This window comes from Rhizobium sp. 11_C7_N12_5, assembly GCF_051811145.1.
In the GTDB taxonomy this organism is placed as follows: domain Bacteria; phylum Pseudomonadota; class Alphaproteobacteria; order Rhizobiales; family Rhizobiaceae; genus Rhizobium; species Rhizobium lusitanum.
In genome coordinates this window covers 1,949,799-2,007,469 of the sequence record NZ_JBPWPY010000002.1, presented here as the reverse complement: position 1 = coordinate 2,007,469, position 57,671 = coordinate 1,949,799, and the positions used below count along the sequence as shown (strand labels likewise).

At 58.4% G+C, this 57,671-nt stretch carries 37 protein-coding genes and 1 pseudogene (2 of these 38 cut by a window edge); 25 read left to right on the top strand and 13 right to left on the bottom strand.

Features of this window, described 5'->3' with window-relative positions:
* The 10 genes and pseudogenes from AB8B29_RS28405 to AB8B29_RS28360 all read left to right on the top strand — a co-directional run.
* Positions 1–150 carry the final stretch of a hypothetical protein gene (locus AB8B29_RS28405; protein WP_092576919.1) on the top strand. Its footprint begins 1,326 nt before the window's first position, so the window shows 150 of its 1,476 coding nt (coding positions 1,327–1,476); the start codon falls outside the window, past its left edge; its stop codon occupies positions 148–150.
* 64 nt (positions 151–214) lie between these two features.
* Positions 215–1,231 carry a nucleoid-associated protein gene (locus tag AB8B29_RS28400; protein ID WP_037196952.1) on the top strand — a complete coding sequence of 339 codons (1,017 nt, stop codon included), beginning with the start codon at positions 215–217 and terminating at the stop codon, positions 1,229–1,231.
* A complete protein-coding gene (locus AB8B29_RS28395; RefSeq protein WP_092576916.1) occupies positions 1,218–2,726 on the top strand; it encodes a hypothetical protein in 1,509 nt (502 codons plus the stop codon). Before AB8B29_RS28400 ends, AB8B29_RS28395 begins: the two co-directional genes overlap by 14 nt.
* A 188-nt stretch (positions 2,727–2,914) precedes the next feature.
* The gene (locus AB8B29_RS28390) at positions 2,915–3,385 is read left to right on the top strand and encodes a SixA phosphatase family protein (RefSeq protein ID WP_051963479.1); all 471 of its coding nucleotides are present in this window, start codon (positions 2,915–2,917) and stop codon (positions 3,383–3,385) included.
* Between the two features lie 87 nt (positions 3,386–3,472).
* Complete coding sequence (locus AB8B29_RS28385) at positions 3,473–5,161, top strand: phospholipase D-like domain-containing protein (RefSeq protein ID WP_052224194.1); 1,689 nt, start codon at positions 3,473–3,475, stop codon at positions 5,159–5,161.
* Positions 5,162–5,964: 803 nt separating this feature from the next.
* A complete protein-coding gene (locus AB8B29_RS28380) occupies positions 5,965–7,029 on the top strand; it encodes a glycosyltransferase family 2 protein (protein ID WP_037196950.1) in 1,065 nt (354 codons plus the stop codon).
* A gap of 594 nt (positions 7,030–7,623) precedes the next feature.
* Positions 7,624–8,553 carry a substrate-binding domain-containing protein gene (locus tag AB8B29_RS28375; protein ID WP_037196948.1) on the top strand — a complete coding sequence of 310 codons (930 nt, stop codon included), beginning with the start codon at positions 7,624–7,626 and terminating at the stop codon, positions 8,551–8,553.
* Between the two features lie 16 nt (positions 8,554–8,569).
* On the top strand, positions 8,570–10,714 hold the full coding sequence (locus tag AB8B29_RS28370; protein WP_047639138.1) for a methyl-accepting chemotaxis protein: 2,145 nt from the start codon (positions 8,570–8,572) through the stop codon (positions 10,712–10,714).
* A gap of 100 nt (positions 10,715–10,814) precedes the next feature.
* A pseudogene (locus AB8B29_RS28365) lies at positions 10,815–10,940 on the top strand (Gfo/Idh/MocA family oxidoreductase); the annotation flags it as partial.
* Positions 10,941–11,203: 263 nt separating this feature from the next.
* Positions 11,204–12,157 (top strand): GGDEF domain-containing protein, encoded by a 954-nt coding sequence (locus AB8B29_RS28360; protein ID WP_376774278.1) that lies wholly within the window; start codon positions 11,204–11,206, stop codon positions 12,155–12,157.
* A gap of 778 nt (positions 12,158–12,935) precedes the next feature.
* On the opposite strand, the gene AB8B29_RS28355 is transcribed toward AB8B29_RS28360, so the two are convergent.
* From AB8B29_RS28355 to AB8B29_RS28340, 4 genes are all read right to left on the bottom strand, one after another.
* A complete protein-coding gene (locus AB8B29_RS28355) occupies positions 12,936–13,496 on the bottom strand; it encodes a response regulator transcription factor (protein ID WP_348644921.1) in 561 nt (186 codons plus the stop codon).
* Positions 13,497–13,964: 468 nt separating this feature from the next.
* Positions 13,965–14,636: a Crp/Fnr family transcriptional regulator gene (locus AB8B29_RS28350; RefSeq protein WP_051964317.1), complete on the bottom strand. Its 672-nt coding sequence runs from the start codon at positions 14,634–14,636 to the stop codon at positions 13,965–13,967.
* Positions 14,637–14,894: 258 nt separating this feature from the next.
* The gene (locus AB8B29_RS28345) at positions 14,895–16,115 is read right to left on the bottom strand and encodes a polysaccharide pyruvyl transferase family protein (RefSeq protein WP_092574203.1); all 1,221 of its coding nucleotides are present in this window, start codon (positions 16,113–16,115) and stop codon (positions 14,895–14,897) included.
* Positions 16,112–17,536: an O-antigen ligase family protein gene (locus tag AB8B29_RS28340; RefSeq protein WP_063835658.1), complete on the bottom strand. Its 1,425-nt coding sequence runs from the start codon at positions 17,534–17,536 to the stop codon at positions 16,112–16,114. The genes AB8B29_RS28345 and AB8B29_RS28340 overlap by 4 nt, the downstream gene beginning before the upstream one ends.
* Before the next feature lie 149 nt (positions 17,537–17,685).
* On the opposite strand from AB8B29_RS28340, the gene AB8B29_RS28335 reads away from it, so the two are divergent.
* The 5 genes from AB8B29_RS28335 (at position 17,686) to AB8B29_RS28315 (ending at position 33,009) form a co-directional block, all read left to right on the top strand.
* Positions 17,686–18,528 (top strand): glycoside hydrolase family 16 protein, encoded by an 843-nt coding sequence (locus AB8B29_RS28335; RefSeq protein ID WP_037201156.1) that lies wholly within the window; start codon positions 17,686–17,688, stop codon positions 18,526–18,528.
* Between the two features lie 320 nt (positions 18,529–18,848).
* Positions 18,849–20,768, top strand: coding sequence for a non-ribosomal peptide synthetase (locus AB8B29_RS28330; protein WP_037201159.1), 1,920 nt, complete (start codon positions 18,849–18,851; stop codon positions 20,766–20,768).
* The gene (locus tag AB8B29_RS28325) at positions 20,765–28,876 is read left to right on the top strand and encodes a hybrid non-ribosomal peptide synthetase/type I polyketide synthase (protein WP_092574204.1); all 8,112 of its coding nucleotides are present in this window, start codon (positions 20,765–20,767) and stop codon (positions 28,874–28,876) included. Before AB8B29_RS28330 ends, AB8B29_RS28325 begins: the two co-directional genes overlap by 4 nt.
* A complete protein-coding gene (locus AB8B29_RS28320; RefSeq protein WP_092574206.1) occupies positions 28,873–31,356 on the top strand; it encodes a condensation domain-containing protein in 2,484 nt (827 codons plus the stop codon). Before AB8B29_RS28325 ends, AB8B29_RS28320 begins: the two co-directional genes overlap by 4 nt.
* 51 nt (positions 31,357–31,407) lie before the next feature.
* Entirely contained in the window at positions 31,408–33,009 is a 1,602-nt protein-coding gene (locus tag AB8B29_RS28315) for a glucosamine inositolphosphorylceramide transferase family protein (protein ID WP_047639133.1), read from the top strand.
* A gap of 102 nt (positions 33,010–33,111) precedes the next feature.
* Here AB8B29_RS28315 and AB8B29_RS28310 read toward each other — a convergent pair whose 3' ends face one another.
* Both AB8B29_RS28310 and AB8B29_RS28305 read right to left on the bottom strand, forming a co-directional pair.
* Positions 33,112–33,819 carry a 4'-phosphopantetheinyl transferase family protein gene (locus AB8B29_RS28310; protein WP_047639066.1) on the bottom strand — a complete coding sequence of 236 codons (708 nt, stop codon included), beginning with the start codon at positions 33,817–33,819 and terminating at the stop codon, positions 33,112–33,114.
* Between the two features lies 1 nt (position 33,820).
* Complete coding sequence (locus tag AB8B29_RS28305) at positions 33,821–35,005, bottom strand: DegT/DnrJ/EryC1/StrS family aminotransferase (RefSeq protein WP_037201170.1); 1,185 nt, start codon at positions 35,003–35,005, stop codon at positions 33,821–33,823.
* Between the two features lie 266 nt (positions 35,006–35,271).
* Here AB8B29_RS28305 and AB8B29_RS28300 point away from each other — a divergent pair, with 266 nt between their 5' ends.
* A complete protein-coding gene (locus tag AB8B29_RS28300) occupies positions 35,272–36,945 on the top strand; it encodes a GMC oxidoreductase (protein ID WP_244655289.1) in 1,674 nt (557 codons plus the stop codon).
* 118 nt (positions 36,946–37,063) lie between these two features.
* On the opposite strand, the gene AB8B29_RS28295 is transcribed toward AB8B29_RS28300, so the two are convergent.
* The gene (locus AB8B29_RS28295; protein ID WP_047639065.1) at positions 37,064–37,876 is read right to left on the bottom strand and encodes a class I SAM-dependent methyltransferase; all 813 of its coding nucleotides are present in this window, start codon (positions 37,874–37,876) and stop codon (positions 37,064–37,066) included.
* A gap of 282 nt (positions 37,877–38,158) precedes the next feature.
* On the opposite strand from AB8B29_RS28295, the gene AB8B29_RS28290 reads away from it, so the two are divergent.
* Positions 38,159–39,373 carry an IS701 family transposase gene (locus AB8B29_RS28290; RefSeq protein WP_439006094.1) on the top strand — a complete coding sequence of 405 codons (1,215 nt, stop codon included), beginning with the start codon at positions 38,159–38,161 and terminating at the stop codon, positions 39,371–39,373.
* Between the two features lie 154 nt (positions 39,374–39,527).
* Here the strand turns inward: AB8B29_RS28290 and AB8B29_RS28285 are convergent, their stop codons facing one another.
* The 6 genes from AB8B29_RS28285 to AB8B29_RS28260 all read right to left on the bottom strand — a co-directional run bounded on the left by AB8B29_RS28285 (position 39,528) and on the right by AB8B29_RS28260 (position 49,035).
* Positions 39,528–40,349, bottom strand: coding sequence for a methyltransferase, TIGR04325 family (locus AB8B29_RS28285; RefSeq protein WP_080760668.1), 822 nt, complete (start codon positions 40,347–40,349; stop codon positions 39,528–39,530).
* Positions 40,350–40,362: 13 nt separating this feature from the next.
* Positions 40,363–41,838: an oligosaccharide flippase family protein gene (locus AB8B29_RS28280; RefSeq protein WP_245297490.1), complete on the bottom strand. Its 1,476-nt coding sequence runs from the start codon at positions 41,836–41,838 to the stop codon at positions 40,363–40,365.
* A 484-nt stretch (positions 41,839–42,322) separates the two neighbouring features.
* On the bottom strand, positions 42,323–43,015 hold the full coding sequence (locus AB8B29_RS28275) for a sugar transferase (protein WP_047562002.1): 693 nt from the start codon (positions 43,013–43,015) through the stop codon (positions 42,323–42,325).
* Positions 43,016–43,148: 133 nt separating this feature from the next.
* Positions 43,149–44,453 (bottom strand): glycosyltransferase family 4 protein, encoded by a 1,305-nt coding sequence (locus tag AB8B29_RS28270; protein WP_092574207.1) that lies wholly within the window; start codon positions 44,451–44,453, stop codon positions 43,149–43,151.
* Positions 44,454–44,457: 4 nt separating this feature from the next.
* A complete protein-coding gene (locus AB8B29_RS28265) occupies positions 44,458–47,718 on the bottom strand; it encodes a nucleotide-binding protein (protein ID WP_113102583.1) in 3,261 nt (1,086 codons plus the stop codon).
* Between the two features lie 36 nt (positions 47,719–47,754).
* Positions 47,755–49,035: a polysaccharide biosynthesis/export family protein gene (locus tag AB8B29_RS28260; protein ID WP_439006895.1), complete on the bottom strand. Its 1,281-nt coding sequence runs from the start codon at positions 49,033–49,035 to the stop codon at positions 47,755–47,757.
* Positions 49,036–49,407: 372 nt separating this feature from the next.
* On the opposite strand from AB8B29_RS28260, the gene AB8B29_RS28255 reads away from it, so the two are divergent.
* The 8 genes from AB8B29_RS28255 to AB8B29_RS28220 form a co-directional block, all read left to right on the top strand.
* Positions 49,408–50,604: a glycosyltransferase gene (locus AB8B29_RS28255; RefSeq protein WP_081999545.1), complete on the top strand. Its 1,197-nt coding sequence runs from the start codon at positions 49,408–49,410 to the stop codon at positions 50,602–50,604.
* A gap of 432 nt (positions 50,605–51,036) precedes the next feature.
* Complete coding sequence (locus AB8B29_RS28250; protein WP_141694085.1) at positions 51,037–52,077, top strand: hypothetical protein; 1,041 nt, start codon at positions 51,037–51,039, stop codon at positions 52,075–52,077.
* Positions 52,078–52,267: 190 nt separating this feature from the next.
* Positions 52,268–53,398, top strand: a complete 1,131-nt coding sequence (locus AB8B29_RS28245; protein ID WP_092574213.1) for a helix-turn-helix transcriptional regulator — start codon at positions 52,268–52,270, stop codon at positions 53,396–53,398.
* A gap of 191 nt (positions 53,399–53,589) precedes the next feature.
* Positions 53,590–53,949 carry a hypothetical protein gene (locus AB8B29_RS28240; RefSeq protein WP_047639060.1) on the top strand — a complete coding sequence of 120 codons (360 nt, stop codon included), beginning with the start codon at positions 53,590–53,592 and terminating at the stop codon, positions 53,947–53,949.
* 61 nt (positions 53,950–54,010) lie between these two features.
* Entirely contained in the window at positions 54,011–54,325 is a 315-nt protein-coding gene (csgH, locus tag AB8B29_RS28235) for a curli-like amyloid fiber formation chaperone CsgH (protein ID WP_092574215.1), read from the top strand.
* Positions 54,326–55,039: 714 nt separating this feature from the next.
* Positions 55,040–55,390 carry a hypothetical protein gene (locus tag AB8B29_RS28230; protein ID WP_092574217.1) on the top strand — a complete coding sequence of 117 codons (351 nt, stop codon included), beginning with the start codon at positions 55,040–55,042 and terminating at the stop codon, positions 55,388–55,390.
* Between the two features lie 518 nt (positions 55,391–55,908).
* Entirely contained in the window at positions 55,909–57,612 is a 1,704-nt protein-coding gene (locus AB8B29_RS28225; protein ID WP_092574219.1) for a putative bifunctional diguanylate cyclase/phosphodiesterase, read from the top strand.
* A gap of 35 nt (positions 57,613–57,647) precedes the next feature.
* A protein-coding gene (locus AB8B29_RS28220) for a hypothetical protein (RefSeq protein WP_047561709.1) crosses the window boundary here: on the top strand, positions 57,648–57,671 show its 5' portion. The gene runs 492 nt beyond the window's last position; 24 of the gene's 516 nt are visible here — the first part of the coding sequence; it begins with the start codon at positions 57,648–57,650; its stop codon lies beyond the right edge, outside the window.

Sequence of the window (57,671 nt, the reverse complement as noted above, 5' to 3'; positions counted from 1 at the left end):
TCTCACTCGAACGGGGCGAATTTGGCAGTGCATCTTGAAAGCGCCGTCGCCGGCTGGACGGCTGCGCCGGCAGTACCATTGAGCACCGTACCATGTGTCTCGGCATGTGGCACAAAGCATGGCTGCACGAGCAACGTCATCCAGGCTTGATGATCGCCTTATATCACTTTGATCCTGTTTTCTGAGTGTTCACCGGTAGGTTTGGGAGGGGCGCTTGGCTTTTTTCGATGACAGCGAATTGAATGAGCTCAAGATCGAAAGGATGATCTTCCACCTGGTCGGGCCGAAGAACGGCCTGGTCAAACTGGAGGAAGTCAATCCCGGCGAGTTCGAGAGTTTCTTCGTCGACCGCATCAGGTCTGTGAATGGTGGCTTGCCCTATGCTTTTTCGGATGCATCTTCGACGCGCGAGCGTCTTGGCCGCATCGCATCGAACGGCGGGCTCTTCCAGGAGGAAAGCGAAAAGCTGGCCGAGGATTTTCAAAGCCATCATGGCGGGACCGCGGCTGAAGGTGCGATTTTACTATTTGTCCTGAAGGCAAAAGCAACGCGATCGTTCGCGCTTCTCAAATATGACGATGAAACAGTTGTCGCCTACGACCTGAAGGATGGCAGTGGCGGTCGAAAGACGGTCAGCCTTGAAGCCATTCAGCGAACTTTCGTCCAGAACAAGGCGGCGCTGCAAAAGGCGGCCCTCATCAAACTCACGGACAAGGGTGGCGAGCTAACGGTGCTGGACAGGCGCAACCAGCAAAAGGTCGCGCAATATTTCGAAGCCTTTCTTGGCGCCCGCCAGACGTTAAGCGATGCGGAGCTGACGAAGAAGCTCGTGGATGTGACGCGCAAGGTGATCGGCGATAATCCCGAACTCGTCGATGGCGAGGTGGTCAAGGAATTGACCAAGCGGACCTACGACGCTGCTTCGGGTGGCGGCAGGATCGATAGCGAAGACCAGCGGTCGTTTCTCGAGACAGTCGTCGGGCACAAGCTTGCGGACGACAACGCCTTGCTCGGCAAGTTCAACCGTGCCCTCAGTGTCGAGCGAATCTCAGGGGTACCGATGAAGCTTGTTCCCGATCAGGTGAAGGGACCAAAGACCCTGTACTACAAGACCGCAAACGGTATCGAGATCCGGGTTCCGAACGAATTCCGCGCGCTGATCGAAAAGACCGACGACGGCATGATTGTCATCCACGACAAGCTGGTGGTTGAAACCGATGACCCCAACTGAGATCCTCGATCTTATTCTTCGCACGCGTCCGACGAAGGAGGTCGAAGAGCACGCGGAGCTGATCACCATCAGGGCAAGACTTGATGATGCGGGTTTGCGTGCAGAGTGGCAGAGGTTGCGCGCCAATATGCCTGCCTTTCTCAGCTCCGTCACCATCAGGCGAGAGGGGACGGACACCGCCCTCAATGACGACGAGGTGCCGCTTGCGAACGCGGTTTTCGCCATTACGCTCAACAAGGCCATGGATGCTGCCGTTCTCCGGCTTTTCTACGGAAAATCCTTGATCAGCCCGGCAAAAAACCTGGATAGCTGCCTTCATGTGTGCGCTGCAGACCTGACCGCGGATCAGGCATTCACCTCCTATGGTGCGAGGTTTCAGCCTTGGACCGAGCAGCCTCCAATCCCATTCGATCGGGCGACGGAATTTCCCAATCCTCGAAGTATAAGTCATGATGCCAGCAGCGTAGGGCTCGTGCCCGGGGACATACGCCCGTGGCTGCTTCAGGATCATCCGCAGCAATCCTCGCCCACCTTCGCGGCCTGGCGCTTGTTGGCGGCTCCCCGACTGATGGCGGCGCTTTCAGACCAGGTTTACAAGGACGCTGCCAGCACGGTCTATCAGCTTTCCGGTCCGCCCAGCCGAAAGGTCAGCGCCTCCGCTGCCGAGTTGGTTGTGCTGTTTGAGCGGCTTAGTGACGGTGTGCTTTGGGTGTTTACAGGCGGTGAAAGGGACACGGAAACCCGTCACGTGCTGCTCGCGGCGGAGTGGGCGCGCAGCTATCGTCAAGGGGTACTCGCCGCGTTCGGAGACGGGAGTCTTGAATCCGCGAAGGCAGCCTACGCGGCCTATGTGAAGGCCGGCAGCAAGGAAACGTTGAAGGCGCTTGCCGACTTGCGCAAGACAGTCGTGGACGAAGCGCAGAAAGCGACCCAGCGAGCGCAGGATATGACGGGCGCATTGTGGAAGGATCTAGCCGTTGCGACAACGCCCTTCGTGATCAAGATTCTCTCCGACGCCTCGAGGACACCCAACGCCTGGATTGCTGGCCTATTTGCCATTGGCGCCGCTGTGTTCCTGATCTTGTCGTTTCGCGTCCAGACATTCGTGAACGGCAGCTACTTCGCAGGCCAGGACAAGGCCCGTACAATATGGACCCTGCGATTGAACCAGGTGCTCACGGCCTCTGAAATCGAGGAGTTCAGCGAGACGCCGATCCAGAAGAGCGTGTCGGACTATAATCGGGTTCGGAAAATTGTCGGCACAGTCTACGGCGTGCTTGTTGTCATCCTTATCATTTTCGGTGGTTTTCAGTTCTATACGGCGGCAACCATGAAGGCATCGCCGAGCGTCGGCGCAACGAATGCAAAGCAGGGCCAATCGCAGACCTCGACCGCAACCGGGTCGACGCAAACAGGTTCCGGCGCTGCCAACACGCCTGGAAGTCCTCAAAAGCCTGCGCCGGTTCCCAATGTGCCGGGAGCCACGCCACCATGAGCCGGAGCTTTGGTCCCTACGGGCGCGGCGACGTCCAAGGCAGCAAGTCAGTTGGCTGCTGCAAAGACTGCAGCCAGATGAAACTTTTGTTAAACCCAACAATTGCCATTGCTCTTGGTTGCAGAGCGAATATCGTAAATCCAGTCTAAGGTAGTGATGGAGGGTGACAGCAGCCAAGGAGGGATGAAATGGCGCCTGTCAAAATATTGATCATGCGGCATGCCGAAAAGCCCGGCGACCAGGCCGATCCAAATCTGGCGCCTGAAGGTCAGGATCGGGCTAAAGCCCTTGTCACCTGGTATCCTGAAACCTTTGGTCCCCCCGATTTCATATTCGCCGCAGCCATATCGAAACACAGCGAGCGACCCGTTCAGACGGTGCAGCCTTTCGCCGATGCCTTGGGCCGCGAATTGTACACGCCTTATGCCGATGAGAACTATGCTGCCTTGGCCGAGGCGCTGCTTTCCGAGCGTAAATTTGACGGCGGCACGATCCTGATCTGTTGGCATCATGGTCATATTCCCGGATTGATGCAGGCGCTTGGCGCGCCCGAGGGAAGCTATCCCGATCCATGGGTGCCGACCGTGTTCAATCTGGTTCTTGTCGCTGATTTCCGCGATGGCGTGCCCACTGTCTCGGACGTGTCCGAACCATTCTAGTCTGATCTTAACAGGCCTTCGCAGCCTTCAGCAGCCGCGCATGTGAGACGAGCATCACCTTCTTTACAACGAAACGAGGGGATTGAGATGGCTTTTGCGAACACAGGTACCAACGGCAGCCTTGCGGTAAAGCTCTGGCGAGGCGAACGCATGTGTCTCATCGGGATGGACGTTACCGACCCCGAGGACGATTTCGTCGGCTTCGCGATCGAAGTGAAGAGTCCGGGTTCGGCCGATTATGCTGCCCTGAAGAACCGCTTGAATTTTGACTACAATACCCCTGGAGGGAAGGGCGTGGACGGCTTCCGCAATTTTCCGTCGACCTCTGCGCCCTTCCAGAAGTTCCGCTGGATCGATTTTCCCTATGATCCAACGGATGGCGACTATCTTTATAGGGTGACCAAGATGCACATGAACGCCGCCGGCGCATTGCGCAGTGGCGATCAGGTCGCCGACCTTCCGATCTCGCTCGACCACATGACGTACAGCGATTATCTCGACGTCGGTTTCACCCGCAACTTCGCCTCCTCGCAGGCCTATGCCGATAAATTCGGCAACAATCCGAATGTAATCCCGAGCGATCCTGATCAGGGCCTGACATTTACGAAGCTGCAGGGCGACGTCTACCAATGGCTCGGCTTCGAAGCCTATGACCTCATATTCGGTCTGTTGGACGAGGTGGTGAACGATCCCAATCTCGCCATTGATGTCTTCGCCTATGATTTCAACGAACGCGACATCGTTGCCAAACTTGAGAGTTGCGGTGCCCGGGTTCGCGCCATCATAGACGATTCGGGATCACACAAGCCAGCAGGCAGCGCTGAATCGCAGGCGGCTGCGCGCCTCGCCGCCTCGGCCGGGTCGAATGCCGTAAAACGGATGCATTTCAAGACCTTGCAGCACAACAAGGTTTTTGTCGTCCGGCGCGGCAGCCAACCCATCAAGGTGCTGTTCGGCTCCACCAATTTCAGTTACCGCGGTCTCTACATACAGGCAAACAATGCCCTCGTCTTTCATTCGAGCGACGCGGCCGAGCTGTTTGGCCGTGCTTTCGATCTGACCTTCCAGGGATTGGCGGCCTTCAGCCAGGACAGCATAAGCAGCAAGTGGAACCTCGTTCAGGCCGCCGGCATGCCTGCCGCGCATTTCTGCTTCTCGCCGCACAAGTCGAGCGATCTGTCGCTCAGTCCCGTGGGTGCGGCGATCGACCAGGCGTCGTCGTCGGTGTTCTATGCGATCGCCTTCCTCAATCAGATTCGCTCGGGCTCGGTGCGCCAGGCGGTCGATCGGCTGATGGGCAAGGACGTGTTCAGTTATGGCATTTCCGATAAGGAAGGGGGGCTCGAAATCCGCAAGCCCGACGGCACTGTCGGCCTGGTGGATTTCAGCTATCTCGCAAGCCACGCGCCGGAGCCCTTCAAGACCGAATGGGGTGGTGGAAACGGCATTCATCAGCATGACAAGTTCGTCGTGACGGATTTCAACCTGCCGACCGCCAAGGTGTTCACCGGATCGTCCAATCTGTCGCCGAGCGGCGAAACGGGCAATGGCGACAATCTTGTCATGATCGAGGATCAGCGGGTTGCGACATCCTACGCCATCGAGGCCCTGCGGATATTCGACCATCTGCATTTTCGTGCCGCAATGCAGGGTTCGGGCGCGCCCAACAGCTTGACGCTCGCGCGACCCCCGGCTGCCGGGCAAGATGCCTGGTTTCGTCGCTTCTACACGGCGGGTTCTCAAGCCGCAAAGGATCGTCTTCTCTTCTCGCATTGAAGACTTGATGATCCTGGTCGCGGCAATTGCCTGCCCCGACAACGAGGCGATGGTCCATGAACCTTATTGATGCGTTGCCCCTTTCCACCGAGGGGCGATTGCAAGTCTCGCCCCCTACGGGCGCACCTACCCGGTTAAGCAATCTCGGTGACGACGTATCGAACGAACTGGTCAGCTGGGGTTACGCGATCTGCGATCTAAGTGTTCGCGCAAAATACAAAGGGCCGGTATTGCGGAGTGTCCCCGCTTGGCCCTTCCCAAAGACGGCATAATTGTTTTCAAGAGCTTGGATGACCCATCGCCTGTGCATGGGTGCGTCCGACGACACTGCTGGGGGTGTAGTCTCGTCGGACGCGGCACTGGCCGGGTTGGGGGTGGCATCCGACCCGGTAGCGTTTATTCTACCATCTACTAGAAGTTTATTTAACCCACCCGAACGGGCAGTCATGAGGCCATCCTAGCTACCCATGGGCAGGATGCACCTGTCGTGTTGCGAGTAGAATTGCATCCAGTCGTTGTGTCCACGCTAATCAAACGCGCGCAGTCGTCGCAACACCCGCCTATTCGAAGAATGCATCGTCAAGGCAGTCCTATTTCTTGGCCAGTCATTCAAAAGCCACAAAACTGAAGAGGCTCGCAGAGGTGCAAACGGATCGAGCATGATCCCTGGCACCTGTTGCTCGGCATGTCTCTGAGACAGCATTTGCGCCCCAAAAGCTGCGCTTGCCGGGAACCTACCTATCCATAAGGACCTGAATGAGAAGGTTCGCCGCAACCAAAGCAAATCTGCGAGGTTCAATGCGATGTATTCCATCCAAGACCGTGTTCCAGTTTCCATTGTTATTGCGAACTACAATTACGCCCGCTTTCTCCGGCGCAGCATCGATAGTGCGCTGGAGCAGAATTACGACGATACGGAAGTCATTGTCGTCGATGATGCTTCAACGGACGACACGGCCGATGTCGTTGCGTCCTATGGCCCGCGAATCAAGACTCGTCTGCGGGAAGTGAACGGCGGGCATGCCGCTGCGTTCAACACCGGCTTTGCATCGAGCAGCGGCAAGATCGTGCTGTTTCTCGATGCCGATGATTATCTCTATCCAAACGCCATATCCGAGGTCGTCGACGCTTGGGAAGAGAAGACTGCCCAGATGCAGTTCAGGCTGCATATCGTCGATGAACATATGCACGTGAAGGATGTGTTTCCGCCTTCGGAGCTGCCGTTTGATTCCGGTGACGTCACCCCGAAGCTGCTGCGGAAGGGGCGCTATCAGACGACCGTCACGAGCGGTTTGGCGTTCAAGCGCTCGGTCCTGGACAGGATCATGCCGGTTCCGGAGCAGGATTTCAGGCAAGGGGCCGACGGGTATCTGGCAACCGTCGCGCCGCTGCATGGGGACGTCACATCGATCGACGACTGCCTTGGCGCCTACCGCATACATGGAGCCAATCATTCGGTCTTCGCCGAAAAGCTCGGCCAACGCGCGCGCTGGCGCATACAGCATGATTTTCATCGGCTGGAAGCCTTGTCGGATCAGGCAACGGAGATCGGCTTGGAGGTGCCGCCGGATATCGGGCTCCGCGATCCCGTTCATTTGGAAGAGCGTTTGGCATCCCTTTGCATCGATCGGGACCAGCACCCCATAACCGATGATTCCAGGTTCTCCTTGGCGACTGCCGGGGCGGTCGCAAGTCTGGAAATGAAGACATCCCTACGACGTCGTGCGATGCAGGCAGCCTGGTTTCTCTCAGCAGGCATCCTGCCTCGCCGCATGGCGAAAGCCGTTCTGTCCTGGAAGCTTGTCGCCTCGTCGAGACCTAAGTTCCTTTTGCGCCTTTCGAAAATCATCCGGTCTGCCATGGGATAGAGCGGCTTCAGGCTCTCAGACTTAGGAAATGGTCATTTTGGCGACCACGAAAATCCTGTCCGCTCTTCGGGCAACCCGCGAACTCCGGGGTCTATTGACATTGTTGAATCATACAGGCGTTGCAAGGCTGCAATCAGGGAGAGCTGAATGGGAAAAGGGACGCTTGATCTTCGCATCATCCGTTTGGAGGATGCGCCTCAGATACGACTGTTTGTGACGAAGAGGTTCACCTCTGTCGGCAACGACGAAAGTGGGGGGACTTTGGAATTGAGGGAAACTTACGGCCATACTGCGGAAGCTACCTGTAAGGCGCCTCGAACGGCTGCGCTCTCGAAGCTTGGCTGTCCAGCTCCAGTCCAAAGCAACGAAGACCTCGAAGATTAAATAGAGTGGGCCAATACGCAATCTTTCTCTAATGGAGAATATTGCCTGCGAATAATACAACCAAAGAAAAGCTTTTTGCAAATAACATATTGTGCTGATTGCATTGAATACATTATGATATTCTTAATTAGATTGGTTATCGTAAAGTAAAATTTAACTAAAAACTCATTATAAATCTTCAACGCGGTGCGCGTCTTATGGAGATGGATAATGAGAAAAGCCATACTTGCTGCTTTCGTGATGGCGATATCCGCCTCGACTGCAAGCGCACAGACGATCGGCGTGTCGATGTCCGGTCTGGATAAATTCAGAACCGCATTGCTCAACGGAGTCCTTTCGCAGGGAAAGACGATTCCTGGGCTGAAACTTGTCGTGCAGAACGCCAAGGGCGACAACGAGGCTCAGAAGGCGCAGATCCAGCAGTTCATAGCCGATAAGGTCGACGCCATCATCCTGGCCGTTTCCGATGGCGACCTCGGCCCGCAGATGACCAAGCTTGCCGCCGATGCCCATATTCCGCTGGTCTATATCAACAACGTCCCCTCGAACCTGTCGGATCTCCCGGAAAACCAGGTCGTGGTCGCGTCAAACGAAGCGGAATCGGGAACCATGCAGACGAAGGAAGTCTGCTCGCTCCTGAAAGGCAAGGGACGCGTCGTGGTGCTGATGGGCGAACCCTTCCACGCAGCCGCGCGGGCACGCACTCAGGACATCGACAATGTCATCGCCACGCCTGATTGCAAAGGTCTCCAGATCGTGGAGCGGCAGGCGGCCTATTGGTCGAGCGACTACGCCGATCAGCAAATGCAGGAATGGCTGTCGGCTGGCGTGAAGTTCGACGCTGTTATCGCCAATAACGACGAGATGGCGGTCGGCGCGATCCGTGCCATGAAGCGAAACGGCATGTCGATGAAGGACATCGTCGTCGCAGGCGTCGATGCGACCGATGATGCGCTGGCGGCGATGCAAGCGGGCGATCTGGATGTCACCATCCTTCAGAGTGCCTCCGGGCAGGGCGCTGCAGCGGTCGATGCTGCAATCAAGCTCATAAGCGGGCAAAAGGTGCCACGAGAAAACAACGTGCCCTTCGAGCTCGTCACGCCCCAGAACATCGCCCAATACTTGCCGAAGACCCAGTGAGCAAACGAGGATTATGATGTTGCGCTTTTGGAATAAACTTGGCATCCGCGCGCAGATAACGGCCGGCTTCCTGCCGCTGATCCTGCTCATGAGCCTACTCTCGGTCAGTGCGATTTCCGGCATGGACGGACTTTCGTCCATCTTCTCTTCCTACCGCAGCACCGCCGGCCAGAGCCTTGCTATTTCCGACTACAGCAATCAGCTGCACGAAATCCAGATGTCGGTGGAAGCTTTCCGATCCACCCCGACGCAGGATGTCGTGAGCCGGTTCCGTGCCGGGGTTAAGGCATTTGCCGCCGACGACCAGCGCTTTGCCGAAAACAACGCTCTGCAGACAGGAATGGCAAGCATCCGCCAGGATGTTGCGGCCTATGGCACGGCCTTCGAGCAGATCGTCTCCCTGCATGCAAGGCGCGAAGCCTTGATCTCCAAGGTTACCGAGTTCGGCCCCTGGACCAGTATCGCGCTCAATGACGTCATGCGTAGCGCCTGGCGACAGAACGACGTCGCTCTCCTGCATGCGACCGCCGCAACACTCGAGGCCTTGAATCGCAGCCTCTATTTCTCGGAGCGCTTCATCTACTCCGGTGATCTAGCATCTTACGACATTGCGCAATCGGCGCTGAACGACGCGATGGCTTTGAACGACACCGCCGCCAAGGTGGCAAAGGGTGAACTGCAGCATAAGCGCGTTCTGGGCGCTGGTCAGTTGATGCAGAACTACACGAGCCGTCTTGGCGACGTGAGGGATATCTTGCTGCAGACCAACAAGATCCGTGCGAGCGAGCTTGATGTTCTGGCACCGAAAATCGCAACGGGTTTCCAGAATCTGCAGGCCACAATCATCGATGGACAGAAGACGCTCGATGGCTCGGTCGAGACGACGGTTGCCTCCGCCACGCGCTCGACGCTCATGTTCAGTGGCCTGCTGATCGTGATTGGTCTCGTGCTCGCCTATTTCGTCGGTCAGCTGATTTCCTCGGCCGTGCGCAATATGGCGCAGACGATGGAGCGGCTTGCTCGCGGCGACGACACAATGGTGGTCGACGGTACCGAGCATCGTCATGAGCTCGGCGCCATGGCGCGCTCGCTGAAGGTCTTCCAGGAGACGGGACGCGGCAAGCTCATGGCGGAAGCCAATGCCGAACGGGCTCGCCTTGCGGCCGAAGAAGAGCGCCTGCGCCAGGAAGCCGAGCGGCTTGCCGATGCGCAGGTGATGGAGCACGCCTTCCAGCAGATCTCTCTGGGTCTCGATGCACTTTCGAAGGGCGACCTTACCGTGCGTGTCGGCGAGGTTGACGGTCGTTACGTCCGTATTCGGGATCACTTCAACAACTCGGTCTCCAGTCTGGAAGAGGCTCTCGATTCCGTCATCCGCGCAGTCGGCACGATCAAATCTGGCCTTTCGGAAATCTCGACGGCCTCCAACGATCTTGCCCGCCGCACGGAACAGCAAGCTGCCTCGCTTGAGGAAACGGTGGCTGCCCTCGGCGATGTGACGCGCGGCGTCAATGGCACGGCGGAGGGGGCAAGTCATGCTCAGAACGCGGTGGCGACCGCGCGCGCCAATGCCGAGAACGGCGGGGCGATCGTCGCCCGTGCGATCGCGGCTATGACGGAAATCCAGAGTTCATCGTCCAAGATCGGCAATATTATCGGCGTCATCGACGAGATCGCCTTCCAGACCAATCTTCTTGCCCTCAACGCGGGTGTGGAAGCCGCGCGAGCCGGCGAGGCGGGGAAGGGTTTTGCCGTTGTCGCCCAGGAGGTGCGTGAGCTCGCCCAGCGATCGGCCAGTGCCGCGAGAGAGATCAAAGCGTTGATCTCGACCTCTTCCGCGCAGGTCAAGGCAGGCGTGGAACTCGTCGGCGAATCCGGAACGTCGCTTGCGCAGATCGTCGAGCAAGTCAGCGCGATGAGCAGCACGGTTGCGGAAATCGCGGTTGCCGCGCGTGAACAGGCTGCCAGCCTGAGAGAGGTCTCGGCCGCCGGCGATCAGATGGACAAGGTCACTCAGCAGAATGCAGCCATGGTGGAGGAAACCACGGCGGCTGCCCAGAGCCTGACGCAGGAGACGGAAAACCTCGCGGACCTCGTGCAGCGGTTCAAGACACGCAGTGCCGCGGTCCCCGGGTCCCGTCTCTACGCATTGGCATCCTAACGTCGGCGCCAAGAGCCTTCGATCATGCGGCCGGGCTGAAACGTGTCTCAGCCCGGCCGCATTCGTTCGTGCATCGAGGCGAGGTTGGCCGCCTCACGACCGCACGGGCGCCGAGGTTGCCGACGTCATCAAGTCCCCAAATGTCGATGCGATCCTGATCGCGACGCCGGCACCAGGCCATGCCGATCTCATACAGGCAGCCGCGAGAGCCGGGCCGGCGATCGTTGACTAGCACCCGGCAATCCAGCCTCTTTGGGTGCGATTGCCCGCTCGACGATGTCACGATTGAGACAGGGGAAGCGTTCAATCGAGCTTCGCCAATTTGACGTTTGCGGTATGACTTTCGCCCACAGGCCTTGTGCAGATCACGATGAGCGTGGGAAGTTTCCCGCCCGGTCTTGGGCGCTTGTTTGGTTTTGCATGGCCGGCCTATTTGTTTTTTCATCGCTCGCGATTAAAGCTTGGGCGGAGACGATCCATTCTGAGGGCATGACGGCCTTGGTCGATAATGAAACGATGCTACAGGTTGCGCAGTTGATGGAAGCTGCGGGGGTGCTGGTTGCGGTCTACGACCAGGATGACCGTGTTCGCTTTACCAACCGCGCGTTTCGCTCGGCGTGGTTCATAGAGGAGGATGAGTATCCGCTATGGCCAGAGCTCATGCGGCGCAACTTCCATGCTGGTCGCGGGACGATCATCAAGACCGACGATTTCGAGAGCTGGTTGCTGACAACGCTGGCCAGGCGCGGCAAGAGCGGGTTTCGGGCATTCGAGACGGATCTCCATGACGGCCGCTGGCTTTGGATGACGGAGACCATGCAGCCCAGCGGCTGGATGTTGTGTGTTGCAAGCGACATCACCTCCATCCGGTCCGATGAAAGAACACTCCGGCAAGATCGCGACTTCGCGCTCAAGGCTTCACAGACAGACGAATTGACAGGGATTCCCAGCCGGCGGTTCGTCATGTCCAAGCTTGACGAGCTGGTGCGCAGTCATGGCGGTGTTGCGGAGCCGGTTGGATGTCTTGCCGTGCTGGACCTCGACAATTTCAAATACATCAACGACCGCTTCGGCCACGCTTTTGGCGACGTGATCCTGAAGGATTTCGCCATCACGCTGCAAAGACTGGTCCGCAGGACGGATATTTTCGGGCGGGTCGGTGGCGAAGAGTTCGTCCTCATTCTTCCGAACACGACCCCGGACGAGGCGGAGGTGATCGTCCATCGTATGCTGCTCGCGGTGCGGCAGTCACGGCCGCTACCTGAGCACGCTGGCTTTCGCTATACGTTTTCCGCCGGTATTGCCTGTGCCGTGCGTGGCGACGACGTCGGTGAGCTCTACCGAAGAGCCGATCTCGCACTTTACGCCGCCAAAATGAAGGGGCGCGACCAGATCAGTATTGAACCGGATACGCATCCTGCTCGGGCGGCGAGGCCATCATAGTCGTTCGCCGGTGTGTGGAAAAATCCATCCCATTCATGGCTGTGATTTACGCCCAATCCGACGGAGATTCGTCCTTTGCCGTCGCGAAGGAAACGTATTCCCTGAAGCTCGAAGGCTTGGCGGACAGGTGCCGGCGCTTCGTTTCGATCCTTTGCAGTGGAAATTTCCATTCGGCGGATCGCCGGGAACGAGATGTCGGCTTTCCTTGCCAATTGTGACCTGGACCAACCCGGCACGCGCGCAGCCCGGACCTGCGCAGGGTCGAGGCGCTCTTCTCCCATGGACTACACTGAGCTGATCCGAAAAGCTGACGTCGCCCTCAATGCCCGGAAGCGATCTGACAGACAGCAAATATGCTTCTATGATCCAGAGCAAGACCGCGTTGGCGCAACGAAAACCGCCCATGCGCTCTCCGCTTCAAAAAGAACTGTAAGAAGAGAAAATCGCAGAGGCTGACCTTTGTCACGGGCAAGCTCAAGTCTCCGCCGCAGTCGGGTGTCCATTTGAAATTCCTAGGCTGCATTCACCTGAATGCCGCATAGAATGAAACCGACAAGCGCCGGAATGTCATGAAATTGTAGCGCTGCGCTAGCGGGCCGGCGTCGACCTGCCCAGCGGCTCAAATCTTTTCAAGCCGCAAAATCCGGCGTTGGCGATGACGCATGCCTTGGCTGAGGCCGCTTCGTCTGTCGCCATATCAAGTTCACGCCGACGATCGCTATCTTTGGCGATGCCACATGGTGGGCGCAACCAAAGCTCGCCGGCGCGATGAAAAGCGTTACTGCACGAGTTCCCGGATCTTGTAGGCAACTTCCGTGCGGTTCGTCGCATTGAGCTTCTTCATGATGTTGCGGATATGAACCTTCACGGTGCTCTCGCAGAGGTCCATTTCATAGGCAATGATCTTGTTTGCCTTGCCGCGCCTCAGCGCCTCGGCAACGACGACCTCGCGCGGTGTAAACAGACTGTCGAGGCAGCAATTCTTGCTCGCGGCGGGAGTAATCGACTCCTTGGCAGCCAGAATGCTGCTGGCAGGCACGAATACACCTCCCGCACGGGCAAGGGCCACCGCTTCCGCTGCGACCTTGACATCGACACTGGTCGGAATATAGCCGCGGGCACCGCATTCCAGCGCTTGCAAAAGCTGTGCGAGCTCGTCGCTGTCGGCGCCGACGATCACGGGGCTGGCCTTGAATCTCTCCACCAAGGCGCAAATTTTCGTGCTGATTTCGGAGTCGGAAACCTTGCGTCCGCCAATCATGAAGAGAACGGCTGACGGTGCGACCTGCATGTCCCGTATCTGCCATTCCTCGAACGACGCTACGGTGACGATATTCATGCTGTCGTCATAGTCTGTGAGACTTCTTGATAGGCACTCGCGGTCCAGAGCCCTGGAATCGATCAGAAGGACATAGTCCTCTGATTCTGCCGCGCCGGCGATGCCCGAGGCAACAAACGGCCTCAATGAATCCGGTGTTCGAACTGAAATGATGCGAGCTGCTGTTTCTGAAGCGAATTTCTCATTCGTTAATGACTGTCCGTTCATGGTCGATACCCCCAACCTTTAGTGTGACCCTTATTCTTCTTGTGACCGCCCGAATACTTCTATTCTTTGGATAGCAAAGCCCTTGTCTAAATTTCAGCATTGCTTCTTGCTTCATATTGCTCCCCTCAATCTAGGTTTATCTTATTACAAACTAATACTATATATATTTTTGCGCGCATTAACATATGTTAATAAAAACTAGGAATATTGAGGTCACGAATTCTTACAACTCGAATACAACAATAATCTTGGCCGACTTGTTCACATCACATGCTTATCAAAATAGGACTCATCGAAATCGACGAGCTCCATGAGGCGTTGACGATCGAGAAACGCAACGACACCGTTGCGGAACGAAAGAAGGCCTGCCTCGCGCAGATCCCTGAGCACACGGTTTATATGTACGGTCGATAGACCGACGGCGTCGCCGATGTCGGCTTGCGTCAATGGGCAGTCGAAGCCGTCGGAATTCCGATGCTGCCGCGAGGCTCCAATCCGGGTCGCCAACTCGAGTAAAAGATAACCGGTTCTCTCCATTGCATCGCGCCGGCCGATATTGGCAAGCCCCTCGGACATACGGGCCTGGCGTCGCATTAATTCCGTGAGGACAACGCGATAGAAAGAGGCGGGCGCTTCGATCTTCGGAAGCGATGTGAAGTCCGGAAAGACTATGACGCTGACATTGGTGATCGCCTGTACCGTCTCGCGTGAGAGCACGGTCAGCGGGGTCGAAACCATGTCGCCGCGCAATACGAATTCGGTGACGATGCGCGTGCCATTCGGCATCATCTTGCTGGAGGCCGCCCATCCCTCCTGGATAAAGAGGAGGCGCGGCGCATCGCTCTCATAATCGCAGATGATGTTACCGGCAGCAAAGGTACGCGGAACGCCACCTAAACTCTGTATATGATCGATCGAGATCTGCGCTGCCATGATATCGGCCCCTCAAACCGAAAGCATATCCTGAACGTTCAAAAAGACCATTCGCAAATATAAATCTCGCTATCCGCGGCAATTTTATATCATATAAAATCAGATGTGTCTTTGATCGAAATCGATCTACAATCATGACCGCGCTGCACTATTATAAGTATATGAAATACACTTTCTGTAAAGAATAAAATAGGATGGTGAAATAGGAAAATCTGAGCGAAGAAACTCACATTAAAGTATTACATGTGGCTGCCTTGATTATACTTTGTGCATGGCCTGCAAGTCATCCCCGATCAGATGTCGGCGCATATTCATGATTCCGGCTTCGGCTTCGGCCACGGTGGTACGATGACGATTCGATTCGATTCCCTCGGACTCCGCGGCTTTCAACAACCAAGCGATATGAGGGGGGAACAATGCTGCGTTGCCGACGAAATATGCCTCTCGCCCGACCGAATTGAAGAAGCCTTCGACCTTCCCGTCCCAGCCCAATCCTACATGCGGAATCCTCAGAGCATAGGCGGCGATACAAGCATGCAGCCTGTGCGCCAGAATAACGTCGGTCGAATGAAGTATCCGGACCAAATCATCTGGAACCCGCGGGCGTTCAGCGAGATCCAACATTCCGGCTGCAATGACACGATGCATCGAGACTGAATTCCGAATCTGCTCGGCAAAGACTTGATCTTCTTTGGCGCCGTTACAGAACAGGATCACCCGATAACCATCATCAAGAAGTAGTCCGATCAGATCCCGATAATCTCCAATATTGCAGAATGGGATTTTCGACATGTTCCGGCTGGCGTGTCGCTGCAGGATCATAGGATCCGTCACGCAGAGGCCGACCGTCGGTTGGAGCCCTTGCGATGGCATGCGACGTTCATGGCCGGAAAATGCCTGGACCAACAATCCCGGATCGCGAACAATCTTGGCGGCTGGCCCTTCAGGAAAATGCTCGCGCCAATTATCTTGGGCGAAGCCGTCACGCACGGAAAGATGGACGAGCTGAGCCTGCTTCAGTCGAGCGAAGAGATCATACGCTTTCTTCGACCAGCGCTCGCTGACGCCCACTGCGTAGATCGCCAGTGGCCGATTGTGGCGACAGACGCAGTCAAGGACCTGGCCGACTTTCAATGGAAAATTGAGATCGTCATCCTGGAACAGATTACCGCCGCCGATCACCACCGCATCCGCCGCCGCAATCTTGGCGTCCCACTGGTCATGGAGTTTGCGCAACTTCCGCTCCAGCATGAAGCGAACCAACCGTTGCCGCGCGAAGACAGGTAGCCGCTGTAGCAGCTTGAGCGCATATCGGCGTTGCCCGCCGCGGCCTGTCCCGAAATCCTGTCGCCCCGCAAGATCGACGGTCTCGACTTCTATATGGTCCGCCCTGTTCCTCAATGCGGTCTCGACGCATTGCGCCAGAAGCCCGTCGCCCAGATTTTCGCTGTATTTGACGTTGAAGACGACAATCTTCATTGCAGTTCTCCGACAACACCGAACTGCGGCTTGCGCGCGATACTCATCTGGCTTGCTGTGGCTGTCAGGGCGGAAATACCGCCTGCAAGGATGTAGAACATCAATCCCAGATCATAGACGGTGCCGGAGGTTGCAGCCGAAATCAGGACGGTGATGAGCCCGGCTTTGGCTGCGCGCACAACCGCGGAAACCTTACGGGACGGCAAATGTCTGGATCGCGTGTCGGCTGCCATCAGCATGGCGACGAAGCTTGCAAAGATCAGTGTGCCGATGACCCCGATATTGGATAGGAGCACGAGGCCGAAACTCGACGCCCGGGCGCTGCCGAGGCCGGCGCCGAAGCCACTCGTGTCGAGGAATGCCTGGTAGGCCATGGCGTTCCACATAAAGCGTTCGCGCCCGGACTGGCTGTCGGCCTTCGAGAAGAGCATCTCGTCGAGAAAATCATGCAGGTTATGAGCAAGATCAGGCATGACGATCAAGACGAAAAATACGACGAGCGGCATCGCCGCCAGAATCGACACAATCATGACAGGTCGCCCCGCGCCCGGTTCGCGACGAGAAGCCAGAAAGGATTGCAGACAAAGGATCGGCAGCAAGACAGCGAGCCCAACCAGTGCTGTCGCCGACGTCGAAAGGATCAGCGCTGCAAGCAATAGCCCGGCGACAATGCCTGTCGTGGTGGAGCGGATACCGCTCAGCCACAGGCTGGTTGTCATAGCAAAGAGAACAAGCGTGAAGTCCGCAAAGGCGGAAGCTTCGGGAAACGTCCCTGAAATCCGCTTGAGGCCACCCTTCTCGGCGCCGGTCAACAGAGCGTAATTGGCCGTTCGGACGAAGCCGAGAAGAAAATCGGTGTGGGTGAAATGGGTGACGATATCGGCAAGCGCGAAGCCGAGGTTGACACTCGCCACAACCAAAATGCCGTTGATCAGGATTCCAGGGGTGCCGTTGCTTCGGAAGAAGGCAAAGGTCGCGGCGAAGCAGATGAGGCCCCCCACCGCATAGACGGATTGGGTAATATTGTTCGACGAGAATTTCAGCGGCACCAGCGCAATGAGATTACGTGCGCCGATTGACCGCTCGACCGACATAGTCTGCGTCACGCCCTGAAACAGGCGCGGAAAGAAAATGGCCGTTGCCAAGCCAAAGGCGGTCAGAAGCAGTAGGAGGAAGCCCGGACGCGGGGGTGCCAGGGCGGCAAGGAACGGCCCTTCTCCATGCGCCATGAACAACCGTGCCGTGAAAAATAACAGAAAGAGGCTCGGCACCAGAACCGATGCGCCGCCGAGGCCGGGCACGCTGAAGGCCGCGGCTGCGCCGAAGATCGTCGACAGTATCATGACAACGAACGACCACCGCACAGGTGCGGCCAGCATCGCAATGCCAACGATCAATGTCACCAGTCCCATTAAATTCATAGGTTGTAGCCCCGAGTTCCTGCCTCATTGTTGCCACAAGCTATCATGCCGGTATGCTGCTGTATTTCCGCCATGCCTAAGCCTTTTGGTGGACGCGCTAGCCGAAAAACGTTCTATGCCGGACGAGCTGCGCCGTTCATGCTGGCAACATGGATCACACCTCGCGCAGACATATCTGGCCATGCTCGAACGACCGCCGCACATTTCTCCGCGCCGGGCTCGTAGCGGCATTTGCCGCAATCGCAGGTATTCCGGCCGCACATGCCAGTGATACCGGAGATGGGCTCGACCTTGGCGCTATGGCGCTGACATTCGAGGACAATTTCGACAACCTGAGCGTTTCCGCTTGGGGGCCGGGCACTCGCTGGATTGCTCATACGCCCTGGAACGGCGACTTTGGCGGCGCGCGCTTCTCCGATCCGAACGGCGACTTTCCCTTCACGGTCGAAGACGGCATGTTGCGCATTACCGCGGCGCGTGATGGCAAGGGCGTCTGGCGCTCGGGCCTGCTTGCCTCTGTCGATAGCAAGGGCAATGGCTTTTCTCAGCAGTATGGCTATTTCGAAATGCGTGCCCGCTTGCCCGACGGCCCGGGTGTGTGGCCAGCCTTCTGGTTGATCGGCAAGGACCGATCGAAATCCACCGCCGAAATCGATGTCGTCGAATATTATGGCGACAAGCCGGGCGCTTACTCATCGACCGTTCACGTCTGGCACAAGGACGGCCGACACGATTCCGATTATGCCCGCATCAAGGTCTTTGGGGCGGCAAGCCCCTCGGAAATGCACAGCTATGGCGTGAAGATCGATTCCGACTTCATTCGCATGTATTTCGACGGCGCGCTGGTCTGGAAAACCAAGGTTCTGCCGGAACATCGCCAGCCCATGTATATTCTCGTCGATCTCGGCATTGTCGAGGGAGTGACGCGGATGGTCGCCTCCGATCCTTCCTTCATGTTCGTCGACTATGTCAGGGCCTACCAGTTCAAGTAGCTGTCGCCGCAACAATATCCCTCCCCAAACCGTCTCCTGGCCCGCGTGCGCTCCACATCGCGGCAACATCCACATCCCTGCCAGAAATTGGTGTGTTCCTCTTGCCGGCGCCGTCCATAATGCTTTCGGTCAGGTTGCAACTGCTCCTTCGATCTCTTTCGACGAAATGGCTACATCACCTAAGGCTTAAGACTTTTGTGGGTGGCAATGGTCATCCCAATGATCAACTGGTGATTTTCCGGCAGCGTGAAATTCTGCGGATGGCGATGAGGCACGCATGTCGTGCCAGCGCCGGCCGCAAGACAACCCGGAGGGTAGCAATGATCGATCGCGAGTCTCTTAAAAATGCAGTTGGTGCTGCAAGTATGCATTACGATCGCAACCGCTGCCTTCACGACATGGTGCACGCCCAGGCAGAGGCCGCGCCACAGGCAACGGCCCTGGTTTTCGGCGACACCACGGTGAGCTACCGCGACCTCGATCGGCTTTCCGACGCGCTTGCGACGTATCTTATAAAGCTCGGCGTCCGGAAGGCAGATATCGTTGGCCTGTTCCTTCCACGCAGCCTCAACGCCATCATCTGCAAGCTGGCCATTCTCAAGGCCGGCGGCGCGTACCTACCTCTCGATCCCGCCTTTCCAATCGAGCATCTCGACCATGTCATCGGCGAATGTCAGCCGAAGGTCATTTTTGCCGATGCAGCCCATGGCGAAACGCTCGGCTCGGTTCCCAGCATGGCCGCAAGGGTTATCGAGGCCGGCGCCATCATCGCGGAGATGGCAAATCGAGCCCATGCTCCCGCCCCAGCCGTCAAGGTCGGCGGCGACGATCTCGCCTATGTCATGTACACGTCCGGTTCGACCGGCAGGCCGAAAGGCACCATGATCTCCCACCGCAGCATTGCGCGGGTCGTGCTCGATCAGACCTATGTCGACTTTCGGCCTGAAGACGTCGTTCTTCACACCGCCACCATCGCCTTCGACGCCTCGACCTTCGAAATCTGGGGAGCCCTGCTCAACGGCTCCGCCTTGGCAATCATGCCGGACACCAGCTTCTCCGTCGCCCGCCTGTGCGATTTCATGCGGACGACCGGTGTCAGCATCACCTTCCTGACGACCGGGCTGTTCAACGTGTTCGCCGATCACGCCCGCGGACCTCTGCCGAAGCTTCGCCATGTTCTGTTCGGCGGCGACGTTGGGTCGGCGGTTCATGCCCGGCGCTTTCTTGAGCGTCATCCCGGCTGCAAGCTCACCAATGCCTATGGCCCGACGGAGACGACCGTCTTTGCGACCGCGTTCCAGGTGCTTCCGAACTTCTCCGACAAGGAACTGCCGATCGGCAAGGCGATCGCGCATACCGGTATTGCCGTCCTCAACGAGGAATTGCGCGAGGTTGGCCGGGGAATCGAAGGTCAATTGGCGATATCGGGCGACGGCCTGGCGATCGGCTATTTCAAGCGGCCCGAATTGACGGCCGAGAAGTTCGTGACGATCGACACGAAAAACGGCAGGACCCGCTACTATCTGACCGGTGACATCGCCTTCCTGCAGGCCGACGGCACGGTTGCCTTCAAGGGTCGCCGGGACCGTCAAGTCAAGATCAATGGCAAGCGCATCGAACTGGATGAGATCGAGGCGGCGCTGAGACGCGATCCGCGTCTTGCCGACGGCATTGTTCTTTGTCATGAGCAGGGTCCAAATCTGAAACGGATCGTCGCCTATCTGTGCCCGAAAGAGGATCGCGCGGGCGCGGGTCCCGATCTGGGGCCGAGCGTCATGGCGGCGCTGCGCGCGGTACTTCCGGCCTATATGATCCCGAGCGCCGCCGTTATCGTCGATGCTTTGCCATTGACGCCCGCCGGCAAGGTCGATCGCTCCAAGCTTACTCCGCCGGCAATTGAACCCATCGCGACGCCCATGGGCGCAATTGCCAAAAGCCGGACGGAAGAGCTGCTGACGACGCTGTGGCAGGACGCATTGGGCCTCGGCGCAGTTGAAATCGACAGGAACTTCTTCGATCTCGGCGGAACCTCCCTTCAGCTGATGGAGATCCACGCCGGCCTGGAAACGGAGCTCGACCATCCCATCGACGTGGTCGCGCTGTTCCGCCATCCGACAATCCGGGAATTGGCGCGTCACCTCGACGGTAAGGCTCCGGACCCGATACGAGCAGCGGCGGCCGCTCAGCGCGCTGCACTTCAGCAAAAGGCAATATCCCAATTCCGCAGGAGCTCCTCATGAAGGCAAGTCACCATGGCCAGGGCGAAGAGCCTGATTTCTTGGATAGTGAGGATCTGGTCGGGCAGGGTTCCGGGCACATAGCCATTATCGGCATGTCCGGTCGCTTCCCAGGCGCGCCTTCGGTGGACGAGCTATGGCAATTGGTTTGCGAAGGGCGGGACGTCTTTTCGCGTTTTTCGCCGGACGAGATCGAAGACGCCTTCACGGACGAAGAGCGGTCGCAGCCGAACTATGTTGCGGCAAGACCTCATCTTCCTGACGTCGGGATGTTCGATGCGGAGTTCTTCGGCATGTTTCCGCGGGAGGCGGCGGTGACCGATCCGCAACATCGGGTCTTCCTGGAAATCTGCTGGGAGGCGCTTGAAAGCGGCGGATACGATGCGCAGCGCTACAACGGCATGATCGGCGTCTTTGCCGGATGCTCCATGCCGACTTATCTCATCAACAATGTTCTGCGTGACCGCGCCAAGGCGGAGGAATTCACCTCCAATTACCAGATCGGCTGCTTCCATGAGCTTGTCGGCGCTCTCAATGATACGCTGGCAACGCGCGTCGCCTATAAGCTCGATCTTCGCGGCCCTGCTTTCACGGTACAATCGGCTTGCTCGACCTCGCTTCTGGCCGTGTCGCAGGCCTGCCAGAATCTGCTCACCTATAGCTGTGACATGGCGCTGGCCGGTGGGGTGTCGATCACCATTCCGCAAAGGCGGGGCTATATGTACCAGGATGGCGGCATGGCCTCTCCGGATGGAACATGCCGACCTTTCGACGCGAACGCTGCCGGAACGGTGTTTGCAAGCGGCGCCGGCGTCGTTCTTTTGAAGCGTCAGGAAGATGCACTGCGCGACGGCGACCATATCTATGCGGTCATTCGCGGCTATGGCATCAACAATGACGGCAGCGACAAGGTCGGCTTCGTCGCGCCGAGCGCCGAGGGGCAGGCCGAGGCAATCGCCGCAGCACTCGCCAATGCTGCCGTGGAGCCGTCGACAATCGGCTATGTCGAATGTCACGGCACTGCGACACCGCTTGGCGACCCCATCGAGTTCAACGGGCTGAAGAGGGCTTTTGCACAGAATCCGCCGACGGCCGCAAGTTGTGCACTTGGCTCGATCAAGGGCAATATCGGACACATGGACGCCGCCGCTGGCGTCACCGGCCTGATCAAGGCGGCGCTGGTGCTGGGCTCCGCCAAGATCCCGCCGATGGCCAACTACAAGCAACCCAATCCGCACATCGATCTCGACCACAGCCCCTTCTACATCCCGACAGCAATGATCGACTGGCCACAGGGGCAAGGTCCCCGGCGGGCCGGCGTCAGCTCTTTCGGCGTGGGCGGCACGAATGTCCATGTTGTCCTAGAAGAGCCGCCGCGCAGGCGCCTTCAAGCCGAAGAGCTTGGAAGACGATATATTCTGCCGCTCTCGGCGCGCAGCAAGCCCGCCCTCGCGACGATGCGGGCCGCTCTTGGCGATCATCTCGCCAAGAACCCGAAAATTTCCGTGATGCAGCTTGCCCATACGCTTCAGGAAGGGCGCCGCGAGTTCAGCCATCGCCTCGCTATCTCTGCCAGCAGTGTCGAAGACGCCATCGGTCGGCTGACAACGGAGAACTATCAGTCTTTCATTGCAGCGGACGAACCGCCCGTCGCCTTTATGTTTCCAGGGCAAGGCGCACAATATGTCGGCATGGGCGCTGGCCTTTATAGGTCGGAACCCGAATTCACCCGCTGGATCGATCGTGGCGCCGAGCTTCTGAAGATGACGCTCGGGCTCGATCTGCGCGACTACATCTGCCATACCGGGCCGGTAACCCAGGCGATCACCGATGAGCAGCGCGAGACGCGCATCGCCCAACCCTGCCTCTATCTTGTCGAATATGCGCTGGCACGGCTGTGGCTCAGTCGTGGCGTGAAGCCCTATGCCATGATCGGCCATAGCGTCGGCGAATTTGTTGCCGCCACGCTTGCCAACGTCATCTCGTTCGAAGACGGCTTGCGGCTGGTCGCCAATCGTGGGCGCCTGATGCAGCATCAGCCGCAGGGAGCCATGGTTTCGGTTCGCGCGGATGTCGAAACGACCAGCTCATACTTGCGGGGCGAAGTCGAAATCGCCGCAATCAACGCGCCGAAACTCTGCGTCATCTCGGGGCCGTTTGCCGATATCGATAGGGTTTGCGGCGAACTCGAATCCGCCAATATCGCCTTCAGCCGCCTGCACACATCGCATGCCTTCCATTCCGCGATGATGAACGACGCCGCCGAGGCACTGCGTCAGGAAACGGAGAAGGTTACCTATGGCACTGCCACCATGCCCTTCATCTCCTGCGTCACCGGCGACTGGCAGACAGGGGAACTAGGAACCTCGCCCGACTACTGGGCCATGCATTGCCGCGACACTGTCCGCTTCGCCGATGGTCTGGCGACGCTATGCCGTGACCGCAAGCCAATCCTTCTTGAAGTTGGCCCGGGGCGCACGCTTTCCGTCTTTGCCGCGCAGACAATCGCGCGTGACGATCTGGCGGCGGTGGTGCAATCACTGCCTGAACACGACCGCGCTTCCGCTGCGGCCGAAACGCTCGCCGAAGCACATGGCAAGCTCTGGATGGCGGGTTGTTCGCTCGTCTGGCCAGCTCTCCCGATCGCCGCCAAACAGCGACTGGTCTTGCCAACCTATCCTTTCCAACGCCAGCGCCATTGGATCGACGCCCCCGCATCGGCACGACGGGCGTCGGCACAGCAGATCAGCGCCATGCCAGGCAATCCCACCATCACCATCCCCGTCGCCTCAGACGTCAACCTCGCCGAGGAGAACAAATCAATGAATGTCGCAGCACCAATCTCCGCTTCCCACCGCGTTCTCACATTGGAAACCAGCCTCTTGACCCTGCTCAGCGACATGTCGGGAGAGACGCTCGGTCCGGATGAGCGGGCGGTGACATTCCTGGAGCTCGGCTTCGATTCACTCTTCGTCGGACAATTCGCGCAACGAATCGAGAAAGACTACAAGATCAAAGTTTCTTTCCGGGAGTTGCTCAGCGCGATACCCTCGGTCGCGGATCTGGCGCTCTATCTTGACGAGCAGATGCCACCGGACGCGGTAAAGGTGCCCGAGCCGCCGATGGTCGCGACACCTGTCGCAGTTGCACCGGCATCGGCTGCACCAATGCCCGTACAACTGCCGATACCAACGACGATTGCCGCCGCTCCAATACAGGCGATGCCGGGTGCTGGGTCGGATCTTGCCACGGTAATGCAATCGCAGCTCCAGATGGCGCAGTCCCTGTTCGCGCAACAATTGCTGATGCTGCAATCCATGCAGGGCGGCTCTCAACCCGTTGCCGCCCCCGTGCCCGAGCCGGTAGCCGTAAGCCCACAGGCGGCACCGCCCGCACCCATGCCGGCACCCGCAGCTGCTGAGCGCGTCCCTGCCGTTACCGTCGAAAGCGATTTCGGCACCGAACGCATCAAGCTGTATCGCCCGAACGCAAAGAGCCTGGCACCGGAGATCTCCGCGACCAAACAGGCCTTCATTGCCGACCTGACGGCGGCCTATGAAACCAAGAACGCCAAGTCGAAGACCTTCACGCAGGAACATCGCAGCCACCTGGCCGATCCACGCTCGGCTTCGGGCTTCCGGGCGGACTGGAAGGAAATGGTGTTCCCGATCGTCTGCGAGCATTCGAAAGGCGCTTACATCTGGGACGTCGACGGCAATAAATATGTCGATCTGGTCAACGGCTTCGGGCAGACGGCCTTCGGTCACGCGCCCGATTTCGTGATCGATGCCATCAAGGATCAGGCTGACCGCGGCTTTGCCATCGGCCCACAGACGCCGCTGGCCGGCGAGGTGGCGAAGATGATCGCCGAGGTCACGGGCCATGAGCGCGTCACCTTCTGCAATACCGGTTCGGAGGCTGTCATGGCTGCCATGCGGCTTGCCCGCGCCGTCACCGGCCGCGACCGTGTCGTGGTCTTTGCCAACGATTATCACGGCCAGTTCGACGAAGTGCTGGTCAAGGGCCGCAACCGCTCCGACAAGCCGATTGCCTTGCCGGTCGCCTCCGGCATCCCGATGGCGTCCGTCTCCAATATGACAGTGCTGCGCTATGGCGCGCCGGAAAGCCTCGATTTCATCCGCGCCAATGCCGACGAGATTGCCGCCGTCATCATCGAGCCGATCCAGAGCCGCCATCCGGAATTGCAGCCACGGGAATTCGTCCTCGAGCTGCGCGATATCGCCACCAAATCCGAATTCGCCCTGGTCTTCGATGAAGTCGTCACCGGCTTCCGCGTCGATCCCGGCGGCATGCAGAAGATCTGGGGGATCAAGGGCGACATGGCGACCTATGGCAAGGTTGTCGGCGGCGGAATGCCGATCGGCGTGCTGGTCGGAAGCCCACGCTTCATGGATGCGCTCGATGGAGGCTACTGGGCTTATGGCGACGAGTCCGTCCCCATGACCGCTCCGACCTTCTTCGCCGGTACCTTCGTGCGTCATCCATTGACGCTCGCAGCCGCCCACGCCGTCCTGCATCACATCAAGGGCGAAGGATCAGCCCTTTACGGTCGGGTCGTCGAGCGGACGGAAGCCTTGGTGGCAGAGATCAGGGCCGATCTTGCCCGGCGCGGCATGGCCGATGTCGTTCATGGTTACAAGAGCTGGTTCGCGACCGACTTCTCCAGCCAGGATGCGCTCGGGGCGCTCTTTTATGCCCAGATGCGCCTCAATGGCGTCCACATTCAGGACGGCTATCCCTGCTTCCTGACAACGGCGCATAGCGAGGAAGATTTCCGCGCGATTGCCAAGGCTTTCCGCGACAGTCTCGATGCCATGCAAGCAGTCGGGATCTTCACGCCCATCCAAGACCACATCGCCCCTCCGGAGCAGATCCGGGCTGCGGTCCCGGCACCCATCTCGCCACCTCAATCCGCGCCGCTGACGGAGGCGCAAACGGAGATCTGGCTGGCGGCCCAGGCAGGCGATGAGGCATCCTGTTCGTTCAATGAGTCCTTCTCATTGACGCTGGAAGGGGCTTTCGATGAGAACGCATTCCGCAAGGCCTTCGACACGGTCGTTGCCCGCCATGATGCGCTTCACATCCGCTTCGATCGGAGCGGCGAGCACTTTCAGTTCATCCCTGGTTTCAAGCTCGATCTGCCGTCTTTAGATGGTGTCGACCAGGCAGGCCTCGCTCAGATCCTCGATGATGAGGCTCATACACCCTTCGATCTGATCAACGGACCGCTGGCGCGCGCCTGCGTCGTCAAGCTTGCGGCCGATAAGCATGTGCTGGTCTTCACCGCCCATCACATCATCTGCGACGGCTGGTCGATCAACACTTTCGTCGATGAACTCTCAACCGCCTATGGCGCCTACCAGGCGGGCACCGCGCCGCAGTTCCAACCGGCTTTGTCCTTCGCCACCTACTCGACGGACCTCGCACCCAGACCGGAGAAATCACAGGTCACCGAACAATTCTGGCTCGATCAGTTCAAGACGGTTCCGGACTTGCCTGACCTGCCGCTCGACCGGCCTCGGCCGGAATATCGGAGTTTCGCTGGTGGAACCTGCACGGGCTACATCGACGCCGATGTCTACAAGGCTCTGAAGAAGAGAGGCGCGAAATCCGGGGCGACGCTGTTTTCCACGCTGCTCGCCACGCTGCAGGTGATGATCACGCGTCTGTCCGGTCAGGACGATATCGTGATCGCGATCCCCTCGGCCGGTCAGAGCCTGCTCGACGGGCAGATCCTTGTCGGCCATTGCGTCAATCTTCTGCCGCTGCGTCAGGCAGTGGCACAGGCAGAGCCCTTCCTGGCCCATCTGAAGGCAACGCAGCAGCTGGTTTTTCAGGCCTTCGAGCATCAGGACTACACCTACGGCACGCTGGTGCGCCGGCTGAACGTAAAACGCGACTCGCGGCGCCTGCCCCTCACCGAAATCCAGTTCAATCTGGAGCGCATCGCCGGTGGATCGGCCTTCGGCAACCTCAAGCCAACGATGGAGCCGAATGCCAAGGCGTTCTCCAACTTCGACCTGTTCTTCAACATGATCGAAGCTGCCGATCACATTCGTATCGATGTCGATTACAACGCCGACGTTTTCGACCGCACCACGGTTGAACGATGGATCGGCCATTTTTCGACGCTGGCTGCGGCTCTGGCAAAGGACATGGATCGGAAGATCTGCGAGCTGCCGTTGCTGTCGGCACAGGAGCAATCCTGGTTGATCGATGACCTCAACCATACGGCGGTGCCCTACGATCACGATCAGTTCATGTTCTCGCTCTTCGCCAGAAGGGCCGCCGAGAGCCCGAATGCCGTCGCCGTTCAACATGCTGGCCAGGCAATGACTTACGGAGAACTCGAGGCCCGCTCGAACCAGCTCGCCCTTTACCTGCAGATGGCAATTCCCGAGCCCGGCCGACGTGTTGCGCTTCTGGTCGAACGGTCGCTAAATATGATCGTCGCCCTTCTCGCCGTCATGAAGGCAGGGCATGTTTATGTGCCGATGGACCCGGGCCATCCCGAGGCGCGCCTGCGTCAGACGCTGGATGTCGCCCGCATCGGGGGCCTGATTTGCGACAGCGACGACATGGCTCGACTGGTCGCCGCCAACACCCCCGTCATCCGCCTTGACAAGGATGCCAAGGCGATCGGCTCGATGACCGGCGCGCCCTTGAAGACCTTATCCTTCGACACGTCGGGTCCGGCCTACGTCATCTTCACCTCCGGCTCCACCGGCATGCCGAAGGGGGTCGAGGTCTCTCACCGGGCGCTCACCAACTTCCTTCTCTCCATGGCAAAGGAACCCGGCTTCAGCGCCGAAGACACGCTCGTTGCGGTGACGACGATCTCCTTCGACATTGCTGGGTTGGAGCTCTACCTGCCGCTGATATCGGGCGGAAAGGTCGTCATCGCCGACCGCAACCAGGTTCAGGACGGCTTCGCACTTGTGAAGCTCATCGAGGAGCACGACGCCACGGTCTTGCAGGCGACGCCAACGCTTTGGCAGATGCTGGTGGAGGCCGGTCTCAAGGAGCGGAAGACGCTGAAAATGCTCTGCGGCGGGGAACCCTTGCCGCGGGAGTTGGCGAGATCGCTGTTGGCGATCGGAGGCCAGCTGTGGAACATGTATGGCCCGACGGAAACGACGATCTGGTCATCGTTGCAGCGCATCACGGATGCCGATCAGCCGATCACCATTGGCCACCCGATTGCCAACACGCAACTCTACATTCTCGATCGGAGCAATAGTGTTGCGCCGATTGGCGTCATCGGCGAGCTGCATATCGGCGGCGATGGATTGGCGGAAGGATATTTCGATCGCCTTGATCTCACCGAAAAGGCCTTCGTCCCGCATTGCTTTACCGTCGGCAAGCCGAAGCGGCTCTATAAGACCGGTGATGTCGGCCGGCGTCTTGCCGATGGATCCTTACAGTTGCTTGGCCGGCGCGACCAGCAGATCAAGCTGCGTGGCTTCCGCATCGAACTCGGCGATATAGAAGCCGTCGTCGCGAAAGCGGAAGGCGTGCGTCAATGCGCCGTCGTCCTGGCCGAAAACCAGAAAGGTGACCGCTCGCTCGTCTGCTACATTGTGCCGGCCGCCAACGGCAAGGATATCTCCTCTGCCGATATCGCCGCCCATGCGCAGTCCAGCCTCCCGGCTCATATGGTTCCGGCCTTCTGGGTGATGGAAAGCGAGCTGCCTCATACCGCCAACGGCAAGCTCGACCGCAAGACGCTGCAACAACGTGGGGTGCCGCAGCGTGAAGTGGCCCAGACCAAGGCCCCGCCAAAAACCGAGATGGAAGAGCGGCTGCTGACGATCTGGCAAGATGTGCTCGATCTCGGCGACATCGGTGTCGACGACAATCTCTACGCACTGGGCGCCGATTCACTTACCATCTTCCGCATCGCTGCCCGGATGCGCGACGATGGCCTGCCGCTGGAGGCAAAGCACTTGCTTCGCCATCCATCGATTGCGGCGCTGGCGGCCTTTGCCGGCAGCTTGGAAGAGGCTTCACCCGATCCTATTCAGCTCCACGTTCCATCCTTGCGAGATTTTCGTAACGGCGCACGCCGCGGCCTGGGGACAGCACTATGAGCATCTTTGACAACAGCCCCGACGGTTCGCGTACCGAACCGCAAATCATCGGCGAGTTTCCGTGCACGCAGACGCAATTGCGTTGCTGGATTATCGACCAGCTCAGCCCGGGCAATCCCGCACTCAATGTCGCGGTTCGCTGGGAAATCCGCGGCGCCTTCAAGGCGTCAACCCTTGAGGCGGCTTTCCGCAAGGTGGTTCAGCGCCATGAGATTCTCAGAACTCGCTTCGTCGAACGGAATGGCCATCCCTTCCAGCAGGCAGTCAGCGAGATCAATTTCAAGATGTCGGTGATCGATCTTCGAGGCATGGCGCCCGAGCAGCGCCAGGCAAGAATCCTGTCGATCGGCGAGGAGACGGCGCAAGCCCCGTTCGACCTGAGCACGCCCGGCCTGTTTCGCGTCACCTTGCTGATGGCCGAAAACGAGCGCGGTGTCTTGCTCATAACAGCTCATCAGAGCTGCTTCGACGGCTGGTCGATCCGCGTCCTCGGGCGGGAGGTTGGTGAAATCGCCGCGGCGATTGATGCCGGCAGGCAGCCGGTATTGCCCGAGCTGCCGTTGCAGTATGGCGACTACGCGCTCTGGCAGCAGGAGTACCTGCAAGGCTACGGCTTCGAGACGGAAAAAACGTTCTGGCGAGAGACGCTGAAGGATGCGCCCTATTTCGAGGTCGCTCCCGATCGCCCGCGCGGCGCCGTCAAGACCAGTCACGGCAATATCCTGTCGATCGCCCAGCCTCTCGCCTTCAGCGAGCGCATGGATGCCGCCGCCCGCGCACACCGTGTTTCGCAGTACAGTTACGGCGCGGCCATCGTCAGCGCTGTCCTCCATCGGCTGACGCAGGCCCCGACCGTCCTGTTCGGCTCGCAGGTCGCCGGCCGCGAGCACAGTGATCTGGAAGATCTGATCGGCGTCTTCATCAACAATCTGGTGCTGCGTTTCGATTTTGCTTCCGATGTTTCCTTCGCCGAGCATATCCACGCGGTCAGCGAAACGGTCGAAGGGGTTTTGAACCATCAGCGTATGCCGTTCAACAAGCTGGTCGAGCTGATCAACCCCGTTCGTGATCCCGCCCGCAATCCGCTGATCTCTGTGAATTTCAATCTGCAGAAAGCGTTTCTGGAGGATCGTCGCTATGGCGGCTTCGAGCTGATCAGCTCGGCCTCGCAATCGCCCGGCGTCATCTACGATCTCAGTTTCATCATGATCGGCCGACCGACCGGCTGGCGCATGTCGATCGAATACAATGCCGATCTCTTCGAGGTCGAGACGATAGAAAGCCTCTTACAGTTGTGGCGGCAAGCTTATGAAATTGCTCTCGAACACCCAGAGGCGCCGCTTTCTTCGCTCATTGCGCCTGAGCGGCAAACGGCGACCCACGTCAAGGATGCGTCGGTCGGCGGCTCCACCGCAAGCAGCCCGTCAACCGATACACAAATGGAAACGCTTGCTGCTCTCTGGAGAGACATCCTACAAGTTCAGCAGATACGACCGGAAGATGATTTCTTCGCGCTCGGCGGTCATTCGCTTCTGGCGCTACGGCTTCTTTCGGCAGTCCGAACTACGTTCAATGCTCCGGCGACACTGGAACTTCTATTCAAAAAGCCGACGTTTGCTGGCTTTGCTGCAGCGATCTTCGACCGCGGGGAAGCGCAGGCGTCCCGCGAAGAAGCCGCGAACCCGTGGGAGTTAGTCACCTGCAAGCAGGGTACCGGAACGGCGGCGGTTTATACGCTCAACCATCCGTTTCTCTATTACCGTTTGGCCAACGAATTGCCGGCTACGGTATCGGTCCACAACGTCAACATGTTTCATGCGGATCTCGAAAGCGGCCTGGCCGATCTCCCGATCGAAGATATCGCACGCCATGCGATAGACACCATGCAAATCGATGCGAGCGCCGGGCCCGTCGCGATCGTCGGCCTCTGCGTCAACGGCATCGTCGCGATGGAGGTAAGCCGGCAGTTACGCGAAAAGGGCATCGAGGTCGGCTTTACCGCAATGATCGATGCATGGGCGCCGGGCTATTTCGCCTCGCTGCCGAAACGGGAGCAGAAACGTTGGGGTCGGGAGCGGCGGAGCAAGCGCCTTGCCTATTTCACCAAGAAACTGCTGCTGGGACGCATTCGTCTGATCGACTATCTCAAGGAGTTCGAAATCTCTCTCGCTCTTCTGAGGCTGTTTGGCGTCAAGGCAGGTGAATATTCCCCTGAGGAGCAGGCCAACGACGCTGTCACCAAATTACTGGTGATAGCCGCACGTCGCTACAAGCCGGCACAAGTCAGGGACCCCAGCGTGATCCTGTTGCGCAGCCGCGCCAACCATCCCCGGGCTCGCAAGTTGTTGTTTGGCTGGGGCGAGGCCGTCGCGGCAGACACCATGGTCGTCGATATCGATGGCTGGCACGAGGATTCGCTTACCAGCAACGGTATTCGCGATCTGGCATCGATCTTCTCTCAAAAGCTCATCGGCAAGTAGATGTCAGTAGTTTGGGCGGCAACGGGCGAGGCCACGCAAGGAAACACAATTATGGATGTGACCAAGCCGTTGAGGATTGGCGTTCTCATTGCGCACGGGCGCGCGTTCGAGAATTGGGAACTCATGGTTCTCGATCGGATCCTTGCCGATCCGCGTTTGGAACTCGCGGCAGTGCTCATCCATCATTGCGCGTTCAATGAGCACAAGACCTCACGACTATTGTCGTGGGGTGCGTGGCTGGAGGCGAAAGCCTTCGCCAGACAGCCGGCCTATGTCTCAAAGCACTTCGACACCAGCCGCCATTTCATAGATTGCTACGACGCCGTCGCCAATCAAGACGGCACCGGCGGCAACATGACGCCGGCATTCCTGCAGCGCCTGAACCTCGATCTCGTCATACGCACGACGCCGGAAGGCATGCCCGATGACGCGATCCGCCTGCTGCCGTTCGGCGAATGGGCCTTCAATTTTTCCGACCAGCGGTCCGTAGATACAGACTGGTTCGGCTATGCCGACATTCTCGCCAAAGCTCCGACAACCAACCTGCTGCTCTATGCGAAATACGGCGGCGAGGCCACCAGGGTCGAGATCGCCAGAGCGGCATTCAACATCAAGCTCAGCGCCGCCAGGGGCAGTGCCGTCGTGCGCGAGCGAGGTGTAACGCTCCTGCTGCGTGAGCTCACGCGTCTGGCCGATACCCGTCAGTTCGACCTGCCTCGCGTCTACGGGCAGCCGGATGTTCCCGCCCCATCATTCAGCGATCTCCTTCGCTACGCCCGTATTTTGACAGGTTCGGTCTCAGCCAGAGCATTCAGAGCCATCAAGGCTCGACTTCGTTCCGATTCCGCCATCTGGACACTTTATACGGGTCGCGGGCACATCGGCGATTTCGATCCAAGCCAGGCGATCGAAATCCCTCCGTCCGAAAGCAGCATCAAGGCCGATCCGTTCCTGTTCCAGCATGAAGGCGAGTGCTATCTGTTCTACGAGGCCTACGCGCGCGGCGACCGCAAGGCGCATATCGCCGTCGGCCGCTTCAACGGTGATACAGTCGAACAGGTCGGCGTGGCGCTGGAGCGCCCGTATCATCTTTCCTATCCCTGCGTGTTCCGCGACGGTGATCAGATCTTCATGATACCGGAAACCCATCAGGCGCGGCGTCTCGAGGTTTGGCGCTGTAGCCAATTTCCCCTGAAATGGGAACTTCATGCTACCGCTCTCGAAGGACAATCGCCTGCCGACAGCGTCCTGACGCGGCACGACGGCAAATGGTGGCTGTTCACCAACCTCTCGGATTATCATGCCTATGAGGACCACTGCAGCGAGCTCTATGTGTTCGAGGTCGACGGTCCCGAACTGACGCGCATCGAACCGCATAAACACAATCCCGTCGTGATCGGCAGCACCGTGGCCCGGGGTGCGGGGCGCATCTTCGAACACGACGGCAGGCTCTTGCGGCCGTCGCAGCGCAATACAAACGGCGTTTACGGCTACGGGCTTAACATCATGGAAATTGAAGAGCTTACGCTCGACGATTATCGAGAGCGTTGCATTCGCACGATCACACCCGGATTCAAACCCGGATTGCGCGGCTGCCATCATTTCGATGCGACAAACGGCCGTTACATTCTGGACGCCAGATTAGGCACATAGAGCATTTCCAGAAAAAGTGTGAAGCGGTTTTCCGTGCGGAAATGCGCAAGAACAAAAGGATAGAGCGCTGCCGTGACCTTGTTTGGAACGGAAGCGCTGTAGCTACATGTCCGCGTCTCGATAACGCAGATGGACGGGATGCCCTTTTGTCGAGGCGACGACGGCACCGGCAAAATTGACCGGCGTCTCAAGCTCCAGGATGCTCCAGTTCGATGGCGCATCCGGATCGCCTTCCAGCCGCTCAAGTCTTGGCTCGCCGAACCCGTCGAACGTGACGTCGAAGCTGTCGAGCGGTAGCGACAATCCGCGTCCATGTGCCTTGACGAATGCCTCCTTGCGCGTCCAGCAGCGATAAAAGCCATCAAGGTAAGTTGCCGCCGGCAGGGCTCGCAGGGTCTGATATTCCTTACGCGAAAAGAAACGCCTTGCGATGTCCTCCTTCAGGAAGCGGATCTCCTCTATATCGACGCCAAGGTCATAGCAATCGGATATGGCAAGGACCGCAAGGTCGGCGCTGTGACTGAGATTGAAGTAGAAGGGCGGGGTACCGTCGATGGTAAGGTACGGCTTCCCATAATCGCCATAGGTGAAGCATATCGACTGTGGCGAGAGTCCGAGATATCGTCCCAGCACGGAACGCAGTTGCGCCCTTGCGGCGACGAAACGCCGCTTGTCGCGTTCACGGGCGAAGTGCATGGCTCTCGCGCATTCATCAACTGATAGCAGCACGGTGCAGGCGCCAAGTGCAGGCGGCGGCACGTCCAAGCTCCAGGTCCAGACGTCGATCGTATCGGGGCCAATGACTTCCATGCTAGGTCGTTGCGTAAAAGAGGCTGCCAGCGGTCGGTGGCGTCGATCTCGCCATGCGTCGCGCCATGTAGGCGACCAGGGTCACCGGGTAGTTCTCGCCAAGGCTGATGCGACAGGTGCGCTTCAAGATATCAAGCGTTTGCGCGCAGGACTCGGGCGTATATTCGATCCGGCGATCCGTCCAGAGAAAGGGATTCATCGCTGGGTGGCCGGTGCGCTGCTGCAAGACCGGCTGCCAGTTGGTGTAGACGTGACGGCTGGAATCATAGAGGCGATAGACGCCACGCTTGTTTTCCTCGGCAAATTGCTTGGCATCGTCAGACGTTTCGAAAATGACGTGCAGCCCGGCAGCGTTGCCGATGTCATTGTGCGGGCCAATGCGCAGCCGCTTGTTCTTCGAAAGAATTTCACTCATGACGTCGTAACGCTCGCGCATGCGCGCGATCATCGGGTCGAGCCGTTTCAATTGTACGTTCAACATGGCGCCCTGGATCTGGCTCGCCTTGAAATTCACGCCGAGCATGGGTGGCTCATTGGCATTGTCGAGATGGCCGCGAAACATCGAGCCGATGTCGTGATACATCCGCGCACGCGCAAACAAGCGCGTATCGTTCGTAACGACGGCGCCGCCCTCGCCACAATTTATATTCTTGAACTGATTGAAGCTGAACGCACCGAAATCGCCGATCGTGCCGACCCGCTTGGTCTTGTAGCGCAATCCCACAGCCTGACAGGCATCCTCGATAACAGCCAGATTGTGTTCTCGGGCAATGCGCATGATGGCGTCCATGTTGCAAACCATGTTCGACATATGGACCGGAATGATCGCGCGAGTCTGGGGTGTAATTTTTCGAAGGATGTCGGCGGGGTCCATGGTCAGCGTCTGGTCAACATCGACCAGGATCGGGACCGCGCCGGCAGCCAATGGGGCGGCGGCTGTTGCAATCCAGGTATAGGCCGGCACCAGCACTTCGTCGCCAGGGCCGACGCCGGCGGCGATCAGCGCCGAAATCAAGGCTCCCGTGCCGCTGCTCATCGTCAGCGCATGGCGCACGCCAAACTTGGCGCAGAAATCAGCTTCAAAGCGTCCGAGCGGGCCACCGGTCTCGTCGCTGTAACGCGCGAGCTTCCCGGAAGCAAATACCGGCGCAAGCGCCAACCATTCACGTAACCCCACTTTGGCCATAACTCTCACTCCCCAGGGAAATCGACATTTTCCTGAAGAGCCTAGCGCTTGTTCCCGCCGTTTTCAGCATGGCTTTCCGACTAAGAAGGGCGCGATGTTCGATGAATATACCTATCCGAAATCGGTAGTCGTCGTCGCCGCCTATGCCAATTGAACGATTATCCGGATCGCTGCGATGCTGGTAGAAAGTAAAATAACACGCGGGAATACACGGGAATACTATGATGGCGATCGTCGATCTCAGATCAATATTAGATAATATTCAGATGGCTGCGGATGTGGCTATCATCGGCGGTGGGCCGGCAGGTATCGCCATCGCTCGAGAGCTTGCCGACACACGGATTCGCGTCCTTGTCATCGAGAGCGGCGGTACCGACTACCAGGCAGAGACCCAGACATTGAGTGCGGTTGAGAATATCGGGGAACCTCGAGCCTCAAAAAGCGTCGAGCCGACGGGACGCGGCTATGCCGGCAACCTGGCATGGCTGAACGACGTAGCGGCCTTCGAGCTGCGCGACCGTATCCTGGGTGGCAGCAGCCATACCTGGATCGGCAAGTGCGCCGCCTTCGACGAGATCGACTTCGCCCACCGGCCCTGGCTCCCGCTTTCCGGTTGGCCGATTGCACGCTATCAACTGCTGACAGCCCTTGATCGGGCAGGGGAACTGCTCAACCTTGGCCCCAATTTCTATGATAAACGGCTCTTTGGCCTGCTCCATTCGCGCCCAAGCGAACTTGGCTTGGACGAACAGTTTCTGCGTCCCTTCTTCTGGCAATTCAGCCACACGTTGGATCGACACGGTGAGCCGACACGCTTCAACCGCCTCGCCTGCGATATCGCTGCGGCAAATGTAGATTTCTTGACGCACGCGACGGTGACTCAGATCAATCTCGACGATCAGGGCCTGAGGCCGACATCGCTGAGCGTGGAAAGCCTCGCCGGCAAAAAGGCGACCGTCCATGCGAACACGATCGTCCTTTGTGGCGGAGGTATCGAGAACGCGCGTCTGCTGCTGGCCTCAAATTCGGTGATGGGTGCAGGCATCGGCAATCAGCACGACGTTGTCGGCCGCTATCTTTGCGACCACCCGCGCACCTCGCTTTGCAGCTTCACCGGGCATGACATCGACGCCATCGCCGAGCATTTCAATTTCTACGGTCTGACGCATGAAGGCCGGACGCATTTCTATCTGAGGGGATTGTCCTTGAGCCCCGAAATGCAGGAGCGGGAGGGTCTTACCAATTGCGCTGCCTATCCCGTGCAGATCCACGCCGATCACGACCCCTGGGGGGCGCTCAAACGCTTGGCCCATGGTTCCAGCAGGGCATTCATGCAGGATCTTTTCGCGATCGGAACGTCTCCGGCCCTGATCACGTCCGGCCTCTACAACCGGCTGATCCGCAAGCGGGGTCTGCCGCATCGCTCCACAGAACTGCGTTTCGACGCGATGGCGGAACAACGGCTCGATCCTGAAAGCCGCGTTACGCTCTCGAAGCAACGGGATCGGCTTGGCCAGCCTTTGGCACGCGTCGATTGGAAGATCGGCTCCTGCGAAATCGAGAGCATCAAGCGGTTCGCGCAAATCATGGTGGACGAATTTGATCGCGTTGGTTTGCCGCGGCCGCAATTGGCGGACTGGATCGAAGCCGACGACGGTGGCGCTGCCGCCTTCATGGACATGGCCCATCCCTCATGCACGACCCGCATGGGTACCGATCCATTGACCAGCGTCGTCGATCCCAACGCCATGGTCCACGGTATCGACGGATTGTTTGTCGCCGGCAGTTCGGTGTTTCCCACACCCGGCCATGCCAATCCGACATTGATGCTGCTGACGCTGGCGATCCGGCTTGCCGATCATATCAAGCGCCGCCACGAGATCGAGCAGTCGCCTAAGGCGTCTATCCGCGACCGGCAGCTATCGACGCATCACACCTAGGGCTAGGGCTAGGGCGTGTACCCACAAATTCGGTTCATGTGCGCTTCATTCCGAAAGCGACGCAATTGCTGCTTGGCAGCGGAATGTCGCGAACTGCCGGAATGGCATATTGCAACACCTAGACCACGGCCACGATGACGTGGGCCTGGATCTTGGCAGCAACCTCGCCGGGACCGTGTCTAGCTGCGATCGCGGATGCAGCGCAGTCGGTCGCAGCCTCCAGGCTTCCCGCTTCCCTGGCCTCGATTTCGTTGCGAAGAACAGTTCCCTGACAATAAGCAACGGCCGGAACGCGGGGCGAGGATGCACGGCTTTGTTCGGCTCTCGTTTCGATCACCACACGGGAGAAACCCGCGTCCGCCAACTCGGTGCGGATCAGCTCCGTATCGTGGTAGCCGTGCGGCGTGCGTGCCAGAAAGCGCGGCGGATCGTTCGGAAAAATCTCTGCGAGAGCATTCGTCACCTCATCCGCAAATACATTCTCCTCGATGCGATCCCACACGTTGAACAAAAAACGTCCTCCGGGCTTTAGAACCCGCCTTGCCTCCCGGTAGGCAGCCGAGCGGTCGGGGAAGAACATCGCGCCGAATTGACAACAAACGAGGTCGAAGACCGCATTTTCAAACGGCAGCGCCAGAGCGTCCGCTTGGCGCCATTTGATGCGGGTGTCGGGAGCTTGCCGCGAAGCGGCGTAGTCGAGCATCGGTTGATTGAGGTCGGTGACGATATAGCTTGCGCCGGCGGACAGTTTTGGCGCCAACGCGCGCGTGACAACCCCGGTGCCCGCGGCGATTTCCAAAACAGCGTTTGGCGAAAAGGACGCTGCTCGTTGTGCAAGATCCGCGGCGAACGGCTCGAAAATCAACGGCACCATATAACGGTCGTAATTTTCCGGAATCGAGCCAGCGAATACCTTGTCCGTTTCCAACATTGGCACCACCCTCCGTCCGTTTGGTAGCTCGTGAGATTAGCACATAATCGTCCGCTTTTGTCGGTTTCGACCGAGAGGCGTCAAACGGCATATGCGGCTATAGCTCCGCGAACACGGAAGCAAAATCAGGCTATCGGTGCTGTCATCATGGATGCGGTGGGTTGATGATAGCGCCGGCGCGTTCGTCAGGCTCGTTTGCATCCGCCTATGGCTGCGCGTTGTGAGTCCGCGGCCTAGCATTACAGTTGCATATTTCTATAAACTCTGAATCTATGGGTCTCCATGATTCGGAGGTCATGGATGATGGGTGCATCAATCGAGACGACGCTGGAACTTTGGGCATCGTCGCTGCGTGACGTCAAGGCTCGTATGCGGCGACTGTTTACGCAGGAGCGAGTTGCAGCATCCGCGAACCTTTTCCTGGACGGCTTGCTGGGTGACGAGCGGCGAAAGACAGGTTGGATGCGCGCTGAGGCGGCCGGGGATCCCGGTCCGTGGCGGCAGCAAGCCATTTTGGGTCGCGGACGCTGGGACGCGGATGGACTTCGCGACATCGTGCGAGAGTATGTTGTGGAAAACCTCGCCGCCGATGATGCGGTCCTGGTCATCGATGAGACGGGCTTCCTCAAGCAGGGCAAGACATCGTGCGGTGTTTCGCGTCAATATACAGGTTCGGCAGGCAAGATAGCGAACTGCCAGATCGGTGTGTTCGCCGCCTATGTGTCCGTTCGCGGTCATGCCTTTATCGATCGAGCCCTGTACTTGCCCAAGAGCTGGACCGGTGATCCGGCAAGGCTTGCAGCCACCCATGTTCCTGAGGCTATAGCCTTCGCTACCAAGCCAGGCCTGGCTGTCGATATGATACGGCGTGCGCTGGCAGCCGATGTGCCGTTTTCATGGGTGGCTGCAGATGCGGTCTATGGCGTCGGGGACGTTGAAGGGACCCTGCGCGGAGCCTGCAAAGGCTACGTTCTTGGGGTTAAATCGGACCACCATTTCGGCTCCTGGTCGGGCAAGCCTCCGGTCGCCGGCACAGCTCAGGAGATCGCCCGTGACCTCGATCCAAAAGCATGGCAGCGTCTTTCCGCCGGTGATGGCACCAAAGGCGCGCGGCTTCATGACTGGGCCTACTGCGAACTCGCCGATCTCCATGCCGACGAATATAACGAGACGGAAACGGGCCTTTGGACCCGTGGCCTCCTGATCCGGCGCAATATCAGCGACGGCGATCTCGCATTCTTCACCACATGGTGCCCGGCCGGAACGGGCATCCAGACGCTCGTTTCCGTTGAAGGCCATCGCTGGGCCATCGAAGATAGCTTCGAGACCGCCAAGAACGAGCTCGGACTCGATCACAACGAAACCCGGTCATGGCATGGCTGGCATCGCCACGTCTCCCTGGTCATGCTCGCCTTCGCCATGATGGCGGTGATCCGGTATCGCGCCAATGACGTGACGCCCCAAAAAAGACCGCGGATGCCGCCCATCAGGATTTAATCCGCTGGTCTATCCAGGAAGTCCGGCGCATCGCCACAAGGCTTGCCCAGCGTCGCATAAAGCCCGCCTACGTCATCGCGTGGTCATGCTGGAGGCGCGCCCATCAGGCTGCCGCTCGACGAGCGCATTTGAAAGCAAAAATGCAACTGTAATGCTAGTCCAACCGAAAGTAGAAGCCGGCGCTTTCGCTGCGTCCCAGCTCCGGATGCGTGTCGATCACGTGCGACAGCGAGGGGATCGACCAGCGATCGACCAGCCGGTAGCCGAGCCGGGTTACATCATCGATAAAGGTAGCCTCGTCGCGCATATGATAAGGCACATGAGTCTTACCGATCCGCTCGAGCGTAACAACGGCTCCGCCCTTGCGAAGGGCAACCTTGTTGAGGATCAGGTGGGGCGGCAGACTTGGTAGGCGCTTCAGCAGATCGGATAGTGGCATATCAAGATATTGCATCAGCCCGGACCCTAGGAACAACGGCGTTGCGCCGGCGTCCTCGATCCGGTCGACAAAGGAAAGGCCGGTCAATCCGTCACGCTCGGCCAGGCTTCGGCCGGCTCGAACGATGGCTGCCAGATCGTAGACGATCCAGCGAAAGGAGCCATCCAGCGACAGCAACGGCCGAAAGGCGCGATATTTCGTTCCCATGTGCCCGCCGGCATCGATGAGACCATCCACTGTCGGCATCAGGCTCCGCATCCAGAACAGCACCGGATAGTCCCATGGCGCCACCTGGCACATTTTGGCAAAGGAGACGCTTGCGATTTCCTCGTGATCATAGCCGGCCATCGGCTGCCGGCGGGCGGCTGTCATGGCCGCCTCAAAGGTGCCGTAGGCGCCTGTAAATCGTCGTGGGAGAGGCGAAAGATAGTGCAGGCGCCCGACTGCCGCCCGCAGGGGTGAAAACGCGTGTGCAGCCCTCTGTGCCGCGCCCTTGAGAATAGAACGTGTGTTGCCGGACACGGATAGGGTTGTCATCGTGATCTCCTCGTTACGGTTGGCTGGGCGACAGGATCGAAGCCGTGTCCCCGATCAGCTTCTTTAGAGCCGCAAGCACCAGGACGTAGATCGCTCCTCCGATCAGCACTTGCAGCATGAGCGTCAGGATCCGCCGCATGTTCCAGACTTCGGCGCAGCAGCCGAGCCCATAGACTGTTGCCGCCATCAGTAGGATCGCCACGGCGATGTAGCCGCTTTTGCGCATGACGCGCCCCCAGCCAAGGCCGCCGTAGTTTCGCTGCAGATGCATCGACGTCAGAAAGGAAATCAGGGCGGCGGCACATTGGCCCCAGGCGGCCGCTTCGACACCGAAGGGCGCCAGAAGCAAGATGAGGCCAACCGAGGCCGCGGCATTGAGCAGCATGGTCGGAGGCATGCGGCGGATATTGCCCGATAGCGACAGGAGCGCCTCGGTGACGTAACCCGGCGTCAGCAGGACCTGCTTCATCGACAGGATCGTCACGAGAATTGCCGCCGGCGCCCATTTATCGCCAAGCACGATGTCGATCAGATTGGACGAGATGAGCGAGAGGCCGAGATAGATCGGCGCAGAAATCGCCATGAGGACTGTCATGAAAGCCGTTGCGGATGCGCCGATATCGCGCTTAGGCGTTCCGTTGGAATCCGGTATCATCGCGGAACGGCGAAACAGCGTCCAGGCAAGCATGCGCGCCGGCTCGCCTATGAGCTCGGAAAAGGCCGCAATGATGCGCTCGGCGACGCGGTAGTAGCCTGCCTCGGCAAGGCCTAGAAAACTGCCGATCGCCAGCGTGCCGGAATAGGAGCGCAGGAAGAGGATCAGCCGGTTCGACAGGATATGACCGGAGAATTCGAGAATCTCCCGCGCGAAAGGCCATGTCAGGTGGAGCTTTGGATACCATTTGAGCACAATGGCGGACGCGCCGAGGCAAACCAATTGCGCTGCAAGCCGGCCGGCTGCGAGCGAAAATACACTCCATCCCGCCCATAGGCCGAGCATGGTCACGCAAAGTCCGACCACTTCGCTCGCTATGCGGATGGCGGCCTGTTTGCGCAAAAGCCCTCGCGCAACCAATAGCCCGTCATAGACGACATAGAGTGATGACGGCAGGAACCAGCAGCTGAAGAGAACAAGGAGAAGCGCCTCGTCGGATCGTGGCAAAAGGAACCAGGCGAGAGCAGCAGCCGACAGGCCGGCAATCGTGACCAGCACGCCGGCGATGATCGATATCGTCCCGATCTGATCGAGTTCACGATCGGTGCAATCCCTCTTCATCACGAACTCGCCCCATCCGCCTTCCGCGATGACGACGAGCATGACCACGATGGCGGAACTGTAAGCGTAAAGACCGAATTCGGCCGATTCCAGCATGCGTGCGGCAACGAGGAAAACGAGCAGCTGCACGATCTGCGAGACGACCTTCGAGCCGAGCGTCGAAGCACCGTCCCCGACTATTGATGGCAGGCGGGAAAGAAGCCACCGCTGCACTCTGGTTCGGCTGGAAATTTTGGGATGCAACGGCAGGCCGTCCATCAGCGCACCGCCTGTCCCAGGTCGCGAAAGAACAATATGTCCCTCTCGACCCTTGGCCTCCCAATATTGGTACTATATTGAGTGAATATCGGTGGAATAATCCAGTTTTGCGTCAGAAAAAATTTGTAGGGTTCCCATTCAGGACATGATTCCATGCCATGGGGTGCTGCGTCTAAGAGGGAAAAGCCGAGACTATACGACTTTGTTTTATAGAAAATACCGCCTTGGGAGCCGCGACCGGATCGGGTTTGTCGGCCAGAGAGAATGGGCTTGTCGGTAACTATCATGAAACACCATGCAGAGCAGCGTATGAAAGACGACAACCAGGATCGCGATCGCATCATCGAAGGGCGGGCACGCCCATCACATCGGAAATACGCGGTTCGTTGGATGATCGTGATATTCTGCCTGATTGTATGGATCGCCGTTGCCATGTTCTTCATTTGGTAAGACGTTCTTTTTCATTGCGGGCAAGCAGCACGACGCCGACGGTTCTGATGAGAATAGCCAGGTCGATGCGCAGCGAGCGGCTGTGGTAATAATCCACATCGAATTGCACGCGCTCTTCATAGGTTGTCTCCGCGCGGCGATTGACCTGCCAGAGGCCGGTTATGCCCGGTTGCAGTGCCAGATAGCAGTAGAGGTGCGCGCCATAGCGTTCGAGTTCCGAGGCCACGACTGGACGGGGTCCGACCAGGCTCATCTCGCCGCGCTGAACGTTCAATAGCTGCGGCAGCTCGTCCGCGCTGCTCATGCGCAAATATTTCCCAAGCCAGTGCACGCGCGGATCGTTCATCAGTTTCTGTGTCGAAAGCCATTCCTGTTTTCGCTGCGCATCTCGTTCGAGCAGTTCCGCCAGCCGCCGGTCGGCGTCCTTGCGCATGGTGCGGAATTTCAGACATTCAAATGGTCGGCCGTCACGGCCGATGCGGGTGTGGCGATAGATGATGGGACGGCCGTCAACCAGGAGCAATGCGACTGCAATGACGAGAAACGCCGGTGCAAGAAACAGCAATCCCGCGCCCGAAAGAATAAGGTCGACAAGGCGTTTCGAACGGCTGCGCCGTACTGTCCGTTTCAAATCGCGAAGCGATTGCTCGCCATGGGCAAAGCCATCAAAAGCCGATAGCATGTTTCAGACCCCTTACCACCTGCTGAATCCTTTTCTCAAAGCTGGCAGTTGCCATCGCCCTTTACAATTGACCCTACGGGCATTGACCTAGTCCCATTGGCGTAGAGCCGCGAACACAAGGCTGACCGCCAGCTTAGCTTGTCTCGTCGACAACCTGACGGGCGACCGGAAAATCACTGAGCGCGGGCACATTTTCGCCCGTCCTGGTGGTGTTTGCCCGCTTCAGGATGTGCTCGTAGAGGACGAGCAGCGCATCGCGCCATGATGCCGGCGTGTGCGCCAGCTCGCCGGACTGGCGGATGCAATTGACGCTCATCCAACGAAGCAGCATGTCGTCATTGGCCAGCCGACGCATCCCGCTCGCGAGCGTTTCCACCTTGCCGCTCTGAAAGGTCAGCCCGCATCCAAGCGCCTCGAGCTCGTCGCCCAGGAGCGCTGCATCCGGAAGGATGACCGGGATGCCGCTGGTCACGGCCTCCAGCGCGGCAAGCCCGAAAGGTTCCGGAACGCGCGAGGACACGACGAGCGCGCGCGCTTGAGCAATGATGTCCCGAATCTCATCCTTGGTTTTCCAGCCGTGAATGACGACTTCGGGATAGTCTTTTTCCAGACGCGCGCGGCCGGCACCGTCCCCGATGACGTGGAGTTTCACGCCGGCAAGCCGGGCTGCGATCGCAGCGTCTTCAAATCCCTTTTCGGGCTCCAGCCGGCCGACAAAGAAGAAATCGCGTTTCTTCCAGGGATCCATGGGGTGTTTCAGAAACGGTTCGACGGGATTGCGGATTATTTCAATATTGGCTGTCCGCATCTGGCCGCGCTCGAAATAATCGAGCATGCGCTGGTGCACGACAACGATATTGGCGGGTATCTGCCGTGTGGGATAAAAATACTCCCGCAGCAGATGACGCGCCGACCGCCAGACTTTCTCATCGTATCCGCGCTTGTCGCAGTTCGTCGTCAGACATTGGACCGACATGGGCGTCAGCGGACAGACCTGATTCTTGCGATAGTTGGCAAATCCGCCATTCGGACAGGACAGGAAATAGTCATGGGCGTGCAGGATGACACGCTCGCGCACAGGCCACAGCGCTCGAAAGATCGAAGGCGACAGAATCTTCGTCCAGCCGTGCACATGGTAGATGGTGCCAGGTGTATCGACGCGGGCGATAAGGCCCTGGAGGGCGGCATAGGCATGCCGGCTGTATAGGCCGCTGACGAGGGCGTGCATACGTGCCTGTTGCATCAGCGGCTGGGCGTCGAGATTGATGGTATCGGCCGCCGGCGGATCGGAGCCGGCGGCATCTCCGGCAAAATAGGTTACCGGTATCCCTGCGTCCTGCAGCAAACCAGCCGAAAGGATTGCAAGGTTCGATGCCCCCCCTATCCTGGCGGAGCGATCGTTAATGATGACGACGCGATCGAGATTGGCGGGGCGCACGGGGCTATTCCAGCATTTCGATGTTTTGTGGCGCCAGCCTGCCCTTCAGCAGGTCGTGGAAAGCCATGATGTTACCCTTGAGCCGTCCCTTACGGTCGACCCAGGGCTCCGGCCGCCAGGTTTTGAAGAGATTGGCGACCAGGTTGCGGCCGATCTGCGCCGTTGCGTGCGGCACGCTCATGGTACGCTTGCGCATCAGGTAGAGGGGGTTGGCAATCTGAGAATAGCCAAGACGGACACCGGCCGACCGGCCGCTCTTGGTGCCGAGATGAACACCTTCGAGCTGCTTGGCACTGACCACCTGACCATAATGAGCGGCAAGCCGGCTGAAGTCGACGTCCTCGAGCCAGCCATAGGATGGCAGGTTCTCGTCAAAGCGCAGGCCGGTAGCGTTGATGATGGCCATCCGGATTGCCATGTTGCAACCATAGGCGTTGTAGACCGGCTGAACCTGCATCGTAGGCTCCGAGCGCCGTCGGCGCTTGGCTTCGACCAGCCGCAAGCCGTCCCGAACGGAAATGCCGGGGCCGGTGATACCGTCGGCCAATACTGTGCCCGTGCACATGACGACATCGGGCTGGAACTGAAACAGCCGTTCGGCTTCTTCGATATAGGTCGGCGTCATCAGGAAGTCGTCGTCGAGGAAGAGGACGATATCCGCATCCCGAATATTGTCGAGGATGCGATTGCGTTGACGGCAAAGGCCACGTTCGGAGATGAGCACCCGCACGGGGAAGTCGAGATTGCGAAGGCAGCTCGGATCGATATCCTCCGGCGACGAAAGGCAGACGACGACCTCGTCCGGCTTGCGGCTCTGGTTGGCGATATGGGGAAGGATGGACGACAGGATGTCCCGCCGGCCGGTGCTGGCGATGCCGACGACGACCTTGAGAGGGCGACCCGCCGTATAACCCACGAGGCGTCTGGTAGAAAAGCGCGTCTCGCGGCCCCGTGACTTGCGCCACCAACGGCGACGTTCGCCATGTTGCCGCTTCTCGTAGCTGCGGTTCGCGATGATGCCGAGGATGTTGATCGACGTGGTGCCGAAGCTTGCGAGCGCATCAGACAGCCGCTCGACCGTCATCTTGTTGGTCTGCCCGACGACAACGACGATACCTTCGAGATAGGCGCAGATGACCCGCGTATCGGCGGAGTCCTCGAAGGCGGACATGTCGACGATGACGACCTTGTATCGCCGCCGCAACAGGTCGATCTCAGCCTTCAAGGCAGGCAGGTGCCCGTACCGCTGGAAGGAGGCGACCGACTTCTCCGTCTCGTCGACGGTGACGACAGGAACACCGCCGTGGGCCTGCGCGGAGGACCTCTCGGCCTCGGGCTCATGATCGGTCTTCGCGACCAGCATGCCGCTTTCATGCGCTACGGCATAGCGGCGCGGCACATCATTTACGCTCAGCACCTCCATCCCGAAATCCATGCCGGATTCCATCGCCACGCAACTCAGCCGCGCGTTGAGAAAATCGGCATCGATCAGCACCACGGAGGCGCCTTCGTGCTGATAGAGTTGCGCAAGATTGGTCGCGACCGTCGTCTTGCCTTCGCCGGTGCCGACCGAGGTGATGCCGATCACCATGGGTGCATTGGGCGGGAAGGAGGAATCGATCGAGTGCTTGACGCCACGCAACGCTTCGGAGAATTGCGAATAGGGCGTGTCGAGCACGGACCTCAGCGGCAACATGGTTCGCCGCCATGAAGAGCCTCCTGCCACTATATTGCCGGGCACGAAAGATGGGCTGGTATAGACGGGGACATGACCAAGCAAACTGAGCCCCAGCTCCCGCCGGAGCTTCTCGCTTGAACTGACGCGTCGATCCAGGCCATCCCGCAGGAGTGCCGCCATCAGGCCGGCCGTAAGGCCCAGCATGGCGGAGAAGGGGATTACAAAGGACGATTTCGGCCAGGCCTTGGTCAGCGGTGCGGCGGCGGCCGTCACAACTCGGACGTTGCCGAGCGGGAAGGATTCCTTCTGCATGGCGCCGATCAATTGCTGGAGAATGCTTTCATACATGCGGCGATATGTCGTTGCCCGGCTTTCCATTTCGGACAGTTCCACGCGTGCGAGGTTCTTGTCCGTCCCGGTTTCCTTCAGCGAGGTCAATTCATCACCCAGAAGCCCTTCCCGGGTCTTGGCGACCTCAAGATTCGCGCTATAGACGGCTTGGATACGGGCAAATTCCTTGCGCATTTCGTTCTTCTGCCGGTCAATTTCCTGCTGCGCGGCGATAACGGCGGGATTGTCGGCGTCATATCGGCTGATAAGGTTGTTGAGCTTGGTGGTCGCCACACCGAGATCTTCCTGCAGCTTCTGGATGCGGGGATTGTTGATTGTCTCGTCGACGTCGCCCTCGACCTTGCCGCCCGCCAGCAGCTGGTTGAGCGTGGCAAGCTTGGCGGACTCAGCCGCTGTCTGCGCCTTCGCCGCGACTGCCTGGCTGCTGATCTCGGACAATTGTTGCTGATCGAGTGATGAAGAGTTGCTGATCTCCATAATGCCGTTCTTGGCGCGAAACTCTTCCACACTCATGGCCGCTTCGCGTGCCTGCCGACCGACCTCGATGAGCCGTGTTTCAAGCCATTTGGCACCACTTTGCGCCGCGGAGGCGCGTTCCGACAACCCCGTCTTGATATAGGCCTCGGCGATCGCGTTCGCCGCCAGCGCAGCCTTTTCCGGATCGATGGAACTATAGCCAATCTCAAGAATGTAGGATTGGCCGACCCGGGTGACGGAGACCCTTGAGAGAAAGGAGGCCATGGTGCGGCGCATCAAGTCATCGTCGCTCGGCACGGCCTTGGCGCTGGCATCGCCGTGCTTGAAAAAGCTGATGAAGGCGCGCAGCTTGTCGTGGAAGGCCGCTTGCCACGACACGCCTCCGACGATCTCCGGATCCTCGCTGAGATTGAGTTTCTCGACCACGGCGCGCGCGGTCGCTTCGGACTTGACGATCTCGACTTGGCTGGCAATTTCGGCTGCCTCGATGATGACAGTGCCCGTGAACGCATCCTGGGACACGATACGCCCCTGGTCCGGGTCCATGACGACGCGCGTTGTTGCCAGATAGACCGGCTGTGTCGTGGCCATATAGAAGCCACCGATGCCGAGTCCCGCCGAGGTGAAAATGGCGAAGATCAACCAATGACGCTGCAGAAAGCGCCAGATATCGCGAAACGAGATGTATTCGCTGCCCCCCGAGCGCTTGGTATCCGATGGCGTACCGCGCAAGCCCTTACCGATCTCGTGAACTGCCATAATTGTTCCCCAACCTTGGTTTGATTGTCTTGATTGTCATTGGGATTGCGTGGGATCGACCGAGGACAGCACCGTACCGTCCAGGTTTCCGGAAATGTTGTAGCGAACGTCCAGAACGTCTCCGGGCTGCAATTCCGTCGTTTCCGACACTTGGGTAGCGGCGGCGTCGCCGCCGCCTCGCGTAATCCAATATTCGCGCGGCTGAAGATCGAGCGACTGGATGCTCTGGCTGCGGGAGAGCGATGCGCCGGCGATCTGGAGCAGCTGCAGCGTCGTATTGCGCTTGAGTTTCGTGTCCTCGATATCTGTCTCGGTCGTCTGCAGTTGCTGCCCGGCTTCGGTCTTGCGCTGACCTTTGAGGTTCAGGGCGTCGCGTTCGGTTTCGCTCAGCTTCTGCTTGGCCTGCATCGACGCGACGACGAGGTCCAGCTTGCCGGCCTGCATCTCGGCAACGATCCGCTCCAGCGAGGTCTTGCGTGACGTCGTCAGGATCTTGGTATCGACCAGCTTCGTAATATCGCTCAACTCGTCCTGGGCGATCTTCACCTGCTCGTCCTGCGAGCTCATCTTCTCATCGAGAATGTTGATTTCGTTGTGCAGCAGCGTCTCGAGGTCCCCCGCGGATACGAGCTGCTGACGCAGGGCGTCGGCACGGGCATTGAACAGATCGATCTCGCTTATCATGATCTGCTTGATGACCGACCCATCCGGTGCGGCCTTGATCTCCGGCGGGAATGTGATGGTCGGCTGATCGTTGAGTTCGGCCATCAGACGAGCGCGCCGGGCACTGAGCTGCTTCAATTGCAGCTCCATGCGATTGATCTCGCCGGCATAGCTGATCTGCTGCGCCTCGGAATAGTCGCCCGTCTGACTGGAATGGCGCTGGCTACCACCGGCCATGGCGATGGCCTGTTTGACTGTCAGGCCCGGACGGAATTCCAGTTCGCTTGGCTTTTCGACAGCACCGGAGACGTAGATCATCGGATATTTGACCACCTCGACCGAGGCGGTGGGCGCGACGGCAAGACCGGTGATCTGCTTCAGCTTGTCGCCGATGTCGGCGCTGACGATGCTGGTCGTCTTGTCGTTGACCTGCATTTCCCCGATCATCGGAATAGAGATCATACCGGATTGCGAAACGACATATTCGCCGTTCAGCGCCGTCCATTCCTTGTATTCGCCTGTCGCGGCGATCCATTCGACGATCGCCACCTTGATCCGCGTCTGCGGTCTGATGTGGTAGGCCGTGTCGGCCGCAGCGCTGGCTGTGTCGAGCAAACCTGCCCCGGAAAGCGCCAATGCCAACACCCATGGCACCAGGGCTCCAGAGGGCTTGCGGCCGAATCGGGGAGAGAAAACGGAAGTTGAAAGCATGGGCGAGATCTCGTTGTTATGTCGCTTGCGTCGCCACAAACCGGGACAAGCGCTATGCAACGAGATCATCAGCTGAACGCATAACGTGTAAATACCCCGCGGCAGCGCTTGGGCTAATCACTTCTGGCAGGACATACAGGCGCCTCGAACATCCCTAGGCCGGCTTGCACATCCTTGCGTGCAGGCTTTCCTCGTCAGTTAACTCTTTCGGCTGCCCACTTCGGCCATTTGGATGCGATGGCGGACCGATATGGGTTCTGTCGCAAAGGTTGCCGCCCGCACAATGTTGTTGCGACCCAAGGAGGGAAAAGAACAATGCGGGTAGCAATCGTTCATTATTGGCTTGTGTCGATGCGCGGCGGCGAAAAGGTGGTCGAAGCCCTCTGCGACATGTACCCGGATGCCGACATCTTCACCCTTGTCTATGATGAAAGTCGCGTCTCGGAGAAAATCCGCAAGCATAAGGTCACCACATCCTTCCTGCAGCGTATCCCGGGCGCCATCAAAGCATACCAATCGCTCCTACCGCTGATGCCTTTTGCGCTGGAGAGCTTCGATCTCACCGACTACGATCTGATCATTTCGAGCGAATCGGGTCCGGCCAAGGGCATTATCCCCCCGCCACACGCAACACATGTCTGCTATTGCCATTCACCGATGCGCTACCTTTGGGATCACTATCACTTCTATCGGTCCCATGCCGGTCTGGCGTCGCGGCTGATGTTGCCCGTGCTGGCGCCGTTACTGCGGTCCTGGGATGTCAGCACAAGTTTGCGCGTGGATCGCTTCGTCGCCAATTCGCACCATGTCAGCGACCGCATCAGCAAGTATTATCGCCGCCCGGCAACCGTCCTTCATCCGCCCGTCAGCGTAGACGATTTTACGCCGTCAGCTGTCATCGACGACTTCTATCTCTGCGCTGGCCAATTGATCCCCTATAAACGTATCGACCTGGCGGTAGAGGCCTTCACCCGAATGAACCGCAAGCTGGTGGTGATCGGCGAAGGCAAGGAGATGGAGCGCCTGAAGCGAGCCGCAGGCCCCACCATCACCTTCCTCGGGCGCGCGCCGTTTGCGGTGTTGAAGGAAAAGCTTTCCCGCTGCCGTGCGTTGATCTTTCCGGGCGAGGAGGATTTCGGCATTGTTCCAGTCGAAGCCATGGCGAGCGGCAGGCCCGTCATCGCCTATGGCAGCGGCGGCGCACTGGAAACGGTCGTTCCGGGCCTCAGCGGCATGCTGTTTGGCGAGCAATCCGTCGAAGGCCTGATCAAGGCCGTGCGTGATTTCGAGGAGAATGAGCATCTTTTCCATCCCGAGGCGCTACGGGCGCATGCAGGTCAATTCAGTCTTCGCAATTTCATGGTGGGTATGCAGGCCATCATCGATGAGGAACTGATGATGCGAAAGACGGTCCAGCACCGCAGAGATTACAACATCGCCGCCATGCAACGCGCGTTCGAAGCGCAGTTGCCGGCGCTCGTCACCGAGCCACGTAGTGCAACGCTTCAATAGATCCGGTAGCCTCTCGATTGCGAGCGGTCATGCTGCTCTCATGTGTAAGCCGCAAGCTTGAAACCGCCGTCGGCAAGAAGAACAAGCGGGGAGCGAGTTCAGCGGATGGATCCGCATGGTCATTATACCTTTGGCGTAGGCGGTTGTTGTTCCCTATCCAAAAGGCGTACAAAGAAATAGCATGTTCACCGATATTTTATGATAGCTTGCGATAAGAGAATCTCGTTTTTCATACTGTGGGGGGATCAAACGCGTATTCTCACTTTGGGATCGAAGGCTTGTCTGGGCTCTTTGCTGGCCATTTTTGCTGTTTGCGCAAAACAGGCTTCGGCCCAGGACCAAGCCGTTTTCGCCGGCCAGGTCGACTTTTCCTGGCAACAATTCTCAATTCCGTCCGTAGGTTCCGGCACGCTTCCAATGGGAGAGAAGAGCGTGACGGCTTCCGGGCCGACAACGGGATTTTCGGCAGGCGTTCGTCTATCGCCTGACCCCGATGCCTTTTCCCTGATGTGGACCGGAAGCTATTTTGATCTTTCGGGGCATTCCAGTTCGACGAACGCTATTTCGAGCAACCCGTTCATTATCACGGTTGGCTCGCCGGGTTCCGGCGAAATCGATCTCTCTACGATTACGGACAGCTCCGGCGCATCAGCGCTTGCGAATGTCAATTTCACCGATAGCACCGGTGCGACGACCGCAATTTCCAGTTCCGCCTCCTCTCCGGCGGGTCCGAATTCCGTAACGCAATATGCGGTGAGCCCGACTGCCGCCGGCGCTGCGTTTGCGGCGCTGGTCACTGACGGCAGGGGACCGAGCGCTGCGTCCTACGGCGCCTTTGCGGATGGCCAGGGTTTGATTTTCGCGGGCGTCGGAGATTTCGGCGCGAGCACCGTCCGCACATGGTCTTTCGTCCATGCGACAGGCTATACCCAGACCGTCTGGCTTGCAAAGCCACTCGCGCCGGACAGGGATTTCACGCTCAAGGCTGGATTGACTTATCGCCGTAGCCGCGAAAGCTATGGAAACGGCATGGCCTTCGACCTGGCCAGCAGCGTTTCGGGTACGAGCATACCGACCGTAAGCCTGTCGGAGGCCGGCAAGTTTAACGTCGAAGCAGGCGGCCCCGTCGTTGGTTTCGACGCGCGTTTCCATCCGCCCGCTCCTTTCATGATCGGCGTCAGCGGTACGGCGGGAATGGCGTTCTTCGGAGCGCGATCGAGACTGACCCACACGGTCGTCCTGCCTCAGGTGGCTGCAATCGAAGATACGGCAAGCGTGCGGCGCGACAGCGGTGTGATGGGGCTCACCGGCATGGAAGTCAGCCTCATCTTCCCCTTGGAGGAGCGCGTTGAACTCCGCGTGTCCGGCAGCGTTCAGTCAACATTCGGCGCACCACGGCCGACAGCGGGCGATATCAAACGGTACAATACCAGCCAATATGGAGTAGGAGTGTCCTTGGCGGCGCGGTTCTGAAATAGAAGCGAGCGCTTTCGGACGCGCCGGCAATTTTGTCAGCAAAGACACACAGGAGACGAAGCAGATAGAGATAGCTGGTCTCGAATATCGCCCGATTTGCCGCCGGACGCATGCAGCAGCCCATATGATGACCGCGCTGCTGCCGTGTCCTTTTGGCAAATCGCCAGAATAATTCGGGGAGAGAAACATGGCCGAAGAATTCAAACGAAGGATGCATCTCTACATCATTCAAACGATCTATGAGGCCGTTTGCAACCCCGAGGGATGGAGCGATGTCGTTGGCGAAATCAGGAAGATCACAGGCGCAACCAGCGCCTTTTTCATGGGAATAGGCCCCGGCGCGGAACAGAATGCCAGTGTCGTCAGCAAGCACGTGGACAGGAATCTGCTCATCAGAGCCGATTTCGTCGACATCGTCCATACCGTAACAGCAAGTCTCGGCCAGGGTGGAACCGTCGCCCTTGATATCAAGCGGAATGGCTCCACCTGGCAGGCATATCTTGCCGACATGTTTGATTGCGAGGGGCAGCTGGTCATTGCCATTATTACCAAAGAAGGGCAGCGGCGTTTCATTCTCGGCCTGAACTTCAGCTACGAAGATCAAGCCGATGTCAGGCTTGCCAATGAATTACTCATGGCACTGACCCCACATCTTCAAATCGCAATGGGCATTCATCGACAAATGCTGAAGGATCGGGAGAAGGCTGAACGGCTCGACCACTTCTTTTCCCAGTCCGCGACGCCCCGCGTTATTGTCAGCGATGATTTCAGGATTATCGAAAGCAATAGGGCCTTCGAGCGTCTGATCGAGAAGAACGGTTCGTTCCTGAAAAGATCGGAAGGCTTTCTCACGGTGGCTTCATCGGCTCTGCGTCAGGAGATCGACAGGCTTCTGGCGCGATCGCAGCAGCATGCTGAAACGGGCCATGCCAATATCGCCTGGGTAAAGGAGGCGGAAGGTGGTTTTGGTTGGTTGTTGAAAGTTGAGCCTCTTGGATCCAAGTCGCTCAATGTGACGCCATTTGCGAATCTCGGTTTCGGCAACGACGCGAAGTCCATGCTGAGTTTCTGCAAGATGGGAGACCGCAACGGATTGACACCCGCCGTAGTCGGCAGCGTGCTTGGTTTGACCACGGCCGAGGCCAGCCTTGCCTGCGAACTTGCGCAGGGAAATGCCCCAGCAGAGATCGCTCATGCTCGCGGCGTCGCCAAGAACACGGTCCATAATCAGCTGACTTCGATCATGGCGCGGCATGGATTTCATCGACAGGGGCAACTGCTCTCTTTTCTGTCAACGCTGTCTCTCTTTATCGGATAGTCCATCTCCACCAGGCGGCAGGCTGTTTTACCTACGCTGCGAAGTGTTGAGGCAGCCCCTCATGAACGTCAGCCCAAGTCATCTCTTAAAACCGCTATTAGCTTAGCCTGATTGAGGCACTGCAGAACGCCGGGGACGTCGATAGCCTGCAATAACCGTCAATGGGGACGGATATTGAAAGGGGAACATCCATGTCCATGAAAACTCTGATTCTTTCCGCCGCTATCGTATTTGCCTCGACTGCGGCCTTTGCCGGCGGCAACGTGTCTGTAACGTCGCAGAGCGGCACAGGCAATATGGCTGCGACCGGACAAGTCGGCCACGGCAATTTTTCTGGCATCGGTCAGGTCGGCAAAGGAAATTACGCCCAATCGCTGCAGAGTGGCAAAAACAATATCTCGGCAACGGCTCAGTTCGGCAAGGCCAATCAGTCCTATACGAACCAGGCTGGCAAGGCCAACCTCTCGGCGACTGTCCAGTTCGGTCATTCCAACTATTCTGAAACGGATCAGTCTGGCAAGGGCAACATGTCCGTGACGGTCCAGCACTAATGCGCTTGGGAGAGCCGGCGCTTCGCCCGGCTCTCCCAAACTGTAAGGAGCTCGAAGTTCGATGGTAAACGCCCTACCGCCCGCAGACACTTGCAAGATCGAGTACCAGGATATCGGTGGCATGACGCATCTTGCCGCCGTGCTGATCCCCGCCAAGGCACGCGAGGGAAGCTACCAGTTTCAGGTCCAGTCGACTTCGGAGGGAGGCGTGTCCTCCAACATGCAAGGGGGAGAGTTTTCTGCCAAGGGAGGACATCGCGAGGATCTGTCCAAGACTATCGTCGGCAGCACACCCAGTAGCTGGGCCGCGGAGCTGCAGGTCTTCGATGCATCCGGAAATCTGATTTGCCGTTTTGCCTTGCCGGAAAAAAAATAAGCGAGACGCGATGAGGCACCGAGCCATGGTCCGAAGAAAATCGCGCAGATATTGTAACTTTCAAGACGCTCGCCAAAGCCCCCGGCTCGTTCGGGGGCTTTTTTTGTTGGGTGCATGATAATGGATCACACGCAAGCATAAGCTTGACCTGTACTGGCATTCCGCGCGCCGTCACCATCGATCTCCTCGGCAATGATGGGGTATCCGCGCCGTCTGACTTTCCACCTTTCATTCAGGCTATGCGGGGCGGAGGATATGCGGGCGGGTGGCAAGGTCGATGCGACCAGGCTCGACGAGCATTCCCGACGTGGAGCATCACATCAACAAGGACTAGAGCAGGCGGTTGGACGTACCTCCAAATCGATTAGATGCAACGTGCAATTCCGACCAAATATCCTGTCTTTGGAGGGGGCGTCGAATATGAACCTGCTGGATATAGTCTAAGTGATTAAGTTGCTTGCGCAATTGGTGTCATGCTCACGGCGCGTCCATCGCTCTCCCCCTTCCTTTTGCTGATTTGACAGGTCCGGCAGTGTCGTCGCTAAATTCGGATCAAGAGGCCCGATTTATTGAGGCAAGCGGGCTCACTCGCCGGCTTGCTTCGTATCTGAATAATGACTTGCAGATCGGCACTTTGTCATCCTGACAATCCGGCATGCGGTACTCAACCAAACAGCGGTCTCAATAATAACATTAAAAAAGGGAGCAATTGCAATGCAGGCACGAGACATCGGAACGCCCCGGATCCTCCCAGCCCGACGTGCCGGCATCGTTGAGCATCCAACTGCCATCGTCATGGCCGGCGACAAGACCGGCAGCCCCGGCATCAATCCCAGCCGAAGAGAAGTCCTTTGGGGTGTATTGGAGATAGGCGATATCGATCTCGGTTTCGATGACGGTTTGAGTTTCGAGATCTCCCAGCGATCACTGAGGGATGCAAATCGGAACCGGCCGGCCTCCACCGTCGGCACAAATGACACGAATAACTATGCTGACAGATCCTACCGGGCGGTCGATCAATCCGGCCGGCAACTTCTTCCCAACCGGCGTAATTCGAACAGTTAATTCCGATGCCCGTTAATGGCGACCTTGGTCGGTGGAGCAGCCATTGCGCGTTCAGCAGGGACAGGGCTGAGATAGGCAGGCGCAAGCAGCCAGATCATGCTATAGGAAGTGCCTGGAAGCACAGGCAACGCCTTTCGATTCTTTCGTGTTAAAATATACTAACGCTTTAAACTTGCACAAAAGCGCGCTGCACATGCTTGCAGAGTGACGCTTGCTTTCGGCGAGGTCGAGAAGGTTGCTTTTGACTATCGGTAAGGGTTCCGGCGAGCGTGGCTCCGTTAGCGATTTGTCAACAGCTTTTTCGCCCGTATATGTTGTAGCGCCAATTAGCTATTTTCTAATTAAACATCTGGTAATATGTTAATTTAAAATAGTCGCCAAGCGCCGATAAAGTTATGCCTGCGCCCGTACGATTGATGTGACTGCGATAATGGATGCATAAGCGCCGATGCGAACGGGCTAGTTCAAGTTGGATAACGGCCACACGCCGGGTGGCTGTTTTGGGAGGACTAGGCCCTATGCCCGAAAGCCGTGTGGATCGGTCGCAGCTCATTCCACAAGAGTCCGAATCTGAGAGCGGTTTCGACGCGTTGATCTCACTCTGGGACCTCGATCTCAAACTGGTCGATTCCTCCAAGAAGTTTAAGGAGCATGTTGGTCTTGGATCTCGGACAGGCATAACGTTGCGGCAGGCCTATCCTGCCTTGGCGAAGCCCGCCCTTGCGGCCATCGTCCAGCTGGTGATTGATACCGGCCAACCGCGAACCATCCGGCTCGACGCTTCAATGCCCAAGAAATGCGACCTGTTGTTGTTTTATATCCGGACCGGTCTTTTGGTCATCGAGATCGACGGTGCGGATGCCAAGAAGAAAACGTCGTCTGAAGACGGTGAACGGGCACGGCTCATTCATCAGGCAACACATGATGTTTTAACCGGATTGCCGAATCGCCGCCAATTCAGCGCGGAGTTGGAAAAGCTGCTGCCGGCCAGCGGAGAAGCAGGACCTGCCCTGATGCAGCTCGATCTGGACGACTTCAAGCCCGTCAACGATACGTTGGGGCACGGCGCCGGAGATGTCATCCTTCAACTTGCCGCCGAAAGAATAAAAAAAACCCTCGGTCGAAATGGGACGGTCTACCGCCTCGCCGGCGATGAGTTCGCCATCATACAGGTTGGTTCGCAACAACTCTTCGAGGCTGAAAGATTGGCGGACGCTCTGGTCGCCGAATTCAAGAAGCCGTTTGTCGTCAACGGTATCTCGTTGTTCGTCGGCGTCAGTATCGGGGTTGCCGTCGCGCCACGAGACGGCAATGAGGGAGAGCAGCTGATGAAAGCTGCCGACGTTGCCCTCTATGCGGCCAAGAAGGAAGGCCGGCGTAGGGCGCGAACATTCGATCCGAGCATGCTGGTCGTGGTGGAGCAAAGGGAGTTGCTGCGTCGCAGTCTGCGCGTGGCGCTCCAACACGATGAGTTCTTCATCGAGTACCAGCCGCTGGTCGAGCCTCCATTCACCGTCGTCGGCTTCGAGGCGCTGATGCGCTGGCGGCATCCCACCCTGGGGATCATTCCTCCGGCAGCCTTCATTCCCATGGCAGAGGCCGACGGCCTGATGAGTGAAATCGGCCAGTGGATGTTCGAGGAAGCATGTAGGGAGGCCCTTACGTGGCCCGTGAACTACAGCCTGGCCGTCAATCTTTCCCCTGCGGAATTCCTGACGCCGGGTTTCACCGATCGGGTCTCGCAAACACTCGACGTGGTCGGATTTCCCGCCGAGCGCGTCGAACTCGAAATCACTGAAGGAGTTTTATTGGAGCGCACCATCAACAATCTCGATACTCTGAACACGCTCAACGTGCTCGGAATCCAGATTTCACTAGACGACTTTGGGACCGAGTATTCTTCCCTGAGTTACCTCAAGAATTTCCCGTTCGATAACATCAAAGTCGACCGGTATTTTATCAGGGACCTTTTGCAGGACAAAAAGAGCCAGACCATTGTTCGCTCTGTGATCACTCTGGCACATGGCTTGAACATGCGCGTAACCGCGGAGGGGGTCGAGACGGCGCAACAGGCCGCCTGGCTCCAGGGCGAAGGCTGTGACCGATTGCAGGGATATTTTCTCAGTCCGCCGCTCGATGTCGACCGGCTTCATGACTTTATAAAGCAAAGGGCGCGCGTGCACCCGGCCGTGACCTTTGATGAGGTCGAGGCCAGACCCTGATTTTTCTGAGGCACATTTCATCTAGGAGGTTTCGCTTGAACACCACGGAAACGCCGGCA

Coding starts and splice junctions, on each gene's coding strand:
- AB8B29_RS28275 (WP_047562002.1), bottom strand. CDS start 43,015: ATGCTATCGGCTTTTGATGGCTTTGCCCATGGCGAGCAATCGCTTCGC.
- AB8B29_RS28255 (WP_081999545.1), top strand. CDS start 49,408: ATGCGGGTAGCAATCGTTCATTATTGGCTTGTGTCGATGCGCGGCGGC.
- AB8B29_RS28245 (WP_092574213.1), top strand. CDS start 52,268: ATGGCCGAAGAATTCAAACGAAGGATGCATCTCTACATCATTCAAACG.
- AB8B29_RS28370 (WP_047639138.1), top strand. CDS start 8,570: ATGTTGCGCTTTTGGAATAAACTTGGCATCCGCGCGCAGATAACGGCC.
- AB8B29_RS28295 (WP_047639065.1), bottom strand. CDS start 37,876: ATGTTGGAAACGGACAAGGTATTCGCTGGCTCGATTCCGGAAAATTAC.
- AB8B29_RS28385 (WP_052224194.1), top strand. CDS start 3,473: ATGGCTTTTGCGAACACAGGTACCAACGGCAGCCTTGCGGTAAAGCTC.
- AB8B29_RS28320 (WP_092574206.1), top strand. CDS start 28,873: ATGAGCATCTTTGACAACAGCCCCGACGGTTCGCGTACCGAACCGCAA.
- AB8B29_RS28335 (WP_037201156.1), top strand. CDS start 17,686: ATGGATCACACCTCGCGCAGACATATCTGGCCATGCTCGAACGACCGC.
- AB8B29_RS28355 (WP_348644921.1), bottom strand. CDS start 13,496: ATGAATATCGTCACCGTAGCGTCGTTCGAGGAATGGCAGATACGGGAC.
- AB8B29_RS28265 (WP_113102583.1), bottom strand. CDS start 47,718: ATGGCAGTTCACGAGATCGGTAAGGGCTTGCGCGGTACGCCATCGGAT.
- AB8B29_RS28360 (WP_376774278.1), top strand. CDS start 11,204: ATGACGGCCTTGGTCGATAATGAAACGATGCTACAGGTTGCGCAGTTG.
- csgH (WP_092574215.1), top strand. CDS start 54,011: ATGGTAAACGCCCTACCGCCCGCAGACACTTGCAAGATCGAGTACCAG.
- AB8B29_RS28340 (WP_063835658.1), bottom strand. CDS start 17,536: ATGAATTTAATGGGACTGGTGACATTGATCGTTGGCATTGCGATGCTG.
- AB8B29_RS28380 (WP_037196950.1), top strand. CDS start 5,965: ATGTATTCCATCCAAGACCGTGTTCCAGTTTCCATTGTTATTGCGAAC.
- AB8B29_RS28310 (WP_047639066.1), bottom strand. CDS start 33,819: ATGGAAGTCATTGGCCCCGATACGATCGACGTCTGGACCTGGAGCTTG.
- AB8B29_RS28375 (WP_037196948.1), top strand. CDS start 7,624: ATGAGAAAAGCCATACTTGCTGCTTTCGTGATGGCGATATCCGCCTCG.
- AB8B29_RS28240 (WP_047639060.1), top strand. CDS start 53,590: ATGTCCATGAAAACTCTGATTCTTTCCGCCGCTATCGTATTTGCCTCG.
- AB8B29_RS28325 (WP_092574204.1), top strand. CDS start 20,765: ATGAAGGCAAGTCACCATGGCCAGGGCGAAGAGCCTGATTTCTTGGAT.
- AB8B29_RS28300 (WP_244655289.1), top strand. CDS start 35,272: ATGGCTGCGGATGTGGCTATCATCGGCGGTGGGCCGGCAGGTATCGCC.
- AB8B29_RS28290 (WP_439006094.1), top strand. CDS start 38,159: ATGATTCGGAGGTCATGGATGATGGGTGCATCAATCGAGACGACGCTG.
- AB8B29_RS28390 (WP_051963479.1), top strand. CDS start 2,915: ATGGCGCCTGTCAAAATATTGATCATGCGGCATGCCGAAAAGCCCGGC.
- AB8B29_RS28305 (WP_037201170.1), bottom strand. CDS start 35,005: ATGGCCAAAGTGGGGTTACGTGAATGGTTGGCGCTTGCGCCGGTATTT.
- AB8B29_RS28395 (WP_092576916.1), top strand. CDS start 1,218: ATGACCCCAACTGAGATCCTCGATCTTATTCTTCGCACGCGTCCGACG.
- AB8B29_RS28345 (WP_092574203.1), bottom strand. CDS start 16,115: ATGAAGATTGTCGTCTTCAACGTCAAATACAGCGAAAATCTGGGCGAC.
- AB8B29_RS28350 (WP_051964317.1), bottom strand. CDS start 14,636: ATGGCAGCGCAGATCTCGATCGATCATATACAGAGTTTAGGTGGCGTT.
- AB8B29_RS28315 (WP_047639133.1), top strand. CDS start 31,408: ATGGATGTGACCAAGCCGTTGAGGATTGGCGTTCTCATTGCGCACGGG.
- AB8B29_RS28225 (WP_092574219.1), top strand. CDS start 55,909: ATGCCCGAAAGCCGTGTGGATCGGTCGCAGCTCATTCCACAAGAGTCC.
- AB8B29_RS28230 (WP_092574217.1), top strand. CDS start 55,040: ATGCAGGCACGAGACATCGGAACGCCCCGGATCCTCCCAGCCCGACGT.
- AB8B29_RS28330 (WP_037201159.1), top strand. CDS start 18,849: ATGATCGATCGCGAGTCTCTTAAAAATGCAGTTGGTGCTGCAAGTATG.
- AB8B29_RS28285 (WP_080760668.1), bottom strand. CDS start 40,349: ATGACAACCCTATCCGTGTCCGGCAACACACGTTCTATTCTCAAGGGC.